Annotated in this window: 55 protein-coding genes (2 of these 55 running past the window's edge); 32 read left to right on the forward strand and 23 right to left on the reverse strand. The window is 60.8% G+C overall.

What is annotated here, in order from left to right; genetic code table 11:
• The 3 genes from AS026_RS30855 to AS026_RS30865 all read left to right on the forward strand — a co-directional run.
• A protein-coding gene (locus AS026_RS30855) for a GH1 family beta-glucosidase (RefSeq protein ID WP_062374499.1) crosses the window boundary here: on the forward strand, positions 1-906 show its 3' portion. Its footprint begins 468 nt before the window's first position; the window shows 906 of its 1374 coding nt (coding positions 469-1374); its start codon lies off the left edge, out of view; its stop codon occupies positions 904-906.
• A 43-nt stretch (positions 907-949) separates the two neighbouring features.
• On the forward strand, positions 950-1498 hold the full coding sequence (locus AS026_RS30860) for an NADPH-dependent FMN reductase (protein WP_018856545.1): 549 nt from the start codon (positions 950-952) through the stop codon (positions 1496-1498).
• A 166-nt stretch (positions 1499-1664) separates the two neighbouring features.
• Positions 1665-3875 (forward strand): bifunctional diguanylate cyclase/phosphodiesterase, encoded by a 2211-nt coding sequence (locus AS026_RS30865; RefSeq protein ID WP_062374376.1) that lies wholly within the window; start codon positions 1665-1667, stop codon positions 3873-3875.
• On the opposite strand, the gene trhO is transcribed toward AS026_RS30865, so the two are convergent.
• The 3 genes from trhO to AS026_RS30880 are packed head-to-tail and all read right to left on the reverse strand — an operon-like array spanning position 3876 to position 6245.
• The gene (trhO, locus tag AS026_RS30870; protein ID WP_062374379.1) at positions 3876-4817 is read right to left on the reverse strand and encodes an oxygen-dependent tRNA uridine(34) hydroxylase TrhO; all 942 of its coding nucleotides are present in this window, start codon (positions 4815-4817) and stop codon (positions 3876-3878) included.
• A complete protein-coding gene (locus AS026_RS30875) occupies positions 4814-5779 on the reverse strand; it encodes a CHAD domain-containing protein (RefSeq protein ID WP_062374381.1) in 966 nt (321 codons plus the stop codon). The genes trhO and AS026_RS30875 overlap by 4 nt, the downstream gene beginning before the upstream one ends.
• A complete protein-coding gene (locus AS026_RS30880) occupies positions 5757-6245 on the reverse strand; it encodes a CYTH domain-containing protein (protein ID WP_018856550.1) in 489 nt (162 codons plus the stop codon). Before AS026_RS30880 ends, AS026_RS30875 begins: the two co-directional genes overlap by 23 nt.
• A gap of 155 nt (positions 6246-6400) precedes the next feature.
• On the opposite strand from AS026_RS30880, the gene AS026_RS30885 reads away from it, so the two are divergent.
• From AS026_RS30885 to AS026_RS30900, 4 genes are all read left to right on the forward strand, one after another.
• Entirely contained in the window at positions 6401-7039 is a 639-nt protein-coding gene (locus AS026_RS30885) for a 2-dehydro-3-deoxy-phosphogluconate aldolase (RefSeq protein ID WP_018856551.1), read from the forward strand.
• Positions 7040-7146: 107 nt separating this feature from the next.
• Entirely contained in the window at positions 7147-7857 is a 711-nt protein-coding gene (locus AS026_RS30890) for a tellurite resistance TerB family protein (RefSeq protein WP_062374383.1), read from the forward strand.
• A gap of 70 nt (positions 7858-7927) precedes the next feature.
• Positions 7928-8620 carry a GNAT family N-acetyltransferase gene (locus AS026_RS30895; protein ID WP_025658903.1) on the forward strand — a complete coding sequence of 231 codons (693 nt, stop codon included), beginning with the start codon at positions 7928-7930 and terminating at the stop codon, positions 8618-8620.
• Complete coding sequence (locus tag AS026_RS30900; protein WP_018856554.1) at positions 8617-8832, forward strand: hypothetical protein; 216 nt, start codon at positions 8617-8619, stop codon at positions 8830-8832. The genes AS026_RS30895 and AS026_RS30900 overlap by 4 nt, the downstream gene beginning before the upstream one ends.
• Positions 8833-8843: 11 nt before the next feature.
• On the opposite strand, the gene AS026_RS30905 is transcribed toward AS026_RS30900, so the two are convergent.
• From AS026_RS30905 to AS026_RS30915, 3 genes are all read right to left on the reverse strand, one after another.
• A complete protein-coding gene (locus tag AS026_RS30905) occupies positions 8844-9923 on the reverse strand; it encodes a nickel/cobalt transporter (RefSeq protein ID WP_025658905.1) in 1080 nt (359 codons plus the stop codon).
• Positions 9917-10558, reverse strand: coding sequence for a DUF1007 family protein (locus AS026_RS30910; RefSeq protein WP_025658906.1), 642 nt, complete (start codon positions 10556-10558; stop codon positions 9917-9919). Before AS026_RS30910 ends, AS026_RS30905 begins: the two co-directional genes overlap by 7 nt.
• Before the next feature lie 87 nt (positions 10559-10645).
• Positions 10646-11539 carry a LysR family transcriptional regulator gene (locus AS026_RS30915; protein ID WP_018856557.1) on the reverse strand — a complete coding sequence of 298 codons (894 nt, stop codon included), beginning with the start codon at positions 11537-11539 and terminating at the stop codon, positions 10646-10648.
• 566 nt (positions 11540-12105) lie between these two features.
• Here AS026_RS30915 and odc2 point away from each other — a divergent pair.
• The 3 genes from odc2 (at position 12106) to AS026_RS30930 (ending at position 15861) form a co-directional block, all read left to right on the forward strand.
• Positions 12106-13239: an ornithine/lysine decarboxylase gene (gene odc2 / locus AS026_RS30920; protein WP_025658907.1), complete on the forward strand. Its 1134-nt coding sequence runs from the start codon at positions 12106-12108 to the stop codon at positions 13237-13239.
• Positions 13240-13327: 88 nt separating this feature from the next.
• Positions 13328-13918 (forward strand): GNAT family N-acetyltransferase, encoded by a 591-nt coding sequence (locus AS026_RS30925; protein ID WP_018856560.1) that lies wholly within the window; start codon positions 13328-13330, stop codon positions 13916-13918.
• Between the two features lie 932 nt (positions 13919-14850).
• The gene (locus AS026_RS30930) at positions 14851-15861 is read left to right on the forward strand and encodes a serine hydrolase domain-containing protein (protein ID WP_025658909.1); all 1011 of its coding nucleotides are present in this window, start codon (positions 14851-14853) and stop codon (positions 15859-15861) included.
• Between the two features lie 20 nt (positions 15862-15881).
• Here AS026_RS30930 and AS026_RS30935 read toward each other — a convergent pair whose 3' ends face one another.
• The 3 genes from AS026_RS30935 to AS026_RS30945 form a co-directional block, all read right to left on the reverse strand.
• Positions 15882-16871 (reverse strand): WD40 repeat domain-containing protein, encoded by a 990-nt coding sequence (locus AS026_RS30935; protein ID WP_025658910.1) that lies wholly within the window; start codon positions 16869-16871, stop codon positions 15882-15884.
• A complete protein-coding gene (locus AS026_RS30940) occupies positions 16871-17989 on the reverse strand; it encodes a CobW family GTP-binding protein (protein WP_062374385.1) in 1119 nt (372 codons plus the stop codon). Before AS026_RS30940 ends, AS026_RS30935 begins: the two co-directional genes overlap by 1 nt.
• A gap of 125 nt (positions 17990-18114) precedes the next feature.
• Complete coding sequence (locus tag AS026_RS30945) at positions 18115-18906, reverse strand: creatininase family protein (protein WP_025658912.1); 792 nt, start codon at positions 18904-18906, stop codon at positions 18115-18117.
• Positions 18907-19080: 174 nt separating this feature from the next.
• Between AS026_RS30945 and AS026_RS30950 the strand changes: the two genes are divergently transcribed.
• The 3 genes from AS026_RS30950 (at position 19081) to AS026_RS30960 (ending at position 21704) form a co-directional block, all read left to right on the forward strand.
• Positions 19081-19593 (forward strand): MarR family winged helix-turn-helix transcriptional regulator, encoded by a 513-nt coding sequence (locus AS026_RS30950; protein ID WP_026371716.1) that lies wholly within the window; start codon positions 19081-19083, stop codon positions 19591-19593.
• Between the two features lie 121 nt (positions 19594-19714).
• Positions 19715-20737, forward strand: coding sequence for a LacI family DNA-binding transcriptional regulator (locus AS026_RS30955; protein WP_018856567.1), 1023 nt, complete (start codon positions 19715-19717; stop codon positions 20735-20737).
• 19 nt (positions 20738-20756) lie between these two features.
• Positions 20757-21704: a 2-hydroxyacid dehydrogenase gene (locus AS026_RS30960; RefSeq protein ID WP_062374387.1), complete on the forward strand. Its 948-nt coding sequence runs from the start codon at positions 20757-20759 to the stop codon at positions 21702-21704.
• A gap of 75 nt (positions 21705-21779) precedes the next feature.
• On the opposite strand, the gene AS026_RS30965 is transcribed toward AS026_RS30960, so the two are convergent.
• Positions 21780-22151: a COG4315 family predicted lipoprotein gene (locus AS026_RS30965; RefSeq protein ID WP_018856569.1), complete on the reverse strand. Its 372-nt coding sequence runs from the start codon at positions 22149-22151 to the stop codon at positions 21780-21782.
• Positions 22152-22443: 292 nt separating this feature from the next.
• Between AS026_RS30965 and AS026_RS30970 the strand changes: the two genes are divergently transcribed.
• Together AS026_RS30970 and AS026_RS30975 are read left to right on the forward strand one after the other, a co-directional pair.
• A complete protein-coding gene (locus AS026_RS30970; RefSeq protein WP_062374501.1) occupies positions 22444-23355 on the forward strand; it encodes an adenylate/guanylate cyclase domain-containing protein in 912 nt (303 codons plus the stop codon).
• 122 nt (positions 23356-23477) lie between these two features.
• Positions 23478-24152, forward strand: coding sequence for a VOC family protein (locus AS026_RS30975; RefSeq protein WP_082728635.1), 675 nt, complete (start codon positions 23478-23480; stop codon positions 24150-24152).
• A 45-nt stretch (positions 24153-24197) separates the two neighbouring features.
• Here AS026_RS30975 and AS026_RS30980 read toward each other — a convergent pair whose 3' ends face one another.
• Entirely contained in the window at positions 24198-24977 is a 780-nt protein-coding gene (locus tag AS026_RS30980) for a gamma-glutamyl-gamma-aminobutyrate hydrolase family protein (protein ID WP_018856572.1), read from the reverse strand.
• A gap of 297 nt (positions 24978-25274) precedes the next feature.
• Between AS026_RS30980 and AS026_RS30985 the strand changes: the two genes are divergently transcribed.
• Entirely contained in the window at positions 25275-26384 is a 1110-nt protein-coding gene (locus tag AS026_RS30985) for a TRAP transporter substrate-binding protein (RefSeq protein WP_018856573.1), read from the forward strand.
• Positions 26385-26443: 59 nt separating this feature from the next.
• On the opposite strand, the gene AS026_RS30990 is transcribed toward AS026_RS30985, so the two are convergent.
• Positions 26444-27991, reverse strand: coding sequence for a TRAP transporter large permease (locus tag AS026_RS30990; protein ID WP_062374389.1), 1548 nt, complete (start codon positions 27989-27991; stop codon positions 26444-26446).
• 20 nt (positions 27992-28011) lie between these two features.
• Positions 28012-28551: a TRAP transporter small permease subunit gene (locus tag AS026_RS30995; RefSeq protein ID WP_018856575.1), complete on the reverse strand. Its 540-nt coding sequence runs from the start codon at positions 28549-28551 to the stop codon at positions 28012-28014.
• Positions 28552-28882: 331 nt separating this feature from the next.
• On the opposite strand from AS026_RS30995, the gene AS026_RS31000 reads away from it, so the two are divergent.
• The 7 genes from AS026_RS31000 (at position 28883) to AS026_RS31030 (ending at position 36251) form a co-directional block, all read left to right on the forward strand.
• Positions 28883-31186: a putative bifunctional diguanylate cyclase/phosphodiesterase gene (locus tag AS026_RS31000; RefSeq protein WP_025658920.1), complete on the forward strand. Its 2304-nt coding sequence runs from the start codon at positions 28883-28885 to the stop codon at positions 31184-31186.
• Between the two features lie 162 nt (positions 31187-31348).
• Entirely contained in the window at positions 31349-32101 is a 753-nt protein-coding gene (locus AS026_RS31005) for an N-acyl amino acid synthase FeeM domain-containing protein (protein WP_025658921.1), read from the forward strand.
• Between the two features lie 178 nt (positions 32102-32279).
• A complete protein-coding gene (locus AS026_RS31010) occupies positions 32280-32504 on the forward strand; it encodes an aa3-type cytochrome c oxidase subunit IV (RefSeq protein ID WP_018856578.1) in 225 nt (74 codons plus the stop codon).
• A 96-nt stretch (positions 32505-32600) separates the two neighbouring features.
• Positions 32601-33746 carry a Re/Si-specific NAD(P)(+) transhydrogenase subunit alpha gene (locus AS026_RS31015; protein ID WP_025658922.1) on the forward strand — a complete coding sequence of 382 codons (1146 nt, stop codon included), beginning with the start codon at positions 32601-32603 and terminating at the stop codon, positions 33744-33746.
• On the forward strand, positions 33746-34144 hold the full coding sequence (locus tag AS026_RS31020) for a proton-translocating transhydrogenase family protein (protein WP_018856580.1): 399 nt from the start codon (positions 33746-33748) through the stop codon (positions 34142-34144). Before AS026_RS31015 ends, AS026_RS31020 begins: the two co-directional genes overlap by 1 nt.
• A 7-nt stretch (positions 34145-34151) precedes the next feature.
• Positions 34152-35546 (forward strand): NAD(P)(+) transhydrogenase (Re/Si-specific) subunit beta, encoded by a 1395-nt coding sequence (locus AS026_RS31025; protein WP_025658923.1) that lies wholly within the window; start codon positions 34152-34154, stop codon positions 35544-35546.
• 81 nt (positions 35547-35627) lie between these two features.
• A complete protein-coding gene (locus AS026_RS31030) occupies positions 35628-36251 on the forward strand; it encodes a LysE family translocator (RefSeq protein WP_018856582.1) in 624 nt (207 codons plus the stop codon).
• A gap of 51 nt (positions 36252-36302) precedes the next feature.
• Here AS026_RS31030 and AS026_RS31035 read toward each other — a convergent pair whose 3' ends face one another.
• The 4 genes from AS026_RS31035 to rpsU (AS026_RS31050) form a co-directional block, all read right to left on the reverse strand.
• Positions 36303-36785, reverse strand: coding sequence for a DUF992 domain-containing protein (locus AS026_RS31035; protein WP_018856583.1), 483 nt, complete (start codon positions 36783-36785; stop codon positions 36303-36305).
• Positions 36786-36845: 60 nt separating this feature from the next.
• Positions 36846-38504: a sensor histidine kinase gene (locus tag AS026_RS31040; RefSeq protein ID WP_018856584.1), complete on the reverse strand. Its 1659-nt coding sequence runs from the start codon at positions 38502-38504 to the stop codon at positions 36846-36848.
• Between the two features lie 498 nt (positions 38505-39002).
• Positions 39003-39863, reverse strand: a complete 861-nt coding sequence (locus tag AS026_RS31045; RefSeq protein ID WP_018856585.1) for a tetratricopeptide repeat protein — start codon at positions 39861-39863, stop codon at positions 39003-39005.
• Between the two features lie 134 nt (positions 39864-39997).
• Complete coding sequence (rpsU, locus tag AS026_RS31050) at positions 39998-40210, reverse strand: 30S ribosomal protein S21 (protein WP_003585885.1); 213 nt, start codon at positions 40208-40210, stop codon at positions 39998-40000.
• Positions 40211-40651: 441 nt separating this feature from the next.
• Here rpsU (AS026_RS31050) and AS026_RS31055 point away from each other — a divergent pair, with 441 nt between their 5' ends.
• From AS026_RS31055 to AS026_RS31070, 3 genes are all read left to right on the forward strand, one after another.
• Positions 40652-40861 carry a cold-shock protein gene (locus tag AS026_RS31055; RefSeq protein WP_018856586.1) on the forward strand — a complete coding sequence of 70 codons (210 nt, stop codon included), beginning with the start codon at positions 40652-40654 and terminating at the stop codon, positions 40859-40861.
• Positions 40862-41317: 456 nt separating this feature from the next.
• Positions 41318-41557 (forward strand): 30S ribosomal protein S21, encoded by a 240-nt coding sequence (rpsU, locus tag AS026_RS31065; RefSeq protein WP_007527643.1) that lies wholly within the window; start codon positions 41318-41320, stop codon positions 41555-41557.
• A gap of 39 nt (positions 41558-41596) precedes the next feature.
• Positions 41597-41815, forward strand: coding sequence for a hypothetical protein (locus tag AS026_RS31070; RefSeq protein ID WP_018856588.1), 219 nt, complete (start codon positions 41597-41599; stop codon positions 41813-41815).
• An 89-nt stretch (positions 41816-41904) separates the two neighbouring features.
• On the opposite strand, the gene AS026_RS31075 is transcribed toward AS026_RS31070, so the two are convergent.
• Positions 41905-43338, reverse strand: a complete 1434-nt coding sequence (locus AS026_RS31075) for a DUF1254 domain-containing protein (protein ID WP_025658926.1) — start codon at positions 43336-43338, stop codon at positions 41905-41907.
• A gap of 442 nt (positions 43339-43780) precedes the next feature.
• On the opposite strand from AS026_RS31075, the gene AS026_RS31080 reads away from it, so the two are divergent.
• The 6 genes from AS026_RS31080 to AS026_RS31105 all read left to right on the forward strand — a co-directional run bounded on the left by AS026_RS31080 (position 43781) and on the right by AS026_RS31105 (position 50683).
• Positions 43781-45034, forward strand: a complete 1254-nt coding sequence (locus tag AS026_RS31080) for a sarcosine oxidase subunit beta family protein (protein WP_018856590.1) — start codon at positions 43781-43783, stop codon at positions 45032-45034.
• Between the two features lie 12 nt (positions 45035-45046).
• Positions 45047-45388, forward strand: coding sequence for a sarcosine oxidase subunit delta (locus tag AS026_RS31085; protein ID WP_018856591.1), 342 nt, complete (start codon positions 45047-45049; stop codon positions 45386-45388).
• Positions 45385-48378: a sarcosine oxidase subunit alpha gene (locus AS026_RS31090; protein ID WP_062374392.1), complete on the forward strand. Its 2994-nt coding sequence runs from the start codon at positions 45385-45387 to the stop codon at positions 48376-48378. The genes AS026_RS31085 and AS026_RS31090 overlap by 4 nt, the downstream gene beginning before the upstream one ends.
• Positions 48371-48919, forward strand: coding sequence for a sarcosine oxidase subunit gamma (locus AS026_RS31095; RefSeq protein ID WP_062374394.1), 549 nt, complete (start codon positions 48371-48373; stop codon positions 48917-48919). The genes AS026_RS31090 and AS026_RS31095 overlap by 8 nt, the downstream gene beginning before the upstream one ends.
• 152 nt (positions 48920-49071) lie before the next feature.
• Positions 49072-49467 carry a VOC family protein gene (locus AS026_RS31100; RefSeq protein ID WP_018856594.1) on the forward strand — a complete coding sequence of 132 codons (396 nt, stop codon included), beginning with the start codon at positions 49072-49074 and terminating at the stop codon, positions 49465-49467.
• An 82-nt stretch (positions 49468-49549) separates the two neighbouring features.
• Positions 49550-50683: a zinc-dependent alcohol dehydrogenase family protein gene (locus AS026_RS31105; protein ID WP_062374396.1), complete on the forward strand. Its 1134-nt coding sequence runs from the start codon at positions 49550-49552 to the stop codon at positions 50681-50683.
• On the opposite strand, the gene AS026_RS31110 is transcribed toward AS026_RS31105, so the two are convergent.
• From AS026_RS31110 to glgC, 5 genes are all read right to left on the reverse strand, one after another.
• A complete protein-coding gene (locus tag AS026_RS31110; RefSeq protein WP_062374398.1) occupies positions 50680-51165 on the reverse strand; it encodes a MaoC family dehydratase in 486 nt (161 codons plus the stop codon). The two genes, AS026_RS31105 and AS026_RS31110, sit on opposite strands and share 4 nt — an antisense overlap.
• Positions 51166-51252: 87 nt before the next feature.
• A complete protein-coding gene (gene glgX, locus AS026_RS31115; protein ID WP_062374400.1) occupies positions 51253-53220 on the reverse strand; it encodes a glycogen debranching protein GlgX in 1968 nt (655 codons plus the stop codon).
• Between the two features lie 9 nt (positions 53221-53229).
• Positions 53230-54861, reverse strand: a complete 1632-nt coding sequence (locus tag AS026_RS41460; protein WP_062374403.1) for an alpha-D-glucose phosphate-specific phosphoglucomutase — start codon at positions 54859-54861, stop codon at positions 53230-53232.
• A gap of 6 nt (positions 54862-54867) precedes the next feature.
• Positions 54868-56310: a glycogen synthase GlgA gene (glgA, locus tag AS026_RS41465; protein WP_025658932.1), complete on the reverse strand. Its 1443-nt coding sequence runs from the start codon at positions 56308-56310 to the stop codon at positions 54868-54870.
• A gap of 3 nt (positions 56311-56313) precedes the next feature.
• A protein-coding gene (gene glgC / locus AS026_RS31130) for a glucose-1-phosphate adenylyltransferase (RefSeq protein ID WP_018856600.1) crosses the window boundary here: on the reverse strand, positions 56314-56328 show its final stretch. Its footprint extends 1248 nt past the window's final position; the window shows 15 of its 1263 coding nt (coding positions 1249-1263); the start codon falls outside the window, past its right edge; its stop codon occupies positions 56314-56316.

Genomic DNA, 56328 nt, shown 5'->3' on the forward strand with positions numbered 1-56328 from the left:
GCCCGCCTCGGCGACCGCCTCGATAGCGTCGCGACCTTCAACGAGCCATGGTGCATCGTCTGGCTCAGCCATCTCTATGGCATTCATGCGCCGGGCGAACGCAATATGCAGGCAGCGCTTCACGCCATGCACCACATGAATCTCGCGCATGGCCTCGGCGTCGAAGCGATCCGCGCGGAAGCGCCCAACGTGCCTGTAGGCCTCGTGCTCAACGCTATGTCCGTCATGCCGGGCTCCGACAGCGCTGCCGACATGGCGGCTGGCGAACGCGCGCACCAGTTCCACAACGGCGCCTTCTTCGATCCGGTCTTCAAGGGCGAGTATCCGAAGGAGTTCCTGGAAGCGCTCGGCGAGCGCATGCCTGTTGTGGAAGAGGGTGATCTCAAGATCATCAATCAGAAGCTCGACTGGTGGGGCCTCAACTATTACACGCCGTTGCGAGTTGCTGATGATCCGGCAAAGAACGGCGACTTCCCCTGGACTGTCGAGGCGCCACGCGTCAGCGACGTGAAGACCGATATCGGCTGGGAAGTGTATGCGCCTGGCCTGAAGAACGTCGTCGAGGATCTCTATCGCCGCTACGAGCTGCCGGAGTGCTACATCACCGAGAACGGCGCCTGCTACAACATGGACGTCGTCAACGGCGAGGTCGACGACCAGCCGCGCCTCGACTATTACAGCGAGCACCTCGATACCGTCGCCGACCTGATCAAGGACGGGTATCCGATGCGCGGCTACTTCGCCTGGAGCCTGATGGACAATTTCGAATGGGCCGAGGGCTACCGGATGCGGTTCGGCCTCGTCCATGTTGATTACGAGACCCAGGTCCGCACGCTAAAGAAGAGCGGCAAGTGGTACAGCGAACTTGCGGCACAGTTCCCGAAGGGCAACCACAAGAGCAGCTGACGAGCGCATGGCGCGAATCGGCGCCGTGGCTTAAACCGTGCGCATGGAAAAGCCGCTCTTCCTCTATGCGCTCTGCGGCAGCCAGCGAAAGGCTTCGACCAATCGCCGGCTGCTCGAAGCCCTGCGGGATAATGCGCCCGCAGGCGTCGTAGTCGAAATCTGCGAGCTGATCGGCGAGCTGCCGATCTTCAACCCGGACCGCGAGGGCGAGAACACGCCAGCGATCGTCGAAGAGTTTGCAGCCAAGATCCGTGCGGCCAACGGCATTATCGTCGCATGTCCGGAATATGCCCATGGCCTGCCCGGGGGATTGAAGAACGCGCTTGATTGGCTCGTTTCCCGCGACGAAGTGCCGTTCAAGCCCGCAATGATTGCGCATGCCTCGCATCGCGGCGATTTCGCCCTCGAGCAGTTGACCGAAGTACTGAAGACGATGTCGCTGCGGCTTGTCGACGAGGCTTTTCTAAAGATCTCGTTGCTTGGCAAGACGGATGGCGGACAATCTGACGTCCTTGCCGAAGCCGTGAAAAGTGGCCTTCTCGTATCTGTGCTTGTAAAATTCTGCGCTGCAATCAATCGCGTTGGCGTCTGACTCATTCCATCAAGCTGCGGAAAACATTGCGTAATCAATGTATTTTCCTGATGCTTTGGGGGCTAGCGGTTATGGCGAAAAAATCGCCGATGATTAATCGTTACATCGATCCCTTAACCGTTTTTTGAGCCCTGGCTGGCAGACTTCCGTGATCGGGGAGCAATGAATGCGGGCAATTTTCGGGGGCAACAGGAAAGTATCGGGCATCGGTCGTCATGCGACGGTCGCCGGCGTGCTTTTCTCCTTTGCCATTGTTGTCGCAATTGTCACGACGCTCGTGTTGAGCGCGCTCGAGCGCGTTGCGGATCGATCCAACGTGCTGGATGACGAGCGCTCCCGTGAAACTGTCTCCGGCGCCCTGAAGACCTTCGAGATGCAGTTGGGCGCGACGCTCAACGATTATGCAGCCTGGGACGATGCCGCGGTGAACGTCTATGCCCCCGATGGCATGGCCTGGACGATCAGCAATTACGGCGAAATGTCGGTCAACAGCTCCCTCTTCGATATGGCAATCGTGATCGATGACGAGAAGAAGTCGATCATGGCCTATCAGGAAGGCAAGCCGATGGAAGGCGCGCTGGACGATTTCTTCTCGCCCGCGCTCTGGTCACTCTTCGACAAGGTGAAAGCGGCGGGCCTGCAGGACAACCCGGAGGCGACAGGTTTCGTCGATACCAAATCCGGTATTGCGGCGGTCGGCGTCGCTCTGGTGCGCGAGAAATCCGGCGCGCTCGATATGCCGGCAGGAAAACATCGCTATCTCATCTTTGCCCGCCACCTAGGTTCCGAGAGGGTGGCCGAACTTGGCGCGACCTATGTGGTCGACGGTTTGAAGCTGGTCGCCCCTGATTTCGAAGCCCCGTATTCGGTGGCGATCGCCGACGCCAAAGCGGCCATGCTCGGCAAGCTCATTTGGCTGTCGCGGGGGCCCGGCGATATCGGCTATGGCGAAGTTCGTCCGATGGTCGTCAAGGCACTCGGACTTGTCGGCTTGTTCTTCATCGTTCTGCTCATCATCGGTTGGCTGGCGCTACGCCGCCTCAAGGCCGAGGAAATCATTGCCCGAGAAGAAGCCAATCGTGACCGGTTGAGCGGCCTGTTGAACCGAGATGGGCTTGGAACCGCGATCGACGCCTTCGTTGCCGAGGCAGCGCAAACGCATCGCAATGTCCTCATCCTCTATCTCGATCTCGACGGCTTCAAGGAAGTCAACGACGCTTATGGTCATGGCACCGGCGATCAGCTGATCCGCGCGGTCGCAGCTGGCCTCAACGTGCTCATTCCTGTGGGCGCCGTGCTCGCCCGCATCGGCGGCGACGAGTTCGCCATAGCCTTTGTCTCCGAAAGTGAGCACGCCGTTGCCCTGCAGCTTTCCGAGCAGATCCTGGACTTCCTCGCAGAACCGCTGGAGATTGGCCGGCGCGTCGTCGTCATCGGTGCAAGCATCGGCATCGCCATGTCGGAGGGTGGTGCGATCGACCGCGAGGAACTGGTGCGCCGGGCTGACCTTGCCATGTACAAGGCCAAGGAAGCCGGCCGTGCACGCATGACGCTTTACGATCCAGCCATGGACGCCGACCGGGCCGAGCGCAATGCGCTGGAACTCGATTTGCGGATGGCGATCGAAGGCGGTGATTTGCAGATTGCCTATCAGCCGCTGATCGATGCTGCGACCCATGAAATGACGGGCGTCGAGGCGTTGGTGCGATGGAACCGCCCGGGTCACGGGCCGGTCTCGCCTGAAGTGTTTATCCCCATTGCGGAAACCAGCGGGCTTATCGAAGCGCTGGGGCTCTTTGTTTTGCGCAAGGCCTGCGAGACAGCCAAGCAATGGCCGGAACTGCGCATCTCGGTCAATGTTTCTCCGGGGCAGTTCCGTAATCCGGCCTTTGTCGACTATGTCCGATACGTGCTGAAGCAGACGGAGATCGAGGCCAAGCGGGTGACCCTTGAAGTCACCGAAGGTTACATGATCCAGAACCCTCAGCGTACCCGGCAGGCGATCGAGCGACTGAAGACACTCGGCGTCAAGGTTGCGCTCGACGACTTCGGCTCGGGCTTTTCTTCCATCGGCTACCTGCGCCAGTTCGGCTTCGACCGCATCAAGATCGACCGCTCGCTGGTCATGGACATCCTGGAAAGCGACAGCCAACGCGAAATGCTGCAGGCGACGGTGGCACTTGCCCGCTCGCTCGACATTCCGGTCACGGCCGAGGGTATCGAGACCGAAGAGCAGGGCATTGCGGTGCGGCTCTTCGGCTGTGATACGTTACAGGGCTACTTCTTTGGCCGGCCGATGCCGGCCGATCAGATCACCGAACGGCTGATGCGGTCGCGCGCGGCAAAGGTCACCACCCGCCGCACCAACGCCGCCTAATCAGGTTCCGATGTGCTTTTGGCCACGCTTCTTGGCGAGCGCGATCTGATGCTGCCGCTGGCGGTAGCGCAGGCGGTCGTCTTCGCTGCGCGTGCTGTAGCAGTTGCTGCAGGAAACGCCTTCCTCGTAGTGAGGTGAGGTGATCTCCTCAGCTGTTATCGGATTGCGGCAGGCGTGGCAAAGCTTGTGTTCGCCTTCCTTTAGGCCATGCTCGACCGAGACGCGCTCGTCGAAGACGAAGCAGGCGCCATCCCAGAGGCTTTCTTCCTGCGGGACTTCCTCGAGATACTTCAGGATGCCGCCCTTGAGGTGATAGACCTCCTCGAAGCCCTGCTCCTTCATGAAGGCGGTTGCCTTCTCGCAGCGGATGCCGCCGGTGCAATACATGGCGATCTTCGGCTTGTTGTGCAGGCCGGTATTGTTGCGCACCCAGTCCGGAAACTCGCGGAAGGTCTTCGTATTCGGGTCAACAGCACCGCGGAAGATGCCGATTGCCGTCTCATAGTCGTTGCGCGTGTCGATGACGATCGTATCGGGATCGGAGATCAGCGCATTCCAGTCCTCCGGCGCGACATAGGTGCCGACCACCTTGTTCGGATCGATGTTCTCGACGCCCATGGTGACGATCTCTTTCTTGAGCTTCACCTTCATGCGCAGGAATGGCATCTTCGATGCGTGGCTTTCCTTGTGCTCGAGCGCGGCAAATTCCGGCTGCGCGCACAGGTAGGCGAGCACTGTCTTGATGCCCGCGTCCGGTCCGGCGATCGTGCCGTTGATCCCCTCGTGCGCCAGAAGCAGCGTACCCTTCACGCCATTGTCTTCGCAAAGTGCCTGCAGCGGCTCGCGCAGGCTTTCGAAGCGCGGCACGGAAACAAAATGGTAAAGCGCCGCGACGAGAAAAGGGCTCGCCGCTGCCGTCGGTTGGGTCAGCGTGTCTGTCATGCGGCTGGAAATACAGGTTTCGGCCCGCGAACGCAATCGGCGGGATCGTCGCGGTTAGCAACGGCCCTCCAGAGCAGCGCGATCCGGTCCGATTCCTTGTCATAATCTTTCGGGAACACATCCTCGGCACGGTCCAGCGCTGCATTCCGATCTTCCTGCTGGCGGAAGATGATGGCGTCGAGCAGACGGGCGAGATCGTCGGCACTCGGAAAAAAGTGCGGCTCTGCCTCGACGAGTTCGCAGAGCACATCGAGATCGTGGACGTGACCGAGCAGATCAACGAGTTGGCTGGCCGCTTCGTACTTCGCCTTCATTGCCGTCGGCCACAGGGAGCGGAGAAGAGTGTGATAGGCGCGGTAGTCCTGCGTCCGTTTGCGCAATGTATGGAAGGTTTCCGCCGAGGCTTCGTCATGACAGGAGGCAATTGCTTTCTGCGCTCCGCGGACGGTTTTTCGCCAGCCTTTGGCGATCAGTCGCGCATTCCTGCTCTGACGGCCGTTGAACTCGATTGTGTCGAGCGCGGCGATGGCCTCCCCAAGCATGCCGGGTATTTCCGATAGCCGCTGCTCCAGGCCGCTCTCGGCGGCCCCAAGCATACGATCGCGGCGCATCTCGAGTGCAGAGACGATGCGCTCGAGTGTCTCACCCTCCTCGGCATCGCGCGCGTTCTCCTTCAGGTAGACGGCAGTGTCGATCAGCGCCGCGGCATCACGGATTGTGGAGACGGATTTGGCGACGTCGCGGAGCCTGGCGTTCTCCCGCTCGCGAAAGGCCGGGATGTCCCTGGCGACGAGGCGATAGAGCGAGCGAACGCGTTTCAGGTTCTTGCGGAAGTCATGGATGGCCTCGTGCGTGCCATTCGGCCTCTCTTCAATAATGTCTATCGCCTCTCGCAGGTGGCCAGCGGCCGCTCTACGAAATTCGTCTGTGAGATGGTGGTCAGGCCGTATGCGAAAAGGCATGCCTATCGTGCTCGAATTCGGTGGCAAGGGCCTGATTTGAGTAGCGGAAATCACCTGTAACTTCACGGCCGATCCAGGCGGGCAGCGTTGGATTGTCGTCTTCCGAATCCATTTCGACTTCTGCGATTACCAGTCCGTGGTGCTCGCCGGCGAAGACATCGACCTCCCAGACAAAACCATCATGGGGGACGCGGTGGCGCGTCTTCTCGATGACAATGCCGACTGCCTCCTTCAAGAGCTCTTCAGCGTCGCCAACAGGGATATCGTACTCGAATTCGTCGCGCGTCATCGTGCTGCGGCCTATCTTGACCGTCAGCCGTGCTTTCTTGTCATCCAGCACACGAATGCGGACCGATCGGTCGTCCATGGAGGCAATGTAGCCCTGCCGTAGCTTCGATTTCGTCTCGGCTTCGGAACGCCATGCATCGCTGCGTACTAGAAACTTCCGCTCGATTTCTTTCGCCATTTCCGATGACCTTTTGTGACGATTTTATTACGCTAGCCTAATTTTCCCGCTATGGGTACCCATTCTGTTACGAGGATAGGTTTTGTCTCGACAAAGCGCACCCTTGGAGGTATTTCGAGACCCGAATTCAATCGTTTCAAAAGGATCACGCGGCCATGGGCGAAAAGACAGAAAAGCTCCTTTCCATCCTGAAACTTCAGCCTGTTGTACCGGTTCTGATCGTCGATGACGTCAAGTCCGCGGTTTCGCTGGCGCGTGCTCTTGTCGCAGGCGGCCTGAAGGCGATCGAAATCACCATGCGCACGCCAGCCGCCCTCGATGCCGTTCGCGCCGTTGCCGACGAGGTCGAAGGCGCTGAGGTGGGTGCCGGCACCATTCTCAACGCCGCCCATTGGGATGCCGCGGTCGCTGCCGGCTCGAAATTCGTCGTCAGCCCGGGCGCGACGCAGGAGCTGCTGGATGCGGCCCGCAATTCCTCCGTTCCGCTGCTGCCGGGTGCTGCAACCGCAAGCGAGGTCATGGCGCTGCGCGAGGAAGGCTACAAGGTGCTGAAGTTCTTCCCGGCAGAACAGGCTGGCGGCGCTGCCTATCTCAAGGCGCTGTCCTCGCCGCTCGCAGGTACAGTCTTCTGCCCGACCGGCGGCATCTCGCTGAAGAATGCGATGGATTACCTGTCGCTGCCGAACGTTATCTGCGTCGGCGGCTCCTGGGTGGCTCCGAAGGAATTGGTTGCTGCGGGCGATTGGGCCGGCATCACCAAGCTCGCGTCGGAAGCCGCTGCACTGAAGGCTTGATTCCAGGATAAACGGCATTTCATGCAGGCGGAATTTCCGCCTGCATTTGTATTTTGGGCGTCAGCACCTATCTCCCATTTGGCCTCTAGACAGGGAGATGATGAGGAATGATCGACGCGAAGAAGCTTCTTGAGCAGTTTCTGGGTTCGCAGGTGCCGGGTGTCGGCGGTACCGTCAAGGACCGGGCGGGCGACGCGATCCAGATGGCCAAGGACAATCCGTGGAAAGCCGGTGCGCTGGCAACCGTTCTGCTCGGGACCAAGGCTGGACGCAGCATTGCCGGCAATGCGCTTACTATCGGCGGTCTCGCTGCGATCGCCGGTCTCGGCTATCAGGCCTATAAGAATTATCAGGCAGGGCAGGCGCCGGCCACTCCTTCCGATGCGCCCCCACCAAGGACGGCCGTGCTGCCGCCCCCCGCCGACTCCGGCTTCGGCACCGGTTCCCCCACCCAAAGCAACGAATTCGTCCTCGTTCTCATCCGCGCCATGATCGCCGCGGCCAAGGCCGATGGCCATGTCAACGATGACGAACGCGCCCTCATCCTCGAGAAGATCAGGGCCGCGGATGTCGCCGCCGAAGCCGCCTTCTTCATCGAACGGGAGTTGTCGCAGCCGACGGATCTCGACGCACTGGTTGCCGCCGCCGAGACTGAGGAGCAGCGGGTGGAGCTCTACACCGCGTCACGCCTGACCATTGAGCCGGATTCGCGCGCCGAGCGCGGCTATCTCGACCTGCTGGCTGGTCGCCTTGGCCTTCCCGATGCTTTGGTCGACCACATCGAGGCGACGGTGTCCTCCGCCAAGGTCAGCCTCTAAAAGCATCATTCGGCCAGTTGCCTTTCCCAGGCGGCTGGCCTAAGCCATGTCTCCTTACCCGGAGGAGCGTATGCGCGATCTATCGAATTTCAAGGGCTGTCCGGCACCCCAGCCGGTGACCCTCAGGGGGCGTTTTGTCACCGTCGAACCCTATGTCCGCGAGCAGCATCTGCAGGCGTTGTGGGACGGACTTGGCGGCATGGCCATCAATCCCTTGCTGCGCTACTTCTCGCAGCCCGATTTTACAGGTACCGAGGACTTCGCCGCCTGGCTTCAGTCGGTCGCCAAATCGGGTTGGCTGACGCATGTCTTCCGAGACAACAGCTCCGGCAAGATCGTCGGCATGGCGAACTACATGCGGGCCGATCCGGCCAATGGCGTGGTCGAGGTCGGCGGCGTCGCGCACGGTGCCGACATGAAGCGCTCGCCGCTCTCCACCGAAGTTCACTATCTGATGGCCAAGCATGTCTTCGAGGATCTCGGTTACCGGCGCTACGAGTGGAAATGCGACAATCTGAACGAGGCGAGCAAGACGACGGCGGCCCGCTACGGTTTCACCTACGAAGGCGTGTTCCGCCAGCACATGATTTCCAAGGGCCGCAATCGCGATACGGCCTGGTTTTCGATGCTCGATTCCGAATGGCCTGTCCTCAACGCAGCGTTCGAGGCCTGGCTGTCTCCCAGCAATTTTGATGCAGACGGCAAGCAGAAGCGGCGGCTGGAGGAAATCCGCGCCGAGCTGACCAAGGAATCGGCAGAGTGACGGATCCGAGATCGGAAGGCCGTTCGCAGGCAATTGCGGCGGCCATCATCCTTATGGCCGCCGGCCTCGTGCTCTATTTCATGCCGGCCATCATTCTCGCACTTGGCAGCTACTCGCCGTATCTGGCGGCTGGTGTCGGCGCGTGCCTGGTTCTGGCTTTTTTCGTCGTCTTCTGGCTGAGGGCGCGATATCAGCGCCAGCGCGGTAAATAGCGCCGTAGGCTCTAGCCCTGTAGCGAGGCGCCGAGCAGCAGTGCGCCCATGGCAATCACCAGCAGGGCGCCTAGGATTTCGATCGTATTCCCAATCCACACCGACGCGGCTGAGCCGCGCCCGGCGAGGCGCATCGCAGTGCCCTTGGCAGTGACCGCGAGCGTTGCCAGCATCGCGACCGTTATCGCGGTGCCAAGCGACATCGCGATCACCGATAGCACGCCGCCGAGATAGAGGCCGTTCAGCAGCGAGAATGTCATGACCAGCAGCGCGCCGGAGCAGGGGCGTAAGCCAACGGCGATGATGGCCGACCAGGCTTCGCGGACATTGAACTTCTCGGCCTTGAGCAGGGACGGATCGGGCATGTGCGATTGGCCGCAGGTCTCGCAGGCCATGCCGGCAATGAACTTGTGCCCGGCTCTGAGCGCCTGTGCTTCACCGAAGGCGAAGCTCGAACCTTGCTTCTGCGCTGCATTGTCCTGCCAGTCCAGCATCATGCTGACGGGGCCAGACGACGTTGCCATGACCTCACGGCGTGGCATGCCTGCAATGATCCCCCGCAGCTTGCGGAACAACAGCCAGCAACCGAAGAGGATGACCAGGATGAAGCTGGCGATCTCCATCGCCTGCGTCGCGGCCGTCAGGGTTATGCCGGTGCCGCGCAGCACCAGCCATGCGCCGCCGACAAGTGCGATTGCGACAAATCCCTGGAGGAAGGCGGAGACGAAGGAGATGGATACGCCGCGTTTCAGCTCGATCTCATTGGCGATCATGTAGGAGGAGATAACAGCCTTACCGTGCCCGGGGCCGGCGGCGTGAAAGACGCCATAGGCGAAGGAGAGGCCGATCAGCGCCCAGAGATGCCAGGAATCCGCACGCATGGCTCGCAGCGCACCCGTCAGGGCACGATAGAAGGCCTGCTGCTGTGCATTGACATAGAGGAGGAGGGGAGCAAGCGGGCCGCCCGTCGGCTGGAAGCTCGGTTCCGATGTGCCGATGCCGAGCGGCGACTGCGCATGCGCAACGGCCATGCCCGCGACCAGCACGAATGCGGCGCCGAGCGCAATCGGCCGAAGCCGGTGTCTCAGCATGTGAGATCCAGTCGCGTCGCGAAGAGCTTCGACATGTTCGTCCCCGTCGGGTCGTTGAAGAAAGCGTCGGTCAAGGACTGCTTGTTCTCGGCGATCACCTGGTCGGCATCGGGACGGACGACCTGGTGCTTGCAACTTTTGAACCCGTCGCCGACCAGAACCAGCTCGTTGTCGGTCGGGAAGTCGATCGAGGTGTAGAGCGTCGGGTCGTAGACACCGAAGGTAAGGCCTCCCTTGAGCGGCATCTTTTCTGCCGGCTTGACGGCGAAGAACATCAGCAACTGACCCTGTTTGTAGTCCACATGGATCAGGTCGGGCTTCTCGACCTTTATATTCTTACCGTTCATCGTAAGGTTCATGTAGTAGTCGTAGTCGACCAGCGAATCCCGCACGGTCTTGCCGACCTCGGCCAGCTCGTTCGGGTCCAGCTTCAGATCGGTGTTCTTGTCGAAATCCATCACGACGGACGACGAGAAGACCTCGTCGAAGCGCCAGACGTTGCGCAGTTCAGCAACGTTGCCGTCGTCATCGGCGACGACCTCCAGCCGCGCTTCGACAAACACATGCGGGTGTGCAAAGGCTGCAGCTGGCAAAAGCGACAGGAGCGACGCCATCAGGAATGTCGATTTCTTCATGCGTGCTCTTACTGCGGGATCCCAAACTCACCTGATTCCTCGCCAGTAAATGGGACGGAATTGGGACCGGCCCCAGACGGGAAGCGGTCAGGAATGCTTCTTGAACCAATTGTGAAGGTAGTCGACGAAGATGCGGACCTTGGCCGGCAAGTAGCGGCGATGGGGGTAGACGGCATAGATACCGCGATCGGTCGGAATGTAATCGTTGAACAGCGTCACCAGCTCGCCGCTCTCGATCGGCTTGCGGGCGATGAAATCGGGAATCAGCGCGACGCCGATGCCTGACAGTGCGGCGCGCAGCGTCGCATGTGGGCTGTTGACCTCCATGGGGCCTGTCACCGCAACGGCAAAAGATGTGCTGTCCGGATTGTAGAAGCGAATGCTGCCCTGGCTGCGCGAGTTGGTGTCGACGATGAAGGGGACGTTCGACAGATCCGATGGGTGGGCAAGATCCGGATGGCGCTCCACGAAGTCGGGTGTCGCGCAAAGATGGACGCGGAAATCCGAGATCTTGCGGGCGATCATGCCGGAGTCCTCGAGCTTGGTCACGCGAATGGCGACATCGAAGCCTTCTTCGATGAGATCGACGAATCGGTCGTCCGCGGCGATCTCCAGCGCGAGATCCGGGTTTTCCTTGGCGAAGTCGATCAGCGACTGGCCGACCTCGGCATCGACGAAGGTGCGTGGCACCGAGACCTTCAGTCGGCCCTTCAGTTGGGCGTTATTCTCGCGCACGAGATCGGCGAGGTTGTCGATCTCCTTCAGGATGTCGGATGCCGTGCGGTAGTAGGTATGACCGGCCTCGGTCATGGAGAATTGGCGGGTCGTCCGGTTCAGCAGCAGGGCGCCGAGTTCGTCCTCCAATTCACGCACATATTTCGACAAAAGCGCCTTGGAGCGGCCGGTGCGCCTCGCCGCAGCCGAAAAGCCTTCTGCTTCAACGACATCGATGAAGGCGCGGATGCGGGTGAGGGTGTCCATGACGATCTCCTGAAAAAGCGCAGAACCACCATTCAAATCAGTCGGTTGCGGGCCGTTTTACCACGTTGAACAAATTGCGGTGTATTGTTCAAATATTTTCTGCCGGGAGATGCGAAAAAACCGCTTGATTATGACGGCGAATATTCCTATCTCGTGGTCAGCCCAAAGTCGCACGTGCCCATGGGTGTCCGCCGAACCCTCGAATTGGTGAGGAAATCGGTAAGGTACCTGGAATTAACCCCTCCAGTCGCTATTCTGGCCAACCGGAAAATGCGAGGACGCCTGAAGCAACGACGGTGCGGGCCTTTTTGTTCTCTCCCTGCTTTCCATCAGCGGGGGTTACTGAAGAGGCACACCTTCATTGCCGGAAGTGCGGTAGGGAACTCCCTCCAATCCATGGCAGACAAAGCCGGATCCATGTCGCTTTCGCGGCGTTGATCCATCATTTGCGCTATCAAGCGCTTGCTAAGGTTCCGGGGTCTCCACCGGCTGGTTCCTATGCGAGCGATTGATTGCCCTTTGTCCTCCGGTTTTCCGGAGCTCTGGAATTGGAAGAGGGAATCGATATGACCACCCAGCGCATCCGCGACTTTCTCGCAACCCGACGTCCCGACGGTCCCTGCCTCGTGGTTGACCTCGACGTCGTGCGCGATAATTTCTCTGCTTTCCGTCACGCCATGCCGGACAGCGCGATCTACTACGCCGTCAAGGCAAACCCGGCTCCGGAAGTCCTGAAGCTGCTCGCCGACATGGGCTCGAGCTTCGATTGCGCGTCAGTCGCTGAAATCGAAATGGCGCTCAATGCCGGTGCAACCGCTGCCCGTATTTCCTTCGGCAACACGATCAAGAAGGAACGCGACGTTGCCCGCGCGCATGCGCTCGGCGTCAGCCTCTTTGCGGTCGACAGCCACGAGGAAGTCGAGAAGATCTCGCGTGCCGCTCCCGGCGCCCGCGTGTTCTGCCGCGTCCTGACGGATGGTGAAGGTGCTGAATGGCCGCTGTCGCGCAAGTTCGGCTGCGTCCCGCAGATGGCTGTGGACGTTCTCGTCTACGCGCATCAGCTCGGCCTCGAGTCCTACGGTGTGTCGTTCCACGTCGGTTCGCAGATGACCAAGGTCGATGCCTGGGATTCGGCTCTCGCCGACGCCAAGCGCGTCTTCGTTCAGCTGGCCAAGCAGGGCATCCACCTGCAGATGGTCAACATGGGCGGCGGCTTCCCGACCAAGTATCTGCGTGATGTTCCGTCGGCGGAAGCTTACGGTCGTGCGATCTACCAGAGCCTACGTGACCACTTCGGCAACAACCTGCCGAAGACGATCATCGAGCCGGGCCGTGGCATGGTCGGCAACGCCGGTGTCATCAAGACTGAGGTCGTGCTGATCTCGAAGAAGTCGGACAACGACGCAGCCCGCTGGGTGTTCCTCGACATCGGCAAGTTCGGCGGTCTCGCCGAGACGATGGACGAAGCCATTCGTTACCCGATCCGGACCGAGCGCGACGGCGACGAAATGGAGCCTTGCGTGATTGCCGGCCCGACCTGCGATTCCGCAGACGTGCTCTACGAGAAGAATCTTTATCCGCTGCCGATCTCCCTTTCGATTGGCGACGAGATCCTGATCGAAGGCACCGGGGCCTACACAACCACCTACTCGGCGGTCGCGTTCAACGGCTTCGAGCCGTTGAAGGCCTACGTCATCTAATATTGCCAGCCCCGTAGCCAGCCGGGGCGGCATTCTCACAATTCATATCAATCGCCGCTCATATCGGTTTTGGGTACGGGAGGCCACGATGGCCGCTGTTCTTGATTCTGTCCGCGCATTTTTTGCGCCTTCTGTCTTTACCATCGACGCCGAGAACGCTGGCGACGTCGTGGCTCGCGAAAACCTGCTGGATCGTGCCATGGGCGCGAACCGCCGCAAGAAGTCGTCGGAAAAGATCCGCCGTGGCCGTGTGCCGGCTGAAGGCCTGGCGCTGGTTGCACGCGATCGCGACGGCCATGTCATCGGCACCGTGCGCCTGTGGAACGTCGAGGCCGGCGTCAACGCCGAAGGCACGCCGATCAACGCGCTGCTGCTCGGGCCGCTGGCGGTTGATGCGAGCTTCGAGGGCAAGGGCGTCGGTTCGGCGCTGATGCGCGCCGCCATGCTGGAAGCGAAGAACCGTGGGCATGGCGCGATCCTGCTCGTCGGCGATGCCCCTTACTACGAGCGTTTCGGTTTTTTTTCCGGGAAGGCTCAACATCTCGTCATGCCGGGTCCCTTCGAACGCTCGCGCTTCCTGGCGCTGGAGCTCATCGAGGGATGGCTTGACGGTGCGGCCGGCATGATCGTCCCCTCGGGGCGGATGCTGGCAAGCGCCCCGGTCCGCAGGGCGGCGTGATCGGCAAGGCCTCTCCCCTGATGGGGAGGGGCCTTTTGTTTTCTCGTTTTTCGGAAATCAAGTTTAGGAGGCGCCGGAAAACCGGACGAACGCTTAGCCAAAACTTTTATGACTGCGTGCCCCCTCAGGCTTCAATTATTTGACGACGCTTGTGTCGACCAATTGAGTTCCGGCAGTCTGAACGACATTTTCAGGTATAGCGGCGATGAAGAACATCGTGAAAGCATAAACCGCGAATATAGTCGCTGCGGCAGTGGCCCTTAGAATCATTCATGCACTCCTATTCTCAGGAGTTCAATGTGGGCTCAAAAAGTGGCTTTCCAAAGAGTTTTCTGAACGCCAGATGAACAAAAAACTGTGAGAGCAAAAATTAATGATATTTTAGCAACACCTGAGTTTCGCCCCAAAGTGGGCGAAATTCCTGATTTGTTCTCACGAATTTGCAATTATTTCAAGCATATAGATGAAAGTTTGGGCATTGGTTTTCCTCGCTGGCGCGTGGTCGCCCTATAATCTCCTCGTCATCTGGCAGGGAGCCGGGTTCATGAACCGGTCCGCCTTCCGTTCATATTTCGGCGCTCGATGATGGTTGCCGAGGCTGGGTCGGATACCGTCAGGGTTGAAGATCCATCGGGGAATCGGGATCGGGAGGCGCTCCTGTCGAACTTGAGAAGCCGGAAAGCTCGCCGCAATCGGGCAGGCGATGCAGCCTGACATCCCATTCCGCTACCCCAAATCGCCTGCCCACTCCTATCGAGAAAACCGTCACGAAGCATGGCTTCGCGCGGCGCCTTGGGCTGCCTGCGGGATGGCGGCCTACGCCTGTGGTCGTGTTCATCAGACGCGTCCCCGCCGATCATAAATTTTCACGTCCGCGTGAGCCGCATCGGGCGGACGATGATTATGCGTTCTGCCTACGCTAGCTCAGCGAAATGATCACGCGCCTCGCTTTGCTCGTCGCTTTCCTACTGTCGCCGCTCGCTGCCGTTGCACAGCCGGAGAACGGCCGGACGGCAGTTTTGCTCGAGAGCTTGTCCTCACGCGTGGAGTTGAAGCCGCTGAGAACCGTGATCGTCGCCAGGGATGGGCGGACGGTGGCGGAACAGGGCTACGGCGACCACGCCGCGACTGAGTCAGTCAACATCAAGTCCGCTTCCAAATCGATCATTTCATGCCTCGTCGGCATCGCCATCGAAAAGAAACTGCTGGAAAGCCCCGACCAACGGATCGCTCCGATCCTGAAAGCTGATCTGCCTGCCGATCCCGATCCGCGGCTTAACGAGATCACCATCGGCAACCTACTTTCGATGCAGGCGGGGCTTGGTCGCCTGTCTGGTCCCAATTACGGGCGCTGGGTTGCCTCGCGCAACTGGGTGCGTTTTGCCCTTGCCCAACCTTTCGACGACGCGCCTGGCGGTCAAATGCTCTATTCGACCGCCTCCACGCACCTTCTCTCGGCGATCCTGACGAAGGTCAGCGGGAGGTCGACGCTGGCGCTCGCCCGCGAATGGCTGGCACCCGTTAGCGGCTTTAGGATCGGCGCCTGGGAGCGCGATCCGCAGGGCATCTATCTCGGCGGGAACCAGATGGCGATGACGGCCCGCTCGCTGCTGGCTTTCGGCGAACTCTATCGCAACGGCGGCAAGGCTGCGGATGGTACGCAGGTCGTGCCTGCGGACTGGATCGCGCAATCGTGGCAGCACCGCACCAATTCGCGCTTCTCCGGCGACGATTATGGCTACGGCTGGTTCTCGCGACAGATTGGCGGCGAGGAGGTCCATTTTGCCTGGGGATATGGCGGCCAGATGCTCTACATCGTCCCCTCGCTCGGCATGACTGTTGTCATGACATCGGACGAGAGCGGCCCATCGGCGCGCACCGGCTACCGCGATGCGCTGCATGGTGTTCTTGCGGAGATTATCGAGGCGGCGCGGCTGTCCTGATAACACAGCCGCGCAAAAGCTTAGGCTGCGATATCGACGACACCGCAATCGCCGGCTTCGGAAGCGAAGGCCAGCAGCTTGCCGTTCTTGCTCCAGCTCATCGACGTGATCGCGCCTTTGCCGGGTCGGCGCAGCAGCGCTTCCTTGCTGTCGGCAATGCGGACGGCGAGGATCATGCCGTCGATGAAGCCGATCGCCAGGATGTCTTCGACAGGGTGGAACTTCACTGAGGTCGCCATGATGTTGGCGCGGGTGCCGAGCTCGAGCGGCGCTTTGCCCATCGGGCCGTCTTTGCCCTGGAATGGCCAGACGATCGCAGCCGGCGCACCTGACGAGGCAAGCCACTTGCCCTTCGCGGACCACGAGAGAGACTTCACCTTGGCGGGGTAGCCGGTCATGCGCATGTGCCGGGCTTCAGCGCCGGCCTTGCTGTCGAGCTTCCATCCGTGCAGTGCATTCTCCTGCATCGTCGTGACGAGGAAGTTGCCGTCAGGCGAGAAGGTGACGCCGGTATGGGCGCCCTTCCATTCGAGGTCGACCGGCTTGGCAGCGGTGCCGACCCAATGCAGCGACACGCCGTTGTAGCGCGCGGCGGCAATGCGCATGCCCTTGGGCGCGAAGGCGAGGCCTTCGACGGTCCGCTCTTCGGTAAATTCCTTGGTCGTGCCGTCGGCGAGGCGCACGAGAGCGCTCTTGCCGTAGGAGTAGGCGACGGCGCCCTGCGGGCCGGCGGCAAGCTGGGAAATCCATTTGCGCGGCGCGTTTGCAAGCTCGGTCACCCCGGCATCGGCTCCGATGCGCAGCACCTTGCCGTCCTCACCGCCGGAAATCAGGCTTCCGCTATACGGGTCGTGGATGCAGCTCAGCATGCCCTGATGGGCCTCGGTCACCTTCTCGCCGCCGTCGAGGCGGTGGATGGTGCCAGCGGCATTGGCGAAGAAGGGGGTGTCACCTAAAAATTCGACGGCCAGGATATGGCCGTCGAGATCAAACGGGGCAACTGTGGGCATCAGGCCGCCGCCTCGCACGCCTTGAAGGAAGCTTCGAGCTTTTCGTGATCAAGTTCGCGGCCGATGAAGACAAGACGGGTCTCATGCTTCTCGCCGTCCTTCCAGGGGCGCTGGTGGTCACCTTCGATGATCATGTGGACACCCTGAACGACGTAGCGTTCGGGATCGTCCTTAAAGGCGATGATGCCCTTGAGGCGCAGGATATTCGGCCCCTGAGTCTGCGTGATCTTCTGGATCCAGGGGAAGAAGCGTTCCGGGTTCATTTCGCCGCCACGCAGCGAGACCGACTGCACCGTCACGTCATGGATCGGCGACATGGCGCCATGATGATGGTGGTCATGATCATGATCATGGTCATGGTGGTGATGGTCATGATCGTGGTCGTGATCATGCGCATGATGATGATGGTGGTCGTGGTCGCAATCCGGACCGCAGACGTGATCGTCATGGTCATGATCAAGAAAGTGCGGATCGTTCTCCAGCGCGCGTTCCAGGTTGAAAGCCCCCTGATCGAGAACGCGGGCCAGATCGACGCCCGAGCGGCTGGTCTTGTAGACGCGGGCCGAGGGATTGATGGCGTGAACGATATCCTCGATCTGCGCCAGCTCTTCCGGGGTGACGAGGTCGGTCTTGTTAATCAGGACGACGTCGGCAAAGGCGATCTGGTCTTCGGCCTCGCGGCTGTCCTTCAGGCGCAGCGGCAGATGCTTGGCGTCGACGAGAGCGACAACGGCGTCGAGTTCCGTCTTGGCGCGCACGTCGTCATCCATGAAGAAGGTCTGGGCGACCGGCACAGGATCTGCAAGGCCCGTCGTTTCAACGATGATGCCGTCGAAACGGCCTGGGCGGCGCATCAGGCCTTCGACAACGCGGATCAGGTCGCCGCGCACGGTGCAACAGACGCAGCCATTGTTCATCTCGTAGATCTCTTCGTCGGATTCGACAATGAGGTCATTGTCGATGCCGATCTCGCCGAACTCGTTGACGATGACTGCATACTTCTTGCCGTGGTTCTCCGACAGGATGCGGTTGAGCAAGGTCGTCTTGCCGGCGCCGAGGTAGCCGGTGAGAACGGTAACGGGGATAGGCTTCTGCTGGGTGGGGATCGCGTCGGTCATAAGAACCTCGAGAGATGGCACGCCCGGGGGCGGGGCTGAAAATTCGTCGGTCTCATATAAGGAGTTGCGGGCGGCAGTTCAAAGGGTTTTGTATGTTATAAGATCACATCGCACCGGCGATGGTTTCAATCGAGCTCCGCCGCGTCGAATGCATCGACGTCCTGCAGCAGTTCGGCCAGCCCCCTCACGGACTGCGCAATCAGCGCCTCGCCCTTCTCCGCCGTCGCCAGCGACGCGTTGCCCGCCACGCCCGATGGGCTAAGGTCAGACATTTTCCATCCGAAGGCGTGCGGGCCATAGGCACGCAGATGCTTGAAGCGGGCAGCGAAATCCGACTGTCGGGACGGGAAGTCTGCAGCCTTGGTCATGTCGACCTTATCCGGGTGAAGCGCCAGCATCACCGACGTCTCGATGTCGCCGCCGTGGATGTCGATCGCCTTTGCCTCGGGCGAGATGACATCGGCGGGAACGCCGAAGCGCGTCCAACTCGTGGCGACGGCGAGCATGTTGAACCGGACGCGGGCCTCCGTCGCAACGATCGTCATCAGCGGTGAGTTGCCGCCATGGGCATTCAACATCACCAACTTGCGAATGCCCATGTCCGAGAGCCTCCGGGCAATGCCGAGCCAGCGTTGGATGGCCTCTCCATATGTCAGCGTTTGCGTACCCTTCACGTCCATGTGCTCGATCGAATAGCCGACTGTTTCTGTCGGCAGAAACGTGACCGGCGAGGCGGCGGGAATTGCAGCCTTGAGCCGGGCAACGATGCCGGCTGCAATCAATGCGTCGGTGTCGAAGGGCAGGTGAGGTCCGTGCTGCTCGTGGGCGCCAAGCGGCAGGATTGCGATCCACCGACTGCGGTCCGAGGGGGAGAGATTCGGATCGTTGTGTTCGAAGTCGCGAGAAGGCACATTCATCCGGCTAAGCCCTCTTGTTTATGACGAGATGATGCGCAATGTGATAGCGCAGCGTTCTCAATGCTTATCGCATAAGCCCTTAAACCAAAATCGATTTAGGGGAGATGATTATGAATGTTCCGGCTCCCTTGCAAGGCGAGGGATGCGCAACACGGCAAAGTCAAAGGAATCGCGATGGGGAAGAAGCACAAGGACGGTAAGAAGCAGAAATCCAAGAAGAAGGACCAGACCGAATATACGGTTGTAGATCTTTCGCCGGCTTTGACACAGGCGGCCCGCTCGATGCGCACCGTGCTGTCTCGCAACCTGCTTGAAAGCGGTCTCTATGCCGGCCAGGACGGCGTGATTTTGCTGCTCGCGGAAACCGACGGGATGACGGCAGGCGGGTTGGCACAGAAGCTCGGCGTCAAGGCGCCAACCATGACGCGCACGATCGGGCGCATGGAAGCCCAAGGCTTCCTCGAACGCAAGCCGGATGCCGACGATGCCCGCCTGACCAAGGTCTATCTGACTGAACTCGGTCGCGGTAGCGTCAAGGCAATCGAAATGGCGTCCTCGGCGTGCGACAGCATGGCCACCCAGGAGTTCTCCGAGAAGGAAATTCGCAATCTTGTCCGTCTGTTGAAGGCAATCGACGGCAACCTGCAGTCCGCCGCCATCCCTCTCGATGAGCCTGAGGAAATCTGACAGATTTGTGAAATTACGAATTGCTTCGTTGCGTTTAATCTTTTAATTAAACATTTTAATAGTGCTCGACACTTGAAATGGTTGGGCGCAAGGACAACCGCGCGTTGCCTGGGGAGGACACGTGGCTCAAAAGATAAAGCTTTCGACGATCGCCGAAACGCTCGGCATTTCCACAGCAACCGTATCTCTTGCCTTACGTGACAGCCCGCTCGTGGCTGGCGCCACCCGGGACAAAATCAAGGAACAGGCCCGCGCACTCGGCTATATCTATAACCGCCGCGCCGCCAGCCTGCGTACGTCCCGCTCTGGCATCATCGGTGTCGTCGTCCACGACATCATGAACCCGTTCTATGGCGAAATCCTGAAGGCGATCGAAAGCGAGCTCGATCGCAGTCGGCACACCTTCATTCTGTCGAACCATTACGACTCCGTCGAAAAGCAGCGCACCTTCATCGAAACGCTGCTGCAGCTCGGTGGGGACGGTGTCATAATGTCCCCGGCGATCGGTACGCCGCCGGAGGATATGCAGCTTGCGGAAGACAACGGCATGCCGGCGATCCTGGTGGCCCGCTCGCTGGACGGATTGGACCTTCCGACCTATCGCGGCGACGACAGCTACGGCATTTCGCTCGCCACCAACCATTTGATCGGCCTTGGCCATCGCTCGATCGCCATGATCGGCGGTACCGACCAGACGTCGACGGGACGCGATCGCTATCAGGGCTACGTCAATGCGCTGCGCAAGGCCGGCATCGACGTTGATCCGGGTCTACGCATTCCCGGTCCGCGCTCGATGCAGGGTGGTTTCGAAGCGGCGGTGCATTTCCTGTCGCTGCCGCAAAAGCCGACGGCGGCGGTCTGCTGGAACGATCTCGTCGCGATCGGCCTGATGAACGGCATTTCCCGCGCCGGTCTCGTTCCCGGCAAGGACATTTCCGTCACCGGCTATGACGACCTCGAGGAAGCGTCAATATCGATGCCGGCGCTGACCACCGTCTGGAATGGCCAGGCGGAAGTCGGACGCCTTGCTGCCCGCGCGCTTCTCGATCGCCTGGCGGGCAGCCACGAGCCCGACGGCATCCATCTGATCAAGCCCGAGATGCGCATCCGCCAGTCGACCAGCCCCTACCGACCGCGCCCGTAGCAAGCCAAGAGGAAGTGCCATGTCCCGCATCGCCGTTCTCGTTCCCGGGAAGATACACGAACGCGTCCTGACACGCCTGAAGGAGAGCTTCGACGTTGTCGAAGCCAATCCCTCGACGCTTGACGCGGAGGCCGCTGGAAAGATTCGCGGTGTCGCCGTTTCCGGCACATTTGATTCGGCAGCAATCGACAGTCTTCCGAAGGTCGAACTGATCTCCAGCTTCGGTGTCGGCTATGACGGCGTCGATGCCAAGCATGCGGCAACCAAGGGTATCATCGTCACGAACACGCCCGATGTGCTGAACGACGAGGTCGCCGATACGGCGATCGGACTGCTCCTCAACGCGGTGCGAGAGCTTCCTCGTGCCGAGAACTGGCTGCGGGCCGGCAACTGGAAGCCCGGGCAGAACTATCCGCTGTCGCGCTTCTCCCTGAAGGGGCGGCATGTCGGGATCTATGGCCTTGGCCGCATCGGCCAGGAGATCGCCAAGCGCCTGGAACCGTTCAAGGTGAAGATCAGCTATCATACTCGCACGCGCCATGCCACCGCGCCCTATGGCTACTACCCCTCGCTGAAGGACCTTGCGGAAGCCGTCGACACGCTGATCTCCATCGTCCCGAAGACGCATCAGACGCACAAGACGATCAATGCCGACATTCTTTCGGCGCTCGGCCCCGACGGCGTGTTCATCAATGTCGGGCGCGGGTGGACTGTTGACGAAGAAGCGCTTGCTGCGGCACTGAAGTCGGGAACGATCGGCGCGGCCGGCCTCGACGTCTTCTACAACGAACCGAACGTGCCGGCTTCGCTGCTCGATCTTCCGAACGCCGTGCTCCTGCCGCACCTCGCCTCAGGCTCGGTGCCGACGCGCAATGCGATGGCGGATCTGGTGGTTGACAATCTCGTTGAGTGGTTCGGGAAGGGCCGGCCGCTGACGCCAGTTCCGGAAACACCAGCGAAGGGCTGATTGTCTCAATCTCGGGACGGGATGAGGCGCGCACGCGGACAGACCGTCGGCCTCACCCCAGTCTACTGTGCCTGGCTACTTGGCGACGTGCCAGACGCCGCCGACGCCATCGCCTGTCATATCGCCGGGCTTCTTGTCTCCGGCGAACGTGTAAAGTGGCTTACCTTCGTATGCCCACATTTCCTTGCCGTCGGCCGCCTTGACGAGTGTCCATTCGCCTTCGGCCTTGGCCTTGGCGGCGGCGTGGAAGGCTGGCCACTTCTTCAGGCAAGCCTCGTCGCAGTTCGATTTGCCCATGGCGTCCTTGTCGAACGTGTAGAGCGTCATGCCTTTGGCGTTTGCCAGAATCTTGCCCATCTTCGTATCGACCATTTTGGCCGGTTCCGCCGCAAACGCCGCAAAGGCGGTTGCAGCCAACAGGCCGGCAGAGACGATCAGCGTTTTCATGGTTACCTCCTGTTCAGGAGTGCCAGCGGGATGCTGGTAGCGCCCGATGTGAGCAAGAAACGTTCCTGCGACTTGGCGGTTCCATGGTCTTGCTGACAGCGGTGCGCATTCGGATTTGTTTTACTCGATCGCACGCAACGCGCATCTTTCTGCTGGAAGCGCCCAGGGCATTGTTCGCGTATGCGTTGAAAAGTGTGGTCAGCTATTGCAGAACTTTCGAATGGGGAAATCTCCCTGTCAGATGGCTGCTGCTGCAAACTGTCTTGCCAAACCCAGGGTGGATCGCAATCCGATGAATGAAATGCGACGCAAGCTGACGACCATCTTCTCGGCCGATGTCCAGGACTATACGCGGCTGATGGGCGCCGACGAGGAGGGTACCCTTGCCATGCTGAAGTGGTCGCGCGATGCGATGTCGCGGCTGATCGGCGCGCATGGCGGTCGGGTGATCAATACCTGGGGCGACGGCCTAATCGCGGAATTTCCGAGCGTCGTCGAAGCGGTGCGCGCTGCCATCGATGTCCAGAACGAACTCGTCGGAATAAACGCCGCCCGGCCGGCGGAAGGACGCATGCTCTATCGGATCGGCATCAATCTCGGCGATGTCATCGCCGAGGGTGACGACCTCTACGGCGACGGCGTCAATATCGCCGCCAGGCTTCAGGCTTCCGCAGCAGCGGGCGGCATCGTGATCTCCAACACGGTCTACGACCAGGTCCGCAACAAGGTCGCCGTCGGCTTCGATTTTCTCGGGCCACTGACGGTGAAGAACGTTAGCGAGGCCGTGCCGAGCTATGCTGTGCGGATCGGAGACGACGTGTCCACGACGCCCGCACCACCGGCTCGTCCGTTGCCGGCGGCTGCGGCGGCTGCGGCGCCTGCGCGGGGGCGCCCCCTTGCTCCGAAGGTGCGGAAGATTGGCGGGGTGTTCGCGGTTGTCGCGATCGCGTTGGTTGTGATCAATCTTTTGACATGGCAGGGCGAGTTCTGGGCCGTCTGGCCGCTCCTCGGCCTTGCCTTCGTCGCTGCGATGGCCTGGAACCGGAATCAGAGCCGCTTCGACCAGCGTCTTGCCGGCTTGGCCGCCATCGGCATTGGTATCGTGATCATCAACTTGCTGACATGGCACGGGGTGTTCTGGGCGATATGGCCGCTGCTGGGCCTGGCGGTCGCCGTCGGCCTGCGGTGGGCGATGCGAAGGTAAACGCAGGAGCTCCTATCCGCCGTGCTCGGATGGGACAAATTGATTCGACTGCCTGCGGTCGCTGTGATCCACTCGCCAAGTTTTATTGCCAATCTCGAAGTATCCAAACCAGGGAGCTGAACATGGGCAATACCTCTGTGCACAGCGAGACTGCGGCCAGGACCCCGGCAATGCGGACGGCCGACATGAAGCTCGAGGTCATCGTCATCCCGGTCTCGGACGTCGACCGTGCCAAGCAGTTTTACAGCAATCTCGGTTGGCGGCTGGATGCCGATTTCGTCACGGGCGACGACTTCAGGGTCATTCAATTCACGCCTCCGGGCTCGCCCTGCTCCATTATCTTCGGCAAGAACGTGACGGCGGCCGTGCCCGGCACGGCGCAGGGCCTCCATCTGATCGTTTCCGATGTCGAAGCCGCTCGTGCCGAGCTCGCCGAACGCGGCGTCGCGCTGAGTGATGTCTTCCACGATCCCGGTGGCGTCTTCCATCATGCCGGCGAAAATGCACGCGTGAGAGGTGTGCATCCCCAGCGCAAGAGCTACGGCTCGTTTGCTTCATTCAGCGATCCGGATGGAAACGGCTGGCTGTTTCAGGAAATCACGACCCGACTGCCTGGGCGCATAGATGCTGATGAAACGATGTATTCGTCTGCCAGCGATCTCGCCGCCGCCTTGCGCCGTGCGGAAGCCGCTCATGGAGAACATGAGAAGCGCATCGGCAGGCGCGATGAAGACTGGCCGACCTGGTATGCGGAATCCATGGTTCGCGAACAGGCGGGCAAGCCGCTGTCATCGTAGGTTTTCACCGTGCAGCCATAAAGGGCCGCGCAACTGGCAGGCCAATCAGGCGGGGGTTTTTTCCGCCGCCTTGGCGAGCTTGCCTGCCGCGTAATCCCTGACCGCATCGCCGAAAGCAGAGAAGATCTGGTTGGACGGCTTGTCGGTCTCGGCCCAGTACTCCGGGTGCCACTGGACGCCGACCGCAAAGGCCGGGGCATCGATCACGGACACGGCCTCGATCGTGCCGTCCTCGGCGACGGCCTCGACCTGCAGGCGCGGCGCGGTCTTGGCGATCGCCTGGCGATGCAGTGAGTTCACCCTGATCTCGCCGGGGCCGACGATACCTGCGATGCAGGAGCCTTCCTTGACGAAGACGCTTTGGCGGATCGCGTACTTGCCGTCACGGTCTACCTCGGCCGGGGTGCGATGATCCCATATGCCCGGCTGGTCCTGGATTTCGCTGGCAAGCGTGCCGCCCATTGCGACGTTGAGTTCCTGAATGCCGCGGCAGATTGCGAGCAAGGGAATGGCGCGGTCGATGGCACGGCGGATCAACGGCAGAGCGGTGGCGTCACGGGCGATATCGAAGGGCCCGTCGGCATCGGTCGCCGTTGCCCCATAGTAAGACGGGTGGACGTTGCTGGCCGAACCTGAGACGAGAACGCCATCGACGCGGTCCAGAATCGCGTCGGTTCCGTATCCTTCCTCGAAGGCCGGAATGATGAAGGCCATGACACCGGCGGCGTTCAGCGCAGCGCGGACATACTGATGCTGGACGGCGTGCCATGTGGCACCGTCGAAGGTGCGGATATCGGCAGGAACGGCGACGATCGGCTTCGTCATTTTAACCCCGGTCGGAAGATGGAATTGGCTATTGAGAGAGCCGAGAACGGCCCGGAAGTCAACGTCTCGGCGCAATCGCGGGCGGAATTACGGCAGTCGTGGCCGCCGGCTCCGGCAAATTACCGCTAACCTGCTGATTCTCATGGAAATGCCCTTCGCCGCCATATTGCCGTTGTGATGCCAAAGACTAATGGCACAGTGCTTGAAACACGGTCGCCACCGTGCTTAGCTTCCCGCCATTGCTGCGGGTAGAGACGAGGGTTCGCCTCGCAGTGCCATCTATACGGGAGGTTTTTGATGGATCGTCGTTCATTCATGAAGAAGGCAGGAACCGCCGGCGCCGGCGCCGTTGCTGCTGCGGGTGCACTGGCAGCACCCGCCATTGCACAAGAGAACCCTAAAATTTCGTGGCGCATGACGTCGTCGTTCCCGAAGAGCCTCGATACGATCTATGGCGCTGCGGATGACATTGCCAAGCACCTTGCCGCGGCAACCGACGGCAACTTCACCATTCAGCCTTTTGCGGCCGGCGAAATCATTCCGGGCCTGCAGGCCGCCGATGCCGTCAGCGCCGGCACGGTCGAGGCCGCGCACACGTGCTCCTATTACTTTGTTGGCAAGGATCCGACTTACGCGATCGGCACTGCCATTCCATTCGGTCTGAACGGACGCCTGACCAATGCCTGGTTCTACGAAGGCAACGGCAACACGCTGATGAATGAGTTTTACGCCACGCAGGGCATCTATGGCCTGCCGGCCGGCAACACGGGCGCCCAGATGGGCGGCTGGTTCCGGAAGGAGATCAATACGCTTGACGACTTGAAGGGCGTCAAGATGCGTATTGCCGGTCTTGCCGGCCAGGTCATCAGCAAGGTTGGCGTCATTCCGCAGCAGATCGCCGGCGGCGATATTTATCCGGCCCTTGAAAAGGGCACGATCGACGCTTCAGAATTCGTCGGTCCCTATGACGACCTGAAGCTCGGCCTGCACAAGGTCGCGAAGTATTACTATTACCCCGGCTGGTGGGAAGGCGGCCCGACGGTCCACGCCTTCTTCAACCTCGAAAAGTGGAACAGCCTGCCTAAGCACTATCAGGCGGCACTGACCGATGCCTGCGCCTTTGCCAACACAAACATGATGGCAAAGTACGATGTGAAGAACCCCACGGCACTCAAGCAGTTGGTGGCGGAGGGCGCCACGCTTCGTCCCTTCAGCCAGGAAATCATGGAAGCCTGCTTCCAGGCTGCCCTCGGGATCTACGCCGAGATTTCGGCCTCGAACCCGTACTTCAAGAAGATCTACGAGGATCAGACCGCGTTCAAGCGCGATGCGTATCTCTGGGCGCAGCTGTCGGAGTACACCTTCGACACGTTCATGATGATCCAGCAGCGCGCCGGCAAGATTTGACCGACAGTCCAGTTCGGACAAACAAAAAGCCCCGGATTTTGGTCCGGGGCTTTTTGTTGTCAGTTTATCTTCGGGGGCTGGCCGAGGTCCGTTGCAGGCGGCGCGGGCGTTGCGGGTGCCGGCGCGGGCGGCTGGCCGGGCAGGCCGTTCATCGGCGGCAAGCTCAGTCCGGGCATTTGCGGTGGGCCGCCGCCCGGGGCTCCCAGCGGGGGCAGCGACAAGCCGTTGCCGCCGAAGCCCGGCACTTCGATCTTGATCGAGTTCGGATCGACTTTCGGTCCCTTGTCCAGCCAATACGTTACCGATTGTGGCCAGAAGATCACGATCGCGACGAGGACCAGCTGCATGCAGACCCAGGGCAGGGCGCCCATGTAGATGTCCGACGTCTTGACGCTGCGATCGGCAATGGAGCGCAGGTAGAAAAGCGCGAAGCCGAAGGGCGGGTGCATGAAGCTCGTCTGCATGTTGACGCAGATCAGCACGCCGAACCAGATCAGGTCGATGCCGAGGGCTGAGGCGACCGGCGCCAGCATCGGAATGACGATAAAGGCGATCTCGAAGAAATCGAGGAAGAAGGCCAGCACGAAGATGAAGATGTTGACGAAGATCAGGAAGCCGACCGGGCCGCCGGGGATGCCCGACAGCATGTGTTCGATCCAGCGCGAGCCGTCCATGCCTTGGAAGACCAGGCTGAAACAGGTCGAGCCGATCAGGATCATCACCACCATCGAGGTGATGTGCATGGTGGAGCGCATGGCCTCCTGCATCAGCGGCCAGGTGAGGCGGCGGTGCATGGCGGCAAGCACCATTGCGCCGACAACACCGAGCGCACCGGCTTCGGTGGGGGTTGCGAGCCCCATGAAGATCGTGCCGAGAACCAGGAAGATCAGCACGATCGACGGGATCATCCCGGACAGAACCCGCAGGAGCAGCGCCCAGTTGAAGTCGCCCCGCACTTCTTTCGGCAGCGGCGGCATAGAGGCCGGCTTCAGGATCGACAGGATCAGGATATAGCCCATGAAGATCGCGACCTGCAGGATCGAGGGGCCGATGGCGCCGAGATACATGTCGCCGACCGATTTGCCGAGCTGGTCGGCAAGGACGACCAGCACCAGGGACGGCGGGATGACCTGGGTAATGGTGCCGGAGGCGGCAATGACGCCGGTGGCCAGCCTCGGGCTGTAGCCGTAACGCAGCATGATCGGCAGCGAGATGACGCCCATGGTGATGACGGATGCGGCAACGGTGCCGGTGATGGCGCCAAGCACGGCGCCGACGAGGATTACCGCGTAGGCAAGGCCGCCGGGAACGCGGCCGAACAGCTTGCCTGTTCCCTCGAGCAGATCTTCAGCCAGTCCGCAGCGCTCCAGTATGGCGCCCATGAAGGTGAAGAAGGGGATGGCGAGCAGCAGGTCGTTGGAAACGATCCCGAAGAAGCGCAGCGGCAGGGCCTGCAGGAAGGCCTCGGTGAAATGTCCCGTGGCGATGCCGATGATGCCGAAGAACAGGCCGACGGCAGCCAGCGAAAAGGCGACCGGAAAGCCGTAGAGCATGAATAGAACCATGCCCACGAACATCGCCGGCGGAATAATGCCGAAATCAAACAATGGTGTTCCTCCGGTCCGGCTTACTGCAGCGGTTTTTCGTATTTCGTATCGATCAGGATGTAGCCGGTCAGGGCGGCGATCCGCTTGATCAACTCGGAGATCCCCTGAAGCGACAGCAGCCCGAAGCCGAGAACGAGGATGAACTTGACCGGCCAGCGGATCAGGCCGCCGGCATTGGCAGAGATCTCATGCTGTTGGTAAGAGGACAGGAAAAAGGGCCAGCAGAGCCAGGTCAGGAAGATGCAGGCCGGGATCAGGAAGACGATGAGACCGATGATATCGATCCAGATCCTCGCTTTGTCGGAAACGGAGCCGTAGATGAGGTCGACGCGTACATGTTCGTTCATACGCAGCGTGTGTGCTGCACCGAGCACAACGATGAAGGCGAAGAGATACCATTGGATCTCGAGCCAGCCGTTGGAGCTATAGTTGAACGAGTAACGGATGAGTGCATTGGCGGCGCTGATCAGGCAGCAGAGCAGCACCATGTATTCGGACAGTTTGCCCATGAATTGGCTGACCGCATCGATCAGCCGGCTGACCGTCAGCAAAGCCGGCATGCCTTTCCCCCTTTTTATCGTGCCTGTTTCGACACGTTCTCCTCTCTGGATTGGTAGACTAGGGTGTTTCAAATTGGAAGATTAAAGGGGGCGTGTTGGAATATAGTCTTATTCGAAGCGCACGCCGCAGGCACTGCCGACGACTCCCTGGCACTGCCGACAATCGAGCATGGCAGGCCCGGAATCAAAGATCTCCTTGTAGCTGCGCAAACCTTTATGAAACCAGGATTTTCGCGTTATGGTTTTAAAAAATTCAACCAAATCTATGGTTTGGACGAAATCAATTTTTAAAGGGTTCGCAGTAAGGTCTCGCCGCACAGGAAAAGCATGGATGAAGCCACATAACCCGGGCAGGGTTCCAACGGATGTGTATCTGTCGTTTGTGAGTTCCCTTTCTGGGAACCGCATGACGTTGCTCGTCGGTGTTATCGTTCACGCGGCGACTTGCCTCGCAATCGCCGCCAAGACGCAGTCTTTCCTGTATCTCATCCTCGCCGCTGCCTTTGTCCTTGTGTTCGGCGGACGCATGGCGATCTTCTGGCAGTTCGATCGCGTCGACAAAGAAAGACTCTCGTACGCCGGAATACAGCATTGGGAGCGAATTCTCGTGGCCGGCGCAGCCGGCACCACGACACTCCTGGGCATTGCCAGCGGTTATGCCATATTTTTCTTGGGCGATGGTTTTGCGGAGCTCGCCTGCATTGCCGTGACCATGGCCACCATGGTTTCCGTCGTTGGCCGCAACTACGGTTCGCGCATGGCGATCGACCTGCAGACCTTCTCTTGTTGCCTGCCGATGATCATCTGCAGCCTGATGGCGCTGGACTTCTATCGTGGAATCCTGTCGATTTTTCTCATCCCATTCTGGCTGACGACACGGGCCATGGCCAACGGGGTGCGCGAGTTTCTCTACGAGAATGTCATTGCGCGCCGGGAAATCACCGTGATCGCCGACCGTTTCGATACAGCGCTCAATAACATGCCGCATGGCCTCGTCATGGTCGATCCCGAAAACCGTATCCAGGTGATCAACCGCAAGGCCTGCGAACTTCTGAAGATCGGCGACCCCGAGCGCTTGAAGGAGCGCGACCTCAGCGCGGTCCTGCGTTACGGCGCCCGCTACAGCTTTATGGATTCCACGCAGCCGGAGCTCATCCTCCGCCAGATGACCCAGGTCGCCGATGGCAAGCTGTCACGCATGCTCATCCATTTTCCCGAGGATCTGTCGCTTGAATTCTCCGCAAGCCGCCGGCCTGATGGCGGCGCGGTGCTGATCTTCGAAGACGTGTCCAGCCGCGTGAAGGCAGAGCAGAAGATCTTGCACATGGTTCGATTCGATGCTCTGACCGGGTTGCCGAACCGCGAGTATTTCAGCCATCTCGTGCAGGACTATCTGAACAAGCACCCGAAAAAACGCGGGCCTGTTGCGTTCATGGTGCTTGATATCGACGAGTTCAAACACGTCAACGACATGCGCGGCCATATCACCGGCGACCATCTTCTCTGTGCTATCGCCAACCGCATCGAGGAGCAGGCGCGCAAGGCCATCGTCGGCCGTCTGATGGGTGACCAGTTCATCCTGTTCTTCCCGCATGCGAAGGATATGGAAGCGCTGGACGCCGAAGTTCGTCGTTTGCATGCTGCGATCCAAGGCAACTACGAAGCCGATGACGTGACCTTCTTGGTTTCGCTGAGCGGTGGCTTTGCGCTTCTTGAAAGCGATGCCTTCGCGATGGAAGAGTGGAGCATCAAAGCCGACCTGGCATTGTTCGAAAGCAAGTCGAAACAGCGCGGCGGTATTGCAAGCTTCGAGCGCGAGATGGATGGCCGCTACATCGAGCAGCAGAAGCTCAAGGCCGATCTGCGCGAAGCGGTCGGGATGCAGGGGCTCAGCATTGCCTACCAGCCGATGTTCAAGGCCGACGGCTCGCGTATTGAATGCGCCGAAGCGCTTGCTCGCTGGGTGCATCCGGAAAAGGGTGCCATTCCGCCCGACGTGTTCATCCGCCTGGCGGAAGAGATGGGCATCATCTCGGACATCACACGCTTCATCCTGATGAAGGCCTGCGCTGATTGTATGACTTGGCCCGAGCATATCGCGGTCTCGGTGAACCTTTCCGCCAGAGATCTGCGGGATGCAGACATTCTTTCCGTGGTTTCCGAAGCACTGAGCGCCTCGGGTCTGGGGCCTGAGCGACTGCATCTCGAAATCACCGAGAGTTGCTTGATCGACGAGCCGGCCGCTGTGCGCGCCATCCTGGCGGACCTGCGGGCGCGCGGCATCACGATCGCCATCGATGATTTCGGCACGGGTTTCTCGAGCCTCAGTTACCTCGACACGCTTCCGCTTGATATCGTCAAGATCGACCGGTCCTTCCTGCGCAACATCGTCGAGGACGACCGCCGCCTCAAACTGCTGCGCGGTACCGTCAATCTGGCGCGTGAACTTGGCCTCAAGATCGTCACCGAAGGTGTAGAGACGACCGAGCAGTTGGCCCTTCTCAACAAGTATCGTGCGACCGATCTCGTGCAGGGCTATGTTTTCTCGCCGGCCGTTCCGGCGCAAAATATCGCGATCCTTTCGCAGAGCCTTGCGGGCGGCCCCACCCCGCGCCGCCGCCCTAAGGTAGCCTGAATCTCAAATTTTCAGCTTGTGGAAGCGGCCCATGCCGCTCCGTTCCCTGGCGAACACCGTTAACCTTAACAATTCAAATATAACGCAAATTATCGTTGGTTCCTTGCCGTCGGCTGTTTTTTCGGATGATTAATGAATTATTAACCGATCAGCCGAGGAACCATGGTGGATACTCCTGTAACAACGAGCGATTTCAGTAATAAGCTTCTTGGAATTCTAGATCATATTGAATACCGCCGCATGGAAAGCAGCGAGGACATGATCGAGGTGGAGCGCCTGCGCTACAAGGCTTACAAGGCCCATGACGTGCTGGCACTGGCTCCGAAGGGACTGTTGGACGCGACCGATTTCGACAGTCACGCGCATGTCTTCGGTATCTATTATTACGGCGAGTTGGTCAGCACGATACGGCTCCATTATGTTACACCTGAGCATCGCGTCAGCCAGTCCGCGGGTGCCTTTCCGTGGGCGATGGACGCGCTGCTCGATGCCGGGCTGACACTGATCGATCCGGCGCGGTTTGCAGCCGATCCTGATCTGACCGCCGATCTGCCTTGGATTCCCTATCTGACGTTGAGACCCAGTATCGTCGCGGCCGCATACTTCCGCGCGGACCGCGTCCTTCAGTTCTGCCGGCCTCCGCATGCCGCTTTCTACAAGCGGGTCTTCTATGCCGATACGATCGTGCCCGGTCAGCTGGCAAAGAACTACGGAATCGACATGACGTTGATGGCAACGAACGTGATTGAAGTGGGGCGCAAGCTGCTGACGCGCTATCCGTTCTTTATCTCCAGCGCCAGCGAACAGCGCATGATGTTCTCGCGCATTCCGGAGGACACGCTGCCGCCCCTCACGATCATCCCCACAGCTCGCTTCGTGCCGAACGGTCAGCTTGGGACGGATCTCCCCCTCTGATCTGCGATGCATCGCGAAATGGAGAGTGTCGCACCAACTGCGGCATTCTCCTGCATTGCGCTTTTCCCAGGCTTTGTGTAATGCCTGACAAGGGAATTTCCAGGCGCAAGCCTTGGGAAATAATGGCATTCGTGGCCGTGTCTCAAACCGGCTAGGCATTTTGAGGGAGACGATATTCATGGCTGAGCATCACACCGGACCTGCAGAAGTCGGCGCGCCGATGGACTATAAGGAACACGAGCAGACCTACCTCATGTTCCTTGCCGCTGCTAAGTACGGCACGCTGTTTCTCGTCGCTCTCCTGCTTGGCATGACGGCTGGCTTCTTCACCGGTGCTGGCTTCCTCGGCGGCCTCGTTGTCCTGCTAATCGTCTTCATCGCCGGCCTCGTTCTGCTGCGTTAAGCGCGGCGCGGGGAGGGCGCTTTTCCAAGCTTTGACTGAATGTTCGGGCTGAGCAGGGTGACCTGCGGCAGGCTGGCTGACCCGGAGGAGGGGCGGTTGGGCAATATTGTTTTTGTGGCGAAGGAAACCACGGGGGATGAGACGCGCGTCGCTGCGTCCGTCGAGACCGTAAAGAAGATGATTGGGCTCGGTCTCGACGTCGTCGTCGAGTCCGGAGCGGGCACCAAGTCGAAAGTTCCGGATGCGGAATTCGAAGCGGTCGGCGCGCGGATTGGCTCGATCGGTGCGGCGGCGACCGCGGATGTGGTATTGAAGGTCCGTCGTCCGTCAGACGAGGAGATCGGCGGCTACAAGAGTGGCGCGGTCGTCATCGCGGTCATGGATCCCTACGGCAATGACGAAGCGATCGCTGCCATGGCCAAGGCCGGGCTCTCCAGTTTCGCCATGGAGTTGATGCCGCGCATCACCCGAGCGCAGTCCATGGACGTTCTTTCCTCGCAGGCAAACCTCGCAGGCTATCAGGCGGTCATCGAAGCGGCTGCGGTTTATGACCGTGCCATGCCGATGATGATGACGGCGGCAGGCACCGTTCCCGCGGCCAAGGTCTTTGTCATGGGCGCTGGTGTTGCCGGCTTGCAGGCTATCGCCACGGCGCGTCGTCTCGGCGCCGCGGTGTCGGCGACCGACGTTCGCCCCGCGGCCAAGGAGCAGGTTGCCTCTCTGGGCGCCAAGTTCATCGCCGTCGAGGACGAAGAGTTCAAGGCGGCCGAGACGGCCGGCGGCTACGCCAAGGAAATGTCCAAGGAATACCAGGCGAAGCAGGCCGCCCTTGTGGCCGATCATATCACCAAGCAGGACATCGTCATCACCACGGCCCTGATCCCGGGGCGTCCGGCTCCGAAGCTGGTCTCACGCGAGATGCTGAAATCGATGAAGCCGGGTGCGGTCGCGGTCGACCTTGCCGTCGAGCGCGGCGGCAATATCGAAGGCGTCAAGCCGAACAAGGTCGCCGACGTCGACGGCGTGCGCGTCATCGGCTTTTCGAATATGGCCGGCAGGATCGCTGCCAGCGCCTCCCAGCTCTACGCCAAGAACCTCGTCACCTTCCTTGAGACCATGGTCAACAAGGAAACGAAATCGATCGCCCTCAATCTCGAGGACGAACTGATCAAGGCGACGATGCTGACACATGCGGGCAATGTCGTGCACCCGGCGTTTGGCGCAAAGAAGGGGGATAACTGATGGCCAGTGAAGCAATGGATAAGGCGCTGGAGCAGTTGAACCAGGCCGTGAATGCCGTGGCGGCCGCGGCCGCCCATGCTCCAGAGGCGGCAAGTGCTGCAACCGGCGGTGCGATCGATCCCTTCGTGTTTCAGTTCGCGATCTTTGTGCTGGCGATCTTCGTCGGCTATTACGTCGTCTGGTCGGTGACGCCGGCGCTGCATACGCCGCTGATGGCGGTGACCAATGCGATCTCGTCGGTGATCGTTGTCGGTGCGCTTTTGGCGGTCGGCATTTCGACCAGCGGGCTTGCGACCGGCTTTGGCTTCATCGCCCTGGTCCTCGTCTCCGTGAACATCTTTGGCGGCTTCCTTGTCACCCAGCGCATGCTGGCGATGTACAAGAAGAAGGACAAGTGAGGACCGCATGAACAGTATCGCAGCCTTTCTCTATCTTGTTTCCGGCGTGCTTTTCATCCTGGCATTGCGCGGTCTTTCCCATCCGGCCACCAGCCGCAAGGGCAATCTTTACGGCATGACCGGCATGGGGATCGCGATCCTCACCACGTTGACGCTGGCGACACCCTCGTTCGGCGGGCTGGTGCTGATCATCCTCGGTCTTGCGATCGGCGGCGGCGCCGGCGCCTATATCGCCCGCGTGATCCCGATGACCTCGATGCCGCAGCTCGTCGCCGGTTTCCACTCGCTGGTGGGGCTTGCCGCCGTGCTGGTGGCGGCCGCGGCGCTGTATACGCCGTCATCCTTCGGCATCGGCAATATCGGCGGTATTCACACCGAGGCGCGGATCGAAATGGCGCTCGGCGTTGCGATCGGCGCGCTGACCTTCACCGGCTCGATCATCGCTTTCCTGAAGCTCGACGGGCGCATGTCCGGCAAGCCGATCCTGCTGCCCTTCCGCCACCTGATCAACATCGCCCTGCTGGTGTTGATCGTGCTCTTCATCATTGGCCTCGCCGCAACGGAAAGCCATTTCGATTTCTGGGCGGTCGTCGCGCTGTCACTGGCACTCGGCGTACTGCTGATCGTGCCCATCGGCGGCGCCGACATGCCTGTCGTCGTGTCGATGCTCAATTCCTATTCGGGATGGGCCGCCGCCGGCATCGGCTTCACGCTTGGCAATCTGGCGCTGATCATCACCGGCGCGCTGGTCGGTTCGTCCGGTGCGATCCTCTCCTACATCATGTGCAAGGGTATGAACCGCTCCTTCGTTTCCGTCATCCTCGGCGGCTTCGGCGGCGAGACGGTCGCGGGCGGCGCGGATAATTCCGACAAGACGGTCAAGCTCGGTTCGGCCGAGGATGCCGCCTACCTGATGGCAAATGCCTCGAAGGTCATCATCGTGCCGGGTTACGGCATGGCGGTGGCGCAGGCGCAGCATGCGCTGCGCGAAATGGCCGACAATCTCAAGAAGAACGGCGTCGAGGTGAAATACGCGATCCATCCGGTCGCGGGCCGTATGCCGGGTCACATGAACGTGCTGCTTGCTGAAGCGAACGTGCCCTATGACGAGGTCTTCGAGCTTGAGGACATCAACTCGGAGTTCGCGCAGGCTGACGTGGCCTATGTCATCGGCGCCAACGACGTCACCAATCCGGCGGCGCGCGATGACAAGACCTCGCCGATCTACGGGATGCCGATCCTCGATGTCGACAAGGCCAAGACCTGCCTCTTCGTCAAGCGCTCGCTCGGCTCCGGTTACGCCGGTATCGACAATACGCTGTTCTACAAGGACGGTACGATGATGCTGCTCGGAGATGCCAAGAAGGTCACCGAAGAAATCAACAAGGCGATCGGCCACTGAAGCGTCGCCAGCATGCTTGATCTCGATTAAACTACAAGGGCGCGGACTTGGACCGCGCCCTTTGTTTTGCACGGTGATGTCATGTCCCTCGAAACGCTGCTCCTCTACGTTCCCGCCTGTTTTGCGCTGAACATGGCGTTTGGTCCGAACAACCTGCTCTCGGTGACGATCGGTGCGCGCGCAGGAATGGGCATGGCAATTGCAGCCTCCGCCGGCCGCATCGTCGCCTTTGCGATCATGATCGCCATCACGGCCTTCGGTCTCGGCGCCCTCCTGATGGCTTCAGGCGTGGCCTTCTCGATCGTGAAGTGGCTAGGTGTCGCTTATCTGCTCTGGATTGGTTTCAAGCTGTTCCGCGCGAAGGTGGATGTGTCGGAACTGGCGGCTGCCCATCACCCTTCAACGTTCAGGGCGTATGTGCGGCAGGAGTTTCTTGTTGCGTCGAGCAACCCCAAGGCGATCCTGATCTTCACGGCTTTCTTGCCGCAGTTCGTCGAACGCAATGCCTACTGGCAGAGTTTCTTCACGCTCGGAGCAATCTTCCTGGTCTTGGAGGTCGGGGCGATCAGCATTTATGCCTTCGTCGGCTCGCGACTGCGTGGCGTCATGCGCAATGCCTGGGCGGTTCGCCTTGTCAATCGGATCAGCGGCTCGATGATGATGTTGTTCGGCGGCGCTCTTGCGCTGACGCATCGTTCCGCTTGACACGGAAAGGAGAGAGGCGGGTGCCTCTCTCCTCTTCGGCGCGACCTGAGATCAGGTGGCGGCCGGCGCCAGCGTCAGTTTCTCCACGCCGAGCGCGAGATTCAGGCCTTCCTGAGCCTGAACGTTCAACGGCTGGAGCATGAAGGATTGGTTGGTGCCGCCGGCGATGACCTTGGCACCAGCGCCGGCGCCGAAGCTTGCATCGACCCCTACGCCGTAATACTCACCGGCCAGCGCGTAATCGGGAATGTCGGTTCCGGTCTTGGCCAGAACCTGCCAGATCATCACAGTCTTGCCGGTCTGGCCGACATCCAATCCGAATTTCTGGATCGTTCCGGCATAGACGACCTTCGGGCCACCCTCCGCCGGCGTAAAGGTGCAGAGCAGGTTCTTCTGCGAGGTGACGATCAGTCCCTGACCACCCTGCGATCCGCAGACGAGCTGGCCGAGGGTGATGTAGTTTGCGGCACTTGCCGGGTTTGCGATGGCGGCTACTGCGGCAGCCGCCGCGGCAATCATCGTTTCCCTGAACATGGACTTCTCCTTTCGAGTAGCCTGTCGGAAACGAAGGTCCAGTGTTAATTGTTCCGTGCGCTATGCACGCTCGAGGTTGCGACGAGGAGCCGTCAACGCCCAGTAAAAGCCTTCTGGCGGGAAGTCGATTTCCACGGTCCCACCAAAAGCGGCGGCGGCGTGATTCTTGATGATGGTCGTCCCAAAGCCGGAATTCTCGGGAGCGCGCGCTACCGGACCGTCACGCTCCTCCCACGTGAAGACAACAAGAGGTTCGTTGCGCTCCTCGTTCTGGGCATCCCGCCAGCTCAGCCGAACGCGGCCATGCGGCACGGAAAGGGCACCATACTTTACCGAGTTCGTGGCAAGTTCATGCAGGACGAGACCGAGATTTTGCACCACGTCGGGTTTGAGGACAAAATCCTTGCCAGATATCTCGGTCTGCTCGGCAGCCTGCGGAAAGCCCTTGAAGTGGATGTCGATCACGCGGCGCAGCGATGCGCCGGCCCATTGCTCGCTTGTGAGCAGGTCGATCGACCGGGACAGGCCTTCGAGGCGATCGACAACCGCTGCCTGGTATGCCTCCACGCTGTCCGCGCGCTTGGCGACTTGGCGCATCATCGCTTGCACCAGGGTCAGCAGGTTCTTGGTGCGGTGCACGAGTTCGTTCATCACGAAGTGCAGGCGGTCTTCCGTCTGACTCCGGTCGAAGGAAGCGTTGGAGAGCGCGACAGCAACTTGGTTCGCTTCGATGACGCTGGTCTCGATGGGGGCCACGATGTGGCCTTCGCCCATCCGAATGGCCATGTCGGCGATTGAGCGGATCGTCGTGCGCACCTGACGCGCAACGATATAGGCGGCCAGGATCGCGACAAGCATCAGCGCCAGGCCGCCGATGATCAGAAAGCGCCATGTCGTCAGGATAGAAGACTGCGCCGTGGCGACAGGCCCCCATATCACGGTCTTCCAGGACCAACCCGGAATCTGCGCATAGCCGAGCATCGCGTTCGGCAATACCTGCTTGTTCTCGTAGACGCCGCTGAAATTGACCAGGGAAGGCAGGATGTCTGGATTGAAAGGTTGGCCGAAGCCAATATTCGTGGCGCCGGCGGAAGCCACCACATGCCCACTCTGATCAATGACCGCCGCAGACCAATCGTTCGGCAGGCCTTCGGTGGTGACCAGCTTCGCAAGGTCCCCGGCGTTCTGTGTTATGATCAGCGCCCTGACCTTGCCGGCCTGCATCGGCATGGTGACGTTGTAGACGAACTCGCCGCTAGTTCGTCCCATGAACACATCGGACGCTTCGATTCGGCCGGATTTGATCGCGGCCTCGACGGACGGGAGATTGCCGGCCTTGCCCAGCGGTTCGCCATAGTCCCGACGGGTGTTCAAAAGCTGTTGCCCGGTTTCATCGACGGCGATGACGTAGAGATTGTCTGTACGCAGGGACGTCTCGGTGCGAGCGTGGAAGGAGGCGAAGTCGTTATTTTCCAGTTCCGGCGAGTTGGATAGCAACCTTAAAGTTGTAGCCATGTCCTGAAGCTGGCGATCGATGGAGCGGGCGAGAGCGGTCGCATCCTGGGCCGTTTCACGCCTCAGAGTTGAGCGCTGGTTGTCTTCCAGCTGCGCGAGCAGAAGTGCCACCAGTGCGAAAATCGGCAAGGCCGTCGCAAGTGCCATCGCGATCAGGTAGGTCCCGATCGAGGCCTTCGGAAAGAAGCGGAAACGGCCTTTCATGAGCCGGTACTCCGCTGACTTATGCGGCGGAAATCACCGGTTCGCCAACCGTTTACAGGCATGAAAGCAAAAATCTGGACCACCGCAATTGCCTTCAACGCGCCCCCGGCTCTCCTGATAGCCTGCTATCGAAACCCACGGCAATGTTAGGGACAGGTAATGCTGCTTGCAACACACTAAAACATGTCGTCCGGCAATTCGCAAATTTTTGTTCAACCGTGGCGTCAAACGAAGCTTCCGAGGCGGAAGGGAACGAAAAACGGCGGCCGCATCGCTCATAAAAATCTCGTAAGAGGCGAGTGGTTGACAAACGGCGCCAAGCTCACTCCGGAGCGCGCCACGGCACCGCAAGCCGTGCTGGCCCGATCGCGATGAGGGGGAGGAAAAGGCCGGGGCAGCGAAAGATCCACGCCGAGCCGCGTGCTGCCGGCACCAGGTGCCGCTGAGCCGGCGATGATGTTACCGTCGGCCCGTTTGGCGCAGGTCGCCTGTAATGCCTTAGCCGGTCGCCGCGCCGACGCGGGCAAGACCGTCCTTCGCCGGCTGGTACTTCGGGTCGAGCCCGATTGCATGGCGGTAGGAGCGGGCGGCCTTGTCCTTTTCGCCACGACGCTCGTAGACCAGCGCCTGGTTGGCCCAGGATTCGGCGACGTTGCCGTTGAGCTCAATCGCGTGATTGAAGTCGGCAAATGCGTTGTCGTCGTCGTTCAGCGCGATGTAGGAAATGCCGCGGCCGTTATAGGGTTCAGGCGCATTCGGCGAGAGCGAGATCGCCTTCGAGAAGTCGTCGATCGCCTTATCCTGCTGATTGCGCTTCTGATAGATCAGACCGCGATTGTGATAGGCGCGGCCGTCGGTCGTGCCGTTCTGGATCGCCTTGTTGAAGTCGTTGTAGGCGGCATCGTCCTGGCCGGCGGAGCGGTAGACATTGCCACGGCCGATCAGCGCCACGTCGTAGTTCGGGTTGATCTGCAGGGCGCTGTTGTAGTCCTGGATCGCCTGCTGCTGCTGACCCATGTTGCGGTAGACCAGCGCGCGGTTGGCGTAGGCCTGATAGAAGCGTGGGTTGATCTGCAGGGCCTTGTTGAAGTCGTTCAGCGCCGCGCGGAAGTCGCCGCCGCGACCGTAGGCCGAGCCCCGGACGTTGTAGCCTTCCGGATCCTGCGGATTGGCATTGATGACTGAGGTCAGCGAGGCGATGTTTTCCTGCGAACCCTGCGCCTTGTCGATGCGGATGACGGCATCCGAGGTGCTGCCTGTCGTGCAGCCGGCAAGGCCTAGCGCGGTGACGATTGCGAAAACCGGTAGAACGGCGATTTTCGGCGAACGCAGAGAGCGGGTCTTGGTGATGTCAGCCATGCGGGCTCGTTTTCCCCCAGTGCAGCCGGTCCGCTTCAAGGACGGGCAAGCTTCAGCAGCAATAAAAAGGCGGTGGCGAATAGTTCGCCCCCGCCAACATGCATCTGAAAACGTCGAAATAACGACAGCTACGCTTAGCGTGCGACGAGACCTTCGCGCTGTGCCCGCTTGCGAGCCAGCTTGCGAACACGGCGAACGGCTTCGGCCTTTTCGCGAGCGCGCTTCTGCGACGGCTTTTCGTAGTAGTCGCGCATCTTCATTTCGCGGAAAATACCTTCGCGCTGCATCTTCTTCTTGAGAGCGCGGAGAGCCTGATCGACATTGTTATCGCGGACAAGTACCTGCACGAGAATCACGTTCCTTTGGTTTGGTTGATGCCGGCGTCAGCACGGCGCCAGAGGCAAAAAATATACAGTTCGCGCGGCAGCAGCCTTGCGATTGAGGATGCGGATAGCAGAACGGTGGGGCGAAGTCCATATGTTCCGGCGTTCTTGCCGCAAAAAACGGTTTCTTATCCCAGGGAAGGCGCTTTTATGGGAGCGCAATGGGGCCATTCAGCGTAGCTGGGTGTTTCGGAGTGCTGTCGATCCGCGTTGCGCGAACTGCCCAAAACCCCGATAGCCTGCTTCCTTGCCTTGTTTATTTCGTAGTTTGCGCTATATGTAGCTAATCGACTATTGGTTGTGACCTTTGTCAAAGAGCGTCAAGCTCCGTCAGATTTCCTCTCAAAATCGATCTTAGCCTTGTGAATGAACGCATGGCAGTAACGACTATGAAAGGAGATCGTTATGAATTCAGGTACCGTTAAGTGGTTCAACAGCACCAAGGGCTTCGGCTTCATTCAGCCGGATGACGGCAGCACGGACGTTTTCGTCCACATTTCCGCTGTTGAGCGCGCTGGCTTGGGAAGCCTGTCCGATGGACAGAAGATCACCTATGATCTCGTTCGCGACAAGAAGTCTGGCAAGAATTCTGCCGACAACCTGCGCGCAGCCTAATTCTCATTCGGCCCGGCTGACCACGGATGTACTGGCAGCTGAGAGCCTGATGGCGGAGGTCGGGGTCAAACCCGGCCTTTTATGTTTTTGACGCTCAAGACAGTTCGGTGGAACCAAATGGCACGAATGCCAAGATACGCTGTCGGCGACACTATCGTTCTGAAAGACGGTCTCGTTCGCACCGAAGAGGCGCGCAGGACCTGCAAGATCGCGGTAGTTCTACCGTCAGACGGGAGTCGCCCGCAGTATCGGGTCCGGTTCGAGACGGAAAACTTCGATCGGCGGATTCTTGAGAGCGATATCGACGTGAACCAGTCGGTATCCCCTACGCCGAGAGTTGACGCCGACGCGGATATCCAGGGCGGATCCTGGTTGAAAACTTCAAGCATCAGGGTACGGAAGTAGCTTCCACTCTGACCAACCGGCAAACAGATTTGCCGCACGAAAGGAAAGAATTTGCAGGTTCTCGTTCGAGATAACAATGTCGACCAGGCACTCCGCGTCCTGAAGAAGAAGATGCAGCGCGAAGGTCTGTTCCGCGAGTTCAAGGCGCGTAGCGCTTATGAAAAGCCGTCCGAGAAGCGTGTTCGCGAAAAGGCGGAAGCGGTTCGCCGTCAGCGCAAGCTGGCGCGCAAGAAGCTGCAGCGCGAAGGTCTCCTTCCGGCTCCGAAGAAGGCAGTCCGTCCGGCTCGCTGAGCTACCATGAGGCGAGCTCCGTCTAGATAGAGAGACCAGATGACTTCAAAAGACGAACTCTTCAATCCGGCCAAGCTCTCCCCGCGCGACAAGGCGGCTGCCACTGACACGACAGCGAAAGCAATCATCACGGCAGAAGCCGCGGCTCGCGAAAAGAAGACGGAGAAGCTCAGGGCGCTACGCTTGCAGCAAGAAGCCGAAGCACCAACAGCCGCCGCCCCTGCCAAGAAGCGGCGGACTGCGCCCAAGTCGGTTTGATCCTCCCAGCAGCCTCGCGCCAGCGCGCGAGGGCCCTCTCAACCCAATGGGTATACCCATGTGGATCGCTCGAGGCACGCGCGCAATCGCTACTGTGCTGTCACCTGTTGGAGCGCGGGCACCAGTTCGACGACCGGCGGGTTCCACTTTCCTGTCAAGGCTTCGCTCTCCGGTCCGTAGAGGCGCATTGTCAGGTTGAACGGCCCGGCAGGCGCCGGTAGCCAGTTCGCTTCCTTGTCCTCGCCCGGGCTCTTGTTCTGGAAGTAGAGATCAAGAGAACCGTCCGCATTGTAGGCGAAGGGCATCCAGCTGCTGACGGCAAATCGGTTCAGGCTGTTGGCGACTTGAAATCCCTCGGGATCGTAGAGCGTGACGGACCAGAACGCTTTGACCGGTGGCAGGTTCGCCTTGTCGAAGTGGATTTTGTAGCTGTTCGCTCCGTTTAGCGGGTTTCCCTTCTCGTCGCCGAGGTTGAGCGGATAGATCGCGTCCTCTGGCAGGTTTGCGCCCAGCCCGAGCTGCGCGACGATCGCCCGCTTCAAGTAGTAATTGCCGTAGACGCCCATGGTGTCGGTGTTCATCGACCAATTGTTGGCGACGCGGGCAAGCGTCGGAACTTTCCAGTCCATCAGCTTCTGGGCTTTGGCGGGAACCGCTTCCAATGCCTTGGCGACGGTTGGATCGATCTTGGTCTTATCGAAGCTCTTTCCCGGCTCTATGCCGATCCGTTTCATTAGCGCGATGATCGGTTGGTCGGTGATGTGAGGCGGATTATGTTTCATGACCTCGGACGCATAGGCGAAGAAATCCGCCGCGGTCATGCCGTCGACAGTCTTCTTCGGAGGCGTCGTCATATCGATCTTGGGATCGATCGTGACCTTCACCGGTTCTGCCGCCTTCCCCCATTGCGACAGCGGCGTGACCTTGTAGCCTGCCTGGATCTTGTGGACCGCGTCATAGTCGGCCGGCCCATCCGTTTTCGTGCGCCCAATGACCCAGACGAAGGGCGTCGGTGCGTCAATGCGCTGTACGCCGGCCGGCAGGTCCTTGCCGCTCCATCCAGGCGGCACAATCGCGAAATCCGCCTTCGCGGTTCCGGTCGTCCGCCATCCGGGCGAGGCGAATACGTCACTCCACATGTCGAGCATCGGCAGCAGGTAGTAGCGACCGTCGGTATCAGGCGCCGACACGATGACTGGTTCCTTGGTCATGTCGAGCCACGCAACGGAATAGAGCGTGTCAAAGTTCGGTCGGACGACATCTCGAAATTCAGCAGTTGGGAATTCCGGTACATTGGTGAACGCATTGGCCGGTCCACGGCCCATCTTCTTGCCCGCTTCGATATTTGTCGCCTGCGCACGGGTCACATCCATGGTGACTAGCGGATAAAGATAGACGTAGGCATCAACCCCGATGGCCGCGGCTTCCGCCTCGGTTATGGGGTCGGCGGCCATACCTGGCCCGGCAATGCACGCTCCGGTTAAAAATAGACCGGCAGCGAAATTGATAGCACGCAATGTCATTGCAACCCTCCCAACGACCGGCACAACAATCCTCCTTGTTGAGGCGGTCCGTTTCCAATTGATGCAAACCTGGGGTGGTGGCGCGTGTTGAAGATTATTCCCGAGGCTGCACCGGTTCGACTCATGCGAAAGACGTGATTTTCTGGTGCGCGAGGGCGATCTCGCGCTGACTGAAAATATGCGCTCAGGAATTGTAAATTCAAGTGTTCTAAAATGCATTGAGGGTTGACCACGGTTTGCACGGGTCGGTTTGCGCCGGTCGGAAGGTGACTCAACGTTTTTCAAGTCGGGGGGAGAACGACCCGACGCCTCCTGCTGCATTCTCCCGTCGTGTCAAAACAAAAGCCGGTCCGCGTCGCAAAAGAAACGTTGTGCCGCTTTTGGATTTGCGATTTGTATGGCCGACGAGAAGGGACCTTTCCCCTGAAGGAGATGAACGCGGATGCGCAGATACTCGGTTTTTGCCGTGGCGAGGGAGGCCCTGAGGGGTCACAAGGGCTGGGAGAAGCAGTGGACTTCGCCGGAACCGCGCGCCGAATACGACGTCATCATCATCGGTGGCGGCGGGCATGGTCTGGGTGCGGCCTATTATCTCGCCAAGGAGCATGGCATCACAAATGTCGCGGTGCTCGAAAAGGGCTGGCTCGGCGGCGGGAACACGGGTCGCAATACGACCATCATCCGCTCGAACTATCTCTACGAAGAGAGCATGCACATCTACGAGCATTCGATGAAGCTCTGGGAGAACCTCTCGCAGGATCTCAACTACAATGTTATGTACTCGCCGCGCGGCGTGATGATGCTATCGCACAATGTGCACGACCAGCAGTCTTTCAAGCGCCACATTCATGCCAACCGCCTCTACGGCATCGACAATGAATGGCTGACGCCGGAGCAGGCGAAGGCTTATTGTCCGCCGCTCGATATCTCAGCCAGCGCCCGCTACCCGATCAACGGTGCCGCCCTCCAACGTCGCGGCGGCACGGCGCGTCACGATGCTGTGGCCTGGGGCTACGCGCGTGCGGCGTCCGATCGCGGCGTCCACATCATCCAGAACTGCGAAGTCACCGGCATCCGACGCGGCCCTGATGGTCGCGTCACCGGTGTCGAGACATCACGTGGCTTCATCGGCGCCAAGAAGGTCGGCGTTTCGGCCGCAGGTCACACGACCACGGTCATGAAGATGGCCGATGTGCGCGTGCCGCTGCAATCGAGCCCGCTGCAGGCGCTGGTGTCCGAACCGCTGAAGCCGATCTTCCCCTGTGTGGTCATGTCCAACACCGTGCACGCCTATATCTCGCAGTCCGACAAGGGTGAGCTCGTCATCGGCGCCGGCACCGACCAGTACAATTCCTACAGCCAGACCGGCGGCCTGCAGATCATCACGCACACGCTCGATGCCATCTGCGAGCTCTTCCCGATGTTCCGCCGCGTCAAGATGATGCGCCAGTGGGGCGGCATCGTCGACAACACGCCGGACCGTTCGGCGATCCAGTCGAAGACGCCGGTTCCGGGTCTCTACGTCAACTGCGGCTGGGGCACCGGCGGCTTCAAGGCGACGCCGGGCTCGGCCAATCTCTTCGCGCACCTCATCGCCCGCGATGAGGAACACAAGTTCAATGCCGGCCTGACGCTGGACCGCTTCCGCACCGGCCGTCTGATCGACGAAGCCGCCGCCGCCGCCGTCGCGCACTGACACGAGGACATCATGCTTCTTATCTACTGCCCATACTGTCAGGAAGAGCGTTCCGAGCTCGAATTCCGCGGTGCCGGCGATGCCCATATCGCCCGTCCCACCAATATCGCCGACATCTCCGACGAGGCGTTCGAGGAATATTTCTTCCTGCGCGACAACCCGAAGGGGCTGATCTTCGAGCGCTGGCGCCACCAGCACGGATGCGGCCGTTTCTTCAATGCGGCGCGCGATACCATCAGCGACAAGTTCATCAAGACCTACAAGGCAGGCGAGCCGAAGCCCACGATCGGCGAAGCAGCCGTTCCGCATGCTCCCGTCGAGACCTACGAACAGCTCGAAGGAGAGGCACAATGAGCGGCACGAACCGTATTGCAGGCAAGGGTCGCCTGACGCCGGCCAGAACCGCGCGCTTCACCTTCGATGGCAAGAGCTACACGGCGCTCGAAGGCGATACCGTCGCCTCGGCGCTGATCGCCAACAACATCCATCTGGTCGGCCGCTCGTTCAAATATCACCGTCCGCGGGGCATCCTTTCGGCCGGCGCCGAGGAGCCGAATGCGCTGATCGACGTTGCGCGCGACAGCGCCCGCAAACAGCCGAACGTGCGTGCCACGGTGCAGGAAGTCTTCGACGGTATGATCGTCGAATCGCAGAACCGCTTCCCATCGCTCTCCTTCGATATCGGTGGCATCAACAATCTGATGTCCCCGTTTTTCGCGGCGGGCTTCTACTACAAGACATTCATGTGGCCGAAGGCGGCCTGGAAGCACCTCTACGAGCCGATGATCCGCCGTGCGGCGGGCCTCGGCGTTGCGCCGAAGGAAGCCGATCCCGATCACTATGCCGGCCGTTATGCGCATTGCGACGTGCTCGTCGTCGGTGCCGGGATCGCCGGTCTTTCGGCGGCACTGGCGGCGGCGCAATCCGGTGGCAAGGTGATCCTCTGCGACGAGCAGGCGGATGTCGGCGGCGCGCTGCGCTACGACAGCGGCGTCAAGATCGACGGCCTTTCCGGTTATGAGTGGGCGCAGAAGACGGTCGCCACGCTGAAGGCAATGGACAATGTGCAGGTTCTGACCCGCACCACTGCTTTCGGTTACTACAACCACAATTTCGTCGGTCTCGCCGAGCGCGTGACCGACCATGTCGCGAACCCTGGCCGCCACCTGCCGCGCGAGCGTCTGTGGCAGCTGCGCGCCAAGCGCGTCATCCTCGCCAACGGCGCGATCGAGCGCCACATGGTGTTCCCGAACAACGATCGTCCGGGCATCATGCTGGCATCGGCTGCGCGCATGTATCTCAACCAGTATGGCGTCGCCGTCGGCCAGAAGGTCGGCGTTTATACGGCGCACGACTCGGCCTATGAGGCCGCCTTCGACCTGAAACGATCAGGCGTCGAGATCGCCGCGATCGTCGATTGCAGGCAGACGCCGGGTGCGGCCGTTCTGGCGGAAGCCCGTTCGCTCGGCATCGATGTTCTCACCGGTCAGTCCGTGGTCAATACGTCAGGCAAGCTCCGCATCTCGTCGATGACCGTTGCCCGCAATGGCGGCGGCTCGCCGCGCAAGATCGCGGTCGACGCGCTGCTGGTCTCGGCCGGTTGGACGCCTTCGGTGCACCTGTTCTCGCAGTCGCGCGGCAAGGTGACGTTCGAGCCCGAGACGCAGCGCTTCCTGCCCGGCACGTACGCGCAGGATTGCCTTTCTGTCGGCGCCTGCAACGGCACGGACGATCTGCAGCAGACGATCGAGGAATCGCTGGCGGCCGGCGAGCTGATGGCGCAGGCAGTTGGGAAGCCCTCCGGCGGCAAGATCAGCATCACGGCTGAGCAAGCCCATCAGTGGACGGGCGGCATGATTGGCGCTGCTGAAGGCGCAGGTCCCGAGACCAGCGCCAAGGCGTTCATCGATTTCCAGCACGACGTCTGCGCCAAGGACATTCGCCTTGCCGTGCGCGAGGGGATGCACTCGATCGAGCATATCAAGCGCTTCACGACGAACGGCATGGCCTCCGACCAGGGCAAGCTCTCCAACATGCACGGCCTGGCGATCGCCGCCGAGATGCTGGGCAAGGAAATCCCGCAGGTCGGTCTCACCACCTTCCGCGCGCCGTACACGCCTGTCACCTACGGCACGCTGATCGCGCATTCGCGCGGCGATCTGTTCGATCCGGCGCGCAAGACGCCGCTGCACCAGTGGGAAGAGGCCCATGGCGCGGTGTTCGAGGATGTGGGCAACTGGAAGCGTGCGTGGTTCTATCCGCGCGCCGGCGAGACGATGCACCAGGCGGTCGCCCGCGAATGCAAGACGGCGCGCGATGTCGCCGGTGTGTTCGATGCCTCGACGCTCGGCAAGATCGAGATCGTCGGCCCCGATGCGGCCGAGTTCATGAACCTCATGTACACCAACGCCTGGGACACGCTGAAGCCAGGCAAGTGCCGCTACGGCGTCATGACGCGCGAGGACGGGTTCGTTTATGACGACGGCGTTGTCGGGCGTCTGGCCGACGATCGCTTCCACGTGACGACGACGACGGGCGGCGCGCCGCGCGTTCTCCACCACATGGAAGACTATCTGCAGACAGAGTTCCCGCATCTGAAGGTGTGGCTGACTTCGGTGACGGAACAGTGGGCCGTCATCGCTGTACAGGGTCCGAAGGCGCGCGAGATCATCGCCCCGCTGGTCGAAGGCGTCGATATCTCCAACGAGGCCTTCCCGCATATGAGCGTTGCCGAGTGCACGGTCATGGGCGTGCCGGCGCGGCTGTTCCGCGTGTCGTTCACCGGTGAAACCGGCTTCGAAATCAACGTGCCGGCCGACTATGGCCAGTCCGTTCTGGAAGCCGTGTGGGCCAACGCAGAGCCGCTCGGCGCCTGCGTCTACGGCACCGAGACGATGCACGTTCTTCGCGCCGAGAAGGGTTACATCATCGTCGGCCAGGACACGGATGGCACCGTCACGCCTGACGATGCTGGTCTTTCCTGGGCGGTCTCGAAGAAGAAGACTGACTTCGTCGGCATTCGTGGGCTGAAGCGCCCGGATCTGGTGAAAGCAGGCCGCAAGCAGTTGGTCGGCCTGGTCACCAAGGATCCGAAGCTGGTGCTGGAAGAAGGTGCGCAGATCGTCGCCAATCCGAACGAGCCGAAGCCGATGACGATGCTTGGCCATGTGACCTCGTCCTACTGGTCGGAAAATCTCGGCAAGTCGATCGCCTTCGCGCTGGTCGCCGATGGCCGCAAGCGGATGGGCGAGACACTTTATGTGCCTATGCCCGACAAGACGATCGCCGTCGAGGTGACTGACATGGTGTTCTTTGACAAGGAAGGAGGCCGCATCAATGGCTGATACGGCAGTTCGCAAGTCGGTGCTCTCAGGTCGTCATGGCGGCTCGGCGACGGTACGGCTGACGGCAGCTCCGGCCGCCACCCGCATCGCGCTCCGTGCGCCCGCCGCGTCCCTCAAGGCTCTGTCCTCCGCTCTTGGCGTCACGGTTCCGTCTTCGCCGAAGACCTCCGGCCGCAAGGGTGGCCGTGCCGCCCTCTGGCTCGGGCCGGATGAATGGCTCGTTATCGATGAGTTCGGTGCAGACCTGATGGGCGCGCTCACGAAGGCGGACGTGCTGCATTCGGCAACTGATGTCTCGCACCGCAACGTCGCGATCATCGTCTCCGGTCCCGGGGCCGAGGCGACGATCTCCGCGGGTTGCCCGCAGGATCTGTCGCTTGATGCCTTCCCGGTCGGCGCCTGCTCGCGCACGATTTTCGGCAAGGCCGAGATCGTGCTCTTCCGCACCGAGGACGATACGTTCCGTGTCGAGTGCTGGCGTTCGTTCGCCGATTTCGTATTCGGCCTGCTGGCCGAGGGTGCCGAAGACGCCGCGCATTAAGCGCCACGGAACTGGAATTCCCGATTGGGGGACGGTGCTCTTGTGCCGTCCCCATTCGGCTTCAAGTTGCAAGACCGGTGTCATTCATGCCATCATTCGCCATCGCGTGCGGCTTTGTCGGAGCGTAGCCGCAACGTTGCGGGGTGTCCTCAATGATGCTGCATCACGTTTCCATCGTCACGACGGATCTCGACCGATCGGTTGCCTTCTATCGCGATATCTTCGGTCTCGAGCGGATCGAGAGGCCTCCTTTCAGTACCGACGGAGCCTGGTTTGCCTGCGGAGCGCTGCAGGTCCACATCATCGTCAATCCGGTTGGGACGTTCCGGCGGGTGGCGACCATCGATACCGCCGACGGACATTTCGCCTTCCATACCGATGACTTCGAGGGATGTATCCGGGGACTGATCGCAAAGGGTTTTCGCGAGGATGCGCCCGAGGGAGATCCCCGGCGGCTGCGTGTGAGGCGTACCGGGCCGGCCGGTTTTCCGCAGGCCTACCTGCTCGATCCTGATCGCAACATCGTTGAAATCAACGGTGCACCATAGCGCAATCGCCGCAGCCTAAAGTCCTGTTGCGGTTGGCTTTTGCGAGCGATTAGTCTGCCGGAACCGTTCGCGGGAGGAGTTCATGAAAACACGTGCCGCGGTTTTGCGCCGATCGCCGGTCGCGCCGCCATTTGCGGTGAGCCGGCCGCTCACGATCGAAGAACTCGAGCTCGCGCCGCCCGGGCGGGACGAGATCCTTGTTCGTATTGGCGCGGCCGGGCTCTGCCATTCCGATCTCTCCGTCATCAACGGCGACAGGCCGCGTCCGGTGCCGATGGCGCTTGGACATGAGGCGGCCGGCACCGTGGAAGCGGTCGGGCCCGATGTCCATGACCTGACGCCCGGCGATCATGTGGTGATGAGTTTCATGCCGAGCTGCGGCCATTGTCTGCCCTGCGCCGAGGGACGCCCGGCGCTGTGCATTCCCGGCGCCGATGCCAATGGAAAGGGCACGCTACTATCGGGCGAACGGCGACTGAGCTGCGAGGAGGTGCCGATCCATCATCATCTCGGCGTCTCGGGCTTTGCCACCCATGCCGTGGTCTCGCGCCATTCGGCGATTCGCATTGACCGCGATATCCCGTTCGCTCATGCCGCGTTGTTTGGCTGCGCCGTGCTGACGGGCGTTGGCGCCGTGGTGAATACCTGTCATGTGCAGCCGGGGCAGACGGTCGCTGTTGTCGGTTTGGGTGGTGTCGGCTTGGCCACGGTGCTTGGCGCCGTGGCGGCCGGGGCCGAACGCGTTGTCGCGGTAGACCTTGCTCCTGACAAGCTCGAGATCGCGCGTTCGCTTGGGGCGACAGACGTCTTTCGCGCCAGTGACCCTGACGTTGTGGAGCAAATCCGCGAGGCGACAAAGGGCGGCGTCGACCACGCGCTCGAGATGGCCGGAGCCGTCAAGGCCTTTGATCTCGCCTACCGCATCACGCGGCGCGGCGGAACGACGGTTACCGCAGGGTTGGCTAATCCATCCAGTCAGTTCGCAATCCCCGCAGTCAGCCTGGTCGCCGAGGAGCGGCGCGTGCTCGGGAGCTATCTCGGCAGCTGCGTGCCAAGCCGGGATATTCCGCGCTTTGTCGGGCTCTTCAGGCGTGGAAAGCTGCCGGTGGATCGCTTGTTGTCTTCAACAGGTCCGCTGGAGGGGATCAACGAAGCCTTCGACCGGCTGCATGCCGGGGAGGTGATCCGGCACGTCATCGATTTCGAAGCGCACTAGGCTTCTTCGGGCCGGTCTTTTGGGTCGAATTGGATGATGGTGATCCACCGCGCGGTGAGCGCCGGCTTCTTCTCGTTCTCGATCTCGATCGAGACGTCGTAGGTCGTCATCAACATGCCGGCGCCGCGAAAGCGGGCTTCGGCAAGGATAAAGTGGCCGCGGATGCGTGCCCCCGATTTGACGGGCGAGAGGAAGCGGACGTTCTCGAAGCCGTAGTTGATGCCCATCGTCTGCTCACGGACTTTGGGCAGGCTGTTGTAGTTCATCGCTGAAAGCAGCGAGAGGGTGAGGAATCCGTGGGCGATGGTGCCGCCGAATGGGCTCGTGGCGGCGCGCTCTGGGTCGACGTGGATGAACTGATGATCGTCGGTTGCATGCGCAAAGGCATCGATCATTGCCTGATCGACGACAATCCAGTCCGAGAGGCCGGTTTCAGTGCCGATGAGCCCGCGCACATCCGCGAGCGAAATTTCCTTGACCATTGATTCCTCATGAGAAAGCGGCTGCGCAAGCCTTACAATGGGATTGTGACAATTGCGACAAGGAATTGCAGGCAGGGGCCTGGCCGGTCAACTTCCGAGATAGAAAGCGACCGAACGGCGCGGCACGATGGCCGATGTCGCGGATTTTTCCTGACCATTGGGGGCGAGAAGCCGCCATGAGGACGGCCCGGGCAATGCAAAAATTTCCTCGCCGCCCGAGCGATTGAAAAGCACGGCCAGCCGTGCGGGCTTTCCGCCCTGCCCATCGCGCGTCGACAGCACCATTCCAAGCGTGGAAAAGTTCGGGGTCTCCCACTCCTGCACGCTCATCGGCTGGCCCGAAGGCGATATCCATTCGACGTCGCCATGGCCATCGAAGAAACCCGTTTCCGAGAACACGGAGAAGCGCTTGCGCAGGCTTGAGATGAAAGCGGTATGGGCGATGAGCTCATCGTCGAGCGCCGCCCAGTCCATCCACGTGATCTCATTGTCCTGGCAGTAGGCATTGTTGTTGCCGCGCTGGGTGCGGCCTGCTTCGTCGCCTGCCGTCAGCATGATGCTGCCGCGCGTAGCAAAGAGCGTGGAGAGCAGCGCCTTCAGGTCATCGCGGCGTCTGCGAATGATATCGGGGTAGTGCGTTTCGCCCTCGGCACCGTTGTTCCAGGAGTGGTTCTCGTTGTGGCCGTCGCGGTTCTGCTCGCCGTTCGCCTCGTTGTGCTTGCCGCTATAGGAGACGAGATCGCGGAGCGTGAAGCCGTCATGGGCGGCAAGAAAGTTGACGCTGCGCGTCCCGGTCGCACCGTTGCGGGAAAATATGTCCGAGGAGCCGGCCAGCGCAGTTGCGAGCGGTCCGGTCTTGTGATCGTCGCCGCGCCAATAGCACCTGACGTCATCACGTACGCGGTCGTTCCACTCGAGGAAGGGGGCTGGGAAGTTACCGAGCTGGTAGCCGCCAGGACCGATGTCCCAAGGCTCGGCGATCATGACGCGGTCCGACAAGACGTCATCGGCGAGTATTGCCATCAACGTTTCGCTGTTGGCCTCGAAGCCACCAGCGGTTCGGCCAAGAACGGGGGCAAGGTCGAAGCGGAAACCGTCAACGCCCGCGCCGAGCACGAAGTGGCGGAGACTGTCGATGATCAGTTGCCTGACATAGGGGTTATCACAGGCGACGGTGTTGCCCGTTCCGGTATCGTTGACCAATTCGCCTGGCCGGTCGGTCAGATGCCGATAGAAGGAGAGGTTGTCGAGGCCGCGCAGCGACAGCGTCGTGCCAAAGCGGTCGCTTTCGCCGGTGTGGTTGAAGACTAGGTCGAGGACGACACCAATGCCTTCGGCGTGGAGCTTCGCCACTGTGTCGCGGAGCTCCGCCATGCCGCCGGGCACGAGCCGCGGGTCGAGCGCCATGAAGGCGACGGGGTTATAGCCCCAGCCGTTTCTGAGGCCGAGCGGCGGCAGGTGGCGCTCGTCGATCCAGGCGGTGATCGGCATCAACTCGACCGCATCCACGCCGATGCGCTTCAGATGCGCGATCACGGAAGGATGCGCCAAAGCCGCGACGGTGCCGCGCTGCGCTTGGGGAACATCCGGATGCAGCATGGTGAACGGTCGGACGGCAACCTCGTAGATGAAGCCACCCGGCTTGAAGAGCGGCTTTCCCGGCTTCACGGGGACATCGCGGGTGACGATCGCCTTCGGCACGAGGTGCTGCGTCTCGGCGCCGGAGGTGCCGAGCAGGGGATCGTAGTGGAAGGGGCGATCGAGTTCCTTGGCGTAGGGATCGACCAGCAGCTTCGACGGGTCGAACCAGAGGCCGTCGTCGGGCGCATAGACGCCGCCGGCGCGGTAGCCGTAGCGCGCACCTTCCTTCAAGCCGTCGACGAAAAGGCGATGAACATCGTCATCGCCTCGTTTCATCGGCAAGCGGGCCAGTTCCTTGTCGTCGTCGCCGAACAGACACAGCTCGATCTGTCCTGACTTGCGCGACCAGACGGCGAAATCAACGCCGGTCTCGAGGATGGTTGCTCCGCCTTGCCCGGGTCTGCCCGCCGCCATGCCGTTCGGTCAGGTGATCACGGAAGGAGCGTCACGGCCCGTGCGGCTGCGAATGCCCGCGATGGTCTCGGCGGCAGCAACAAGATCGGCGAGCGCTTGCTGCGTCTCGATGTTGTGGCGGGTCGAATCCGCCTCGTACCGCTCGAGATAGACACGCAGCGTGGCGCCGGATGTGCCGGTACCGGAGAGACGGAAGACCACGCGCGAACCGCCTTCGAACAGGACGCGAATGCCCTGATGCTCGCTGACCGACTTGTCGACCGGGTCGTGATAGGCAAAGTCGTCGGCCTTCTCGACCCTCAGCGGGCCGAAGCTCTGGCCCGGCAGCGACGCAAGCTGGCTGCGCAGGTTTGCGATCAGGCCGTTTGCCGCGTCGGTATCGACGCCTTCATAGTCGTGGCGCGAATAGTAGTTGCGGCCGTAGGTCTGCCAGTGCTGGGTGACGATGTCCTGAACGCTTTCGCCGCGAACGGCAAGGATGTTCAGCCACAGCAGAACCGCCCAGAGGCCGTCCTTCTCGCGCACGTGGTTGGAGCCGGTGCCGGCGCTTTCCTCACCGCAGATCGTCGCCATGCCGGCGTCGAGCAGGTTGCCGAAGAACTTCCAGCCGGTCGGCGTCTCGTACATGCCGATACCGCGGCGCTCGGCGACGCGATCTGCCGCGCCTGAGGTCGGCATGGAGCGAGCGATGCCGGCGAGACCCCCGGAATAGCCGGGCGCGAGGTGGGCGTTGGCGGCAAGGATCGCGAGGCTATCGGAGGGTGTGACGAAGATGCCGCGGCCGATGATGAGATTGCGGTCGCCGTCGCCGTCGGATGCCGCGCCGAAGTCGGGCGCATCATCACTCATCATCTCGTCGTAGAGTTCCTTGCAGTGAACCGGGTTCGGGTCCGGATGGTGGCCGCCGAAGTCGGGCAGCGGCATGAAATTGCGGACCGAACCGGACGGCGCGCCGAGACGGTTTTCGAAGATTTCCTTGGCATATGGGCCGGTGACGGCGCTCATTGCGTCAAAAGCGATGCGGAATCCGAGGCTGATGAGGTTGCGGATCGCGGGGAAGTCGAACAGCTCTTCCATCAGAGCCGTGTAGTCTTCCACCGAATCGAGCACCGAGAGGATCATGCCGCCCGGCAGTTCGTCCTTGCCGATGCGGTCGAGGTTGACGTCCGCGAAATCGGCGATCTTGTAGGTGTCGATCACCTTCGTGCGCGCATAGATCGCGTCGGTGATCTTCTCCGGCGCGGGGCCGCCATTGTTGATATTGTACTTGATGCCGAAATCTTCGGTTGGACCGCCGGGATTGTGGCTGGCCGAAAGGATGATGCCGCCGAAGGCCTTGTATTTGCGAATGATGTGGGAGGCTGCCGGGGTCGACAGGATGCCGCCCTTGCCGACGATCACCTTGCCGAAGCCATTGGCGGCGGCCATCTTGATCGCCTTCTGAATGACTTCCCGGTTGTAGTAGCGTCCGTCGCCGCCGATGACGAGGCACTTGCCATGAAAGCCTTCCAGCGAATCGAAGATCGACTGGATGAAGTTCTCGGCATAGTTCGGCTGCTGGAATACCGGAACCTTCTTTCGCAGGCCGGAGGTACCGGGCTTCTGATCCTGGTAGGGCGTAGTGGGTACGGATTTTATCATTTTCTCTCACTTGCCTTTAGGGGCGAGGCTTGAATAGAGGGCGGCATAGCGCTCGGCGCTCTTCTCCCACGAAACATCCGATTTCATGCCCTGCTTTTGCAATTGGGTCCAGACTTTTTGATCGGCGTAGAGATGTAGCGCGCGGCGGACCGCCTGCAACAGACCGGATGGAGTTACAGGCGAGAATTGTATCCCGGTTGCCGCTTTCGCCGCAAGCGCGGCATGGTTGGCGTCAATAACGGTGTCGTTCAACCCGCCGGTGCGGGCAACGATCGGCACGCATCCATAGCGCAATCCGTAAAGCTGCGTCAGGCCGCAGGGCTCGAATCTGGACGGGATGATGATGGCGTCGCAACCGGCCTGCATGAGATGGGACATCGGCTCGTTGTAGCCGATGGAAACGCCGATCCGCCCGGGGTGACGGGCGGCCGCGGCAAGCAGCGCCCCTTCGAGCGCCGCGTCTCCGGAACCCAGAATGGCCAGCTTGCCGCCCATGTCGACGATCTGGTCGGCGGTGGCGGCGATGACATCCATGCCCTTCTGCCAGGTCAGGCGGCTGATGATGCAGAAGATCGGCGCGTTGTCGTGGTGAAGTCCGAAGAACTCAGCGATCGAGCTGCGGTTTTCGACGCGGCTCTTCAGAGTGCTGCTGTTGTAATGCGTGTGGACAACCGGGTCGGTCGAGGGGTTCCAGACGTCGGTATCAATGCCGTTGACGATGCCGTGCAGTGAATCGATTCGGCTTGCGATGACGCCCTGGAGACCCATGCCGAACTCGGTGGTCAGGATCTCGCCGGCATAAGAGGGGCTGACAGTGGTGATGGCGTGTGCAGTCTGCAGGCCGCCCTTCAGGAAGCCGATATTGCCGTAATATTCGATGCTTTCCGTTGCGAAGGCGTGCGGCGGCAGACGAAGACCCGGAAAGATATCGGCGCCGAACTGCCCCTGGAAAGCAATGTTGTGGATGGTCAGGACGCTCGGCAATTCCGGCGTCGGATTGTAGCGCATGTAGACCGAGGTCATCGCCGACTGCCAGTCATGCGTATGCACGAGGTCCGGCCGCCAGTCCGGCATCAACCCCGCGGCAATCTCGGCGCCGGCCAGGGACAGAGCCGCGAAACGGCGCCAATTGTCGGGGTAATCCTTGCCGGTGGCGTCGAGATAGGGGCCGCCCGACCGGTCGTAATAGGCGGGGGCGTCGAGCACGAGGATATCGAGCCCGTCGTGCTTGACTTCGAGCACGGTTGCCGGTTCGCCGAGCAGATCGTCGAATTGGAGTCGGACTACAGGATTGCGGATAGCCCTCATGACGGCCGGATAGCCCGGCATGAGGGTCTTGGTTTCGATGCCGAAACGCTCAAGGGCGATCGGCAGGGCACCCGCCACATCGGCGAGGCCCCCTGTCTTGACGAGCGGGAAGACTTCGGACGAAACCGAAAGAACTTTCATGGCTTACAGGCCCAGCTT

The sequence above is a fragment of the Rhizobium altiplani genome (assembly GCF_001542405.1).
Taxonomy (GTDB): domain Bacteria; phylum Pseudomonadota; class Alphaproteobacteria; order Rhizobiales; family Rhizobiaceae; genus Rhizobium; species Rhizobium altiplani.

Coding starts and splice junctions, on each gene's coding strand:
- AS026_RS30860 (WP_018856545.1), top strand. CDS start 950: ATGGAAAAGCCGCTCTTCCTCTATGCGCTCTGCGGCAGCCAGCGAAAG.
- AS026_RS30865 (WP_062374376.1), top strand. CDS start 1,665: ATGCGGGCAATTTTCGGGGGCAACAGGAAAGTATCGGGCATCGGTCGT.
- trhO (WP_062374379.1), bottom strand. CDS start 4,817: ATGACAGACACGCTGACCCAACCGACGGCAGCGGCGAGCCCTTTTCTC.
- AS026_RS30875 (WP_062374381.1), bottom strand. CDS start 5,779: ATGCCTTTTCGCATACGGCCTGACCACCATCTCACAGACGAATTTCGT.
- AS026_RS30880 (WP_018856550.1), bottom strand. CDS start 6,245: ATGGCGAAAGAAATCGAGCGGAAGTTTCTAGTACGCAGCGATGCATGG.
- AS026_RS30885 (WP_018856551.1), top strand. CDS start 6,401: ATGGGCGAAAAGACAGAAAAGCTCCTTTCCATCCTGAAACTTCAGCCT.
- AS026_RS30890 (WP_062374383.1), top strand. CDS start 7,147: ATGATCGACGCGAAGAAGCTTCTTGAGCAGTTTCTGGGTTCGCAGGTG.
- AS026_RS30895 (WP_025658903.1), top strand. CDS start 7,928: ATGCGCGATCTATCGAATTTCAAGGGCTGTCCGGCACCCCAGCCGGTG.
- AS026_RS30905 (WP_025658905.1), bottom strand. CDS start 9,923: ATGCTGAGACACCGGCTTCGGCCGATTGCGCTCGGCGCCGCATTCGTG.
- AS026_RS30910 (WP_025658906.1), bottom strand. CDS start 10,558: ATGAAGAAATCGACATTCCTGATGGCGTCGCTCCTGTCGCTTTTGCCA.
- AS026_RS30915 (WP_018856557.1), bottom strand. CDS start 11,539: ATGGACACCCTCACCCGCATCCGCGCCTTCATCGATGTCGTTGAAGCA.
- odc2 (WP_025658907.1), top strand. CDS start 12,106: ATGACCACCCAGCGCATCCGCGACTTTCTCGCAACCCGACGTCCCGAC.
- AS026_RS30925 (WP_018856560.1), top strand. CDS start 13,328: ATGGCCGCTGTTCTTGATTCTGTCCGCGCATTTTTTGCGCCTTCTGTC.
- AS026_RS30930 (WP_025658909.1), top strand. CDS start 14,851: ATGATCACGCGCCTCGCTTTGCTCGTCGCTTTCCTACTGTCGCCGCTC.
- AS026_RS30935 (WP_025658910.1), bottom strand. CDS start 16,871: ATGCCCACAGTTGCCCCGTTTGATCTCGACGGCCATATCCTGGCCGTC.
- AS026_RS30940 (WP_062374385.1), bottom strand. CDS start 17,989: ATGACCGACGCGATCCCCACCCAGCAGAAGCCTATCCCCGTTACCGTT.
- AS026_RS30945 (WP_025658912.1), bottom strand. CDS start 18,906: ATGAATGTGCCTTCTCGCGACTTCGAACACAACGATCCGAATCTCTCC.
- AS026_RS30950 (WP_026371716.1), top strand. CDS start 19,081: ATGGGGAAGAAGCACAAGGACGGTAAGAAGCAGAAATCCAAGAAGAAG.
- AS026_RS30960 (WP_062374387.1), top strand. CDS start 20,757: ATGTCCCGCATCGCCGTTCTCGTTCCCGGGAAGATACACGAACGCGTC.
- AS026_RS30965 (WP_018856569.1), bottom strand. CDS start 22,151: ATGAAAACGCTGATCGTCTCTGCCGGCCTGTTGGCTGCAACCGCCTTT.
- AS026_RS30970 (WP_062374501.1), top strand. CDS start 22,444: ATGAATGAAATGCGACGCAAGCTGACGACCATCTTCTCGGCCGATGTC.
- AS026_RS30975 (WP_082728635.1), top strand. CDS start 23,478: ATGGGCAATACCTCTGTGCACAGCGAGACTGCGGCCAGGACCCCGGCA.
- AS026_RS30980 (WP_018856572.1), bottom strand. CDS start 24,977: ATGACGAAGCCGATCGTCGCCGTTCCTGCCGATATCCGCACCTTCGAC.
- AS026_RS30985 (WP_018856573.1), top strand. CDS start 25,275: ATGGATCGTCGTTCATTCATGAAGAAGGCAGGAACCGCCGGCGCCGGC.
- AS026_RS30995 (WP_018856575.1), bottom strand. CDS start 28,551: ATGCCGGCTTTGCTGACGGTCAGCCGGCTGATCGATGCGGTCAGCCAA.
- AS026_RS31000 (WP_025658920.1), top strand. CDS start 28,883: ATGAAGCCACATAACCCGGGCAGGGTTCCAACGGATGTGTATCTGTCG.
- AS026_RS31005 (WP_025658921.1), top strand. CDS start 31,349: ATGGTGGATACTCCTGTAACAACGAGCGATTTCAGTAATAAGCTTCTT.
- AS026_RS31010 (WP_018856578.1), top strand. CDS start 32,280: ATGGCTGAGCATCACACCGGACCTGCAGAAGTCGGCGCGCCGATGGAC.
- AS026_RS31020 (WP_018856580.1), top strand. CDS start 33,746: ATGGCCAGTGAAGCAATGGATAAGGCGCTGGAGCAGTTGAACCAGGCC.
- AS026_RS31025 (WP_025658923.1), top strand. CDS start 34,152: ATGAACAGTATCGCAGCCTTTCTCTATCTTGTTTCCGGCGTGCTTTTC.
- AS026_RS31030 (WP_018856582.1), top strand. CDS start 35,628: ATGTCCCTCGAAACGCTGCTCCTCTACGTTCCCGCCTGTTTTGCGCTG.
- AS026_RS31035 (WP_018856583.1), bottom strand. CDS start 36,785: ATGTTCAGGGAAACGATGATTGCCGCGGCGGCTGCCGCAGTAGCCGCC.
- AS026_RS31040 (WP_018856584.1), bottom strand. CDS start 38,504: ATGAAAGGCCGTTTCCGCTTCTTTCCGAAGGCCTCGATCGGGACCTAC.
- AS026_RS31045 (WP_018856585.1), bottom strand. CDS start 39,863: ATGGCTGACATCACCAAGACCCGCTCTCTGCGTTCGCCGAAAATCGCC.
- AS026_RS31055 (WP_018856586.1), top strand. CDS start 40,652: ATGAATTCAGGTACCGTTAAGTGGTTCAACAGCACCAAGGGCTTCGGC.
- AS026_RS31070 (WP_018856588.1), top strand. CDS start 41,597: ATGACTTCAAAAGACGAACTCTTCAATCCGGCCAAGCTCTCCCCGCGC.
- AS026_RS31075 (WP_025658926.1), bottom strand. CDS start 43,338: ATGACATTGCGTGCTATCAATTTCGCTGCCGGTCTATTTTTAACCGGA.
- AS026_RS31080 (WP_018856590.1), top strand. CDS start 43,781: ATGCGCAGATACTCGGTTTTTGCCGTGGCGAGGGAGGCCCTGAGGGGT.
- AS026_RS31085 (WP_018856591.1), top strand. CDS start 45,047: ATGCTTCTTATCTACTGCCCATACTGTCAGGAAGAGCGTTCCGAGCTC.
- AS026_RS31090 (WP_062374392.1), top strand. CDS start 45,385: ATGAGCGGCACGAACCGTATTGCAGGCAAGGGTCGCCTGACGCCGGCC.
- AS026_RS31095 (WP_062374394.1), top strand. CDS start 48,371: ATGGCTGATACGGCAGTTCGCAAGTCGGTGCTCTCAGGTCGTCATGGC.
- AS026_RS31100 (WP_018856594.1), top strand. CDS start 49,072: ATGATGCTGCATCACGTTTCCATCGTCACGACGGATCTCGACCGATCG.
- AS026_RS31105 (WP_062374396.1), top strand. CDS start 49,550: ATGAAAACACGTGCCGCGGTTTTGCGCCGATCGCCGGTCGCGCCGCCA.
- AS026_RS31110 (WP_062374398.1), bottom strand. CDS start 51,165: ATGGTCAAGGAAATTTCGCTCGCGGATGTGCGCGGGCTCATCGGCACT.
- glgX (WP_062374400.1), bottom strand. CDS start 53,220: ATGGCGGCGGGCAGACCCGGGCAAGGCGGAGCAACCATCCTCGAGACC.
- AS026_RS41460 (WP_062374403.1), bottom strand. CDS start 54,861: ATGATAAAATCCGTACCCACTACGCCCTACCAGGATCAGAAGCCCGGT.
- glgA (WP_025658932.1), bottom strand. CDS start 56,310: ATGAAAGTTCTTTCGGTTTCGTCCGAAGTCTTCCCGCTCGTCAAGACA.